We start from the raw sequence: 57,671 nt of genomic DNA, 5'->3' as shown, positions 1-57,671 counted from the left end.
CCACCTTCTATGGTCAGGTTTTCTGATTTTCTTTGAGTCCCATCAAAGTGAAAACCCTGGCCTTTGAGGTTTGGGTGATTATTAAATATCGATTTCAGCAACAAGGCTTCAGTCAACCGAACCCGGTGTGCCATGGAACCAATGATGGGCTTGTCGTATACACACATCACTGCATCACGGGTAAAAAAGGCATTAGGCAATGGCGGAATGGCATGTCTTGAAGGGCTAATGTACCTTTCCAAGGTGTTCTTTTTAAGTAATGTACCCTGAAAGAGCTGAGTGGCCAGATCCTTGGCATCAAATGACATCAGGTCATCAACCAATTCATTGTGACCATGTAATGCACACACATCCTGAATCAAATCCAATTTAACTTTTTCATCAACCAGAATATCTGACAACAATGCAGAAAACTCCAGTACATTGTCAGCAACCAGATTCAGTACACCACTGAGTTGAGCGTGTTCTTTAAGTGCCAGGTCAAGGGTGAGGATATCATCATACAGAACTTCACTGGCTGTTTCCGGCGTCATGTTCTCCATTTCTGGTCCGGGCTGGTGAATAATTACCGTATTGAGTTTGCCAATTTCTGAATAATTCGAGATTTTTGCTGCGGTCATAGCTGATCACTCATCAAAAGAGATGTGGATTGTACTTGAGCGCGGCACAGCTTGGCAACTGAGAATATAACCGGCCTTGGTCTCCCATTCTTCCAGTGAATAATTGTTAATCATTTTGACATCACCTTCTACCAGCTTACAGCGACACGTCGCGCACACCCCAGCTTTGCAGGAGTAAGGGAGTTCAACGCCAGCCTGTTCAGCCGATTCAAGTAAGGTCGCCTGAGTACCGGCCAAAAGGTTAAATTCATGATTGGCACCATCAATGGTTACGGTGACGCCAGCGTCTTCTTTGATGGTCTTATCAGCCACAGAGATTTCCTGACCGTCACTGAGGAAACGTTCATTGTGAATCAATTCAGGCGCAATGCCTAAATCTTTCAATGCTTCACAAACGGTATCAATCATTGCTCCGGGACCACACACATAGAATCCATCAATGGCCACACCGTTCAACATCTGTCTAACTAATACAGATACTTTTTCGGCATCAAAACGACCTTGATAGAGCGGCATGTCTACTTTCTGCCTGGACAGAAAATAGTGCACACTGAAGCGACTGCCAAACAAGTCCTTGAGGTGCGCAATTTCATCATGCAAAAGCACATCAGAAGTTTTACTGTTGCCGTAAAACAAAGTAAAACGGGCAGTTTTTGTTTGCTCCAGTACAGCATAAATCATGCCCATCACCGGGGTGATACCTGATCCTGCGGCAAATGCCACATAGTCCTTGCCTTCGGCGGGCTCAACCACAAAATGTCCTGAGGGTGGCATCACCATGATCTGAGACCCCACTGGAAACTGGCTCAAGGCTGCATTGGAAAACCGGCCATCGTCTACCGTTTTTATTAACACATCCAGCTGGCCTTTCCTGCGTTGTGATGAACAGATGGAATAACTTCGGCGCAATTCTTCACCATTGACCTCAGCTTTAAAAGTCAGGTGCTGACCCGGAATAAAAGTAAATTCTTCAGCCAGTTCCTCAGGAACATCCAGGGTCCAGATGATTGCATTTGGTTGCGCATTGCTGTTGATGATTGTTAAGGGATAAAATTTATGCATGACATTTAAAATAATCGAAAGGTTCCAGACAAGACTCACAACGATAAAGGGCTTTACACGCTGTTGAACCAAACTGGCTGATGCAGGTGGTCTTTTCCGAACCACACTGCGGACATTGAATAACCTGATCACTGGCACTGATGGGTGGTGCTATGCCATACAGCTTCATGGCGGCCCTACCCCTTGCTGTGATCATATCGGTGTTCCACGCGGGCGTGTTAAGCAATTGAATATCAACTTCATGTTGACCGTGCTCTGCCAGGGTCTGGCGAATCTCATCCTGAATCACATACATGGCCGGACAGCCTGAATATGTGGGAATGATTTTGACCACAATCTGCTCATTGGTGATTTCCACCGCCTGCAGGACCCCGAGGTCCTGAATACTGATGACCGGAATTTCGGGATCTTTCACCGCCTGTAACCAGGCCAATACCTGCCGGGCAGTGAGACCACTCATCACCATTCACATCCAGGATAGGCACGCTGCAGAAACTGCATGTCTGCCAACATATATCCCAGGTGTTCAGTATGCTCACCTACCAAGCCTCCTGTCGCCATCCAACCATTTTCAGGTTTGGCCAACTGGCAATCTTCCAGCAACTGTTCGGTTTGTTGTTGCCAGACAGTCTGTATGGCTCCCATATCAGGAATCACCGATGCAGTCATTAATCGTTGCATCGATTCATCCGTTTCGAATAATTCGGGCGTGTAAAACCACAGGTCATCGAGGGCTTTTTGCATTTTCTCATGTGCTTCCTCTGTACTCAAACTGAGCCTTTGACACCAGGCTTCTGAACGACTGAGGTGGTACTTCACTTCCATCAGGGCTTTTTGTGCCAAAGCAGCCAACTGTTCATCGCTGGATACTGACAATTGTTGATACAAGTGTAAATGATACACATCGATGAAATACTGTTTCAGTGTGGTGTAGGCAAAATCGCCTCTGGGCAATTCAGTGATCAGCGGGTTGCGGTATTCAGGAACATCCCTGAGAAAAGCCAGGTCATCTGGACTTGTGGAGGTCTCACTGTTGTCACAAGCCAGTTGGTAAAACATCTGGGCGTGCCCTATCAGATCCAATGAGACATTGGTCAATGCCACATCTTCTTCCAAATACGGACCATGGCCACACCATTCAGCCAGGCGTTGACCCATGGTCAATGAGGTATCTGCCAGGCGCAAAGCAAATTGATACAGGTCTTGATTCATCACATGTTTTCCACTTCTTTGTCCAACGGATAAAACGTTGGGTGTCTGTACACTTTGTCCTCAGCCGGGTCAAACCACTCATGTTCCTGTGCAGGATTGGAAGCAGTGATCTGCTCTGCTTCAACAACCCAGATGCTGACCCCTTCTTTCCGGCGGGTATACACGTCCCGGGCATTGAGCAATGCCATTTGTGGATCACTGGCATGCAGCGAGCCAACGTGGCGATGATTAAGGCCTGATTTGGCGCGGATAAACACTTCATATAATTTCATTTCAGACATCAGGCAGCCTCTTCTTGGTTTTGTTTTTGCTGGTACACTTCTGCGGCTTCTCTGACCCATTCGCCTTCTTCATGTGCATTGATACGGGCTTGCAAACGTTCTTTGTTACAGGGTCCATTTCCTTTAATCACATCAATGAATTCCTGCCAGTTGATTTCGCCATGATCATATTGACCAGTCTCTTCATTCCAGCGCAATTCAGGATCCGGAATGGTCAACCCAAGATGTTCAGCCTGTGGCACGGTCGCATCAATGAATTTTTGACGCAATTCATCATTGGTAAATCGTTTGATTTTCCACTTCATGGATTGTTCTGAGTGTTTAGAATCTTTGTCACTGGGACCAAACATCATCAATGCAGGCCACCAAAACCGGTTCAAAGCCCGTTGAGCCATGTCTTTTTGTGCAGCCGTTCCCCGTGCCAGAACAGTCATGATTTCATAGCCCTGACGCTGATGGAAACTTTCTTCTTTGCAGATTCTGATCATCGATCGGGCGTAAGGGCCGTAAGATGAACGGCACAAGGGTACCTGGTTCATGATGGCGGCGCCATCAACCAGCCAGCCAACCGCACCGATGTCAGCCCAAGAAGGTGTTGGATAATTAAAGATACTGGAATACTTGGCCTTACCTGTCAACAGTTCATCAGTCAGTTGGTCACGGGTCACACCAAGGGTTTCTGTGGCTGAATAAATATACAAGCCATGACCCGCTTCATCCTGAACTTTGGCCAACAAAATCATCTTACGCTTTAAACTTGGTGCCCGGGTAATCCAGTTCCCTTCTGGCAACTGGCCAACGATTTCCGAATGGGCATGCTGAGACATCTGACGAATCAGGGTTTTGCGATAGGCCTCAGGCATCCAGTCGCGTGGCTCAATTTTCTCTTCACGGTCGATTCGGGCCTGAAACTCAGCCATCAGCTCAGCGGGTTCCAGTTGACCTTCTGCATCTTTTAAACCTTGTGAATACATATTTCTCTCTGTTTTTATTTTGGTTGATATTGTAATGATTTCTGATCAAATTCAGGTGAATCGACGGCTTCATAAGCTTAACAGCCATTGTCACCAGAGAACTTGACTCAGGTCATACCCGTTCCATTAACAATGCCATGCCCTGGCCCACACCCACACACATGGTGCACAAAGCATAGCGCCCCTGATTACGTTGCAATTCTTTGCTGGCTGTTAACACCAGCCTGGCGCCACTCATACCCAACGGATGACCAAGGGCAATGGCCCCACCATTGGGGTTCACCCGTGGGTCATCATCAGCCACTTTCAGCAGACGTAATACAGCCAAAGCCTGTGAAGCAAAGGCTTCATTCAGTTCAATGACATCCAGTTGATTAACAGACAGTCCATATCGCTTCAGCAATTGTTGCGTTGCCGGTACTGGCCCAATGCCCATGACATCCGGATCAACACCAGCCACATTGGCGCCCACAAACCTGGCAACTGGCTGTAACTGATATTTGTCTACTGCATCTGCAGAAGCAACAATCAATGCACAAGCTCCATCATTCACGCCTGAAGCATTGCCAGCAGTGACGGTACCAGCAGTTCTGAATGGCGTTGACAAACGTGATAATTTTTCCAGCTGAGTGTCCGATCTGGGATGTTCATCAGAATCCACCAACAAATCATCCTGTTTTCTCCGGGGAATGGCAACCGGGATGATCTCTTCTGCCAACACCCCAGTCTGTTGTGCATGAGCCGTTTTGGTTTGAGAATTCAGTGCAAACAGGTCCTGATCCTCTCGGCTGACATTGAATTTTTCTGCCACATTTTCACCGGTTTCCGGCATTGAATCTGTGCCATATTGCTGTTTGAGCAGTGGATTGATGAAGCGCCAACCAATGGTGGTGTCATATATTTCTGCTTTTCTGGAAAAAGCCGCATCCGCTTTGGGCATCACAAACGGTGCCCTGGACATCGATTCCACACCACCGGCAATGATCACTTCAGCGTCACCAAAAGCAATGGTCCTGGCGGCTGTGGCTACCGCATCCAGACCAGATGCACATAAGCGGTTGATGGTCATGCCGGCCACATTGGTTGGTAACCCGGCAAGCAAGGCTGACATTTTTGCCACATTGCGGTTATCTTCACCTGCCTGATTGGCACAGCCAGCCAACACATCATCAATGTGTTCCGGAGCCAGCGAGGGGTTTCTTTTCATCACAGATTTGATGACATGGGCCAAAAGGTCGTCAGGCCTGACTGATGCAAGCGAACCACCAAAGCGGCCAATGGGCGTTCTCACGCCGTCACAAATATATACGGGTCTCATAGTTGATTCCTGATGTAAGGAGACAAACGGTAGCGATCATCACCAAACCACCGCTGCAGGTGTTGCAACGTATTGACCACATGATCCCAGCCAAGCTCTGCGCCCAGAGCCAGTAGCCCTTTGGGGTAATTCACTCCATAACGCATCGCCAGGTCCACTTCATTGGGTCCACAAACCCCGTTGAACACGGTGTCTGCGGCTTCATTGATGAGCATGGCCATCGTGCGCATCGCAATCATACCTGGCTGATCATCAGTGACAAGCACCTGTTTGCCCATGTGATTGAGCATGGCTATGATGCGATGTTGCATGAACTCATTGACCATGGGTCCAAATGCCAGGTTTACGGTTTTGGCTTTACGAAAATCGATCGACACATCCACCAGGCAAGTCGGTTGTCCGCTTTGTGCCTCATGCTGTCGGGCAGTTTGACCGTCAGTCATGAGAATTTGGCAGCCACTGATGATGACCAAATCTCCCTGCCATTTACGTTGATCATACTCAAATTCACTGAACAAAACACTCAGATAAGTCAGTTCTTCCGGGACGATCAGTTGATCGAACTGAGCTTCACTGTATTGATATTCAGGCTTGGGCCTGACCGCACCATCAGCATGGTCATAAAAACCTTTACCGGTTTTTTTACCCAGTTTGTTGGCGTGTACCATTTCGCTTTGAATCAGTGAAGGCTTAAATCGTGGATCGTTGAACATTGCCTGATAGACGGTCTGACTGACGGCATAATTAACATCAATCCCAATCAAATCCATCAGTTCAAAAGGTCCCATCCGAAACCCCGCGGCCTCTGTCATCACCGCATCGATGTGTTCCACCGAAGCCAATTGTTCTTGTTTGATTTTCAGTGCCTCACCATAAAATGGCCGGGCAACGCGGTTAACAATAAAGCCTGGCGATGATTGTGCTCTGACCGGTTTTTTGCCCCAGGACCTGCACAACTTAACAGCCTGTTCAATGTATTTTGGATTCGTTTCTACGCCTGCAATCACCTCGACCAGTTTCATCACTGGTGCCGGATTGAAAAAATGCAGGCCAAACAATCGCTGAGGGTCGTCAAGTGCAGCGGCGATGGCAGACACCGAAATTGATGACGTGTTGGTGGCCAGCAATGCCTCTTCACTCAACAGTTTTTCCAGCTTAACAAACAATTGTTGTTTAACAGCCAGGTCTTCAATCACCGCCTCGACCACCAGGTCACATACCTTCAATGCGTCAAGCTCACTGACCACACGAATAGAACGGCTGATTTGCCCGGCTTGCTCAGCGGTGATTTTGCCCCTTAACACACGTTTTTTGAGTCTCGCCTGTAAGGCTTCGTGGGCTTGCCCGGCAAAGGCTTGATTGACATCATATACCTGTACTTTATGTCCGTTGGCCGCAGCCACTTCGCAGATCCCCATACCCATGGTTCCTGCACCCACCACCCCAATCAGTTGTATGTCATTCATCTCAGTGACCTTTGAATTTTGGAGGGCGTTTTTCATTGAATGCCGCCACACCCTCGGAAAAATCATGACTCAGACCGCAGACCCGCTGAACATCGCGTTCACGATCAAGGTGCTCACCATACATGTTGCTGTAAGACTCATCAAATATGTTCTTGATGAAAGACAGCGCCCGGGTTGGCCGGTTGGCCAGCGTATGGGTCAATTCATCAACCTGCTGATCAAAATCGCTGTCATCAATTGCCTGATAAATCATACCCCATTCAACGGCCTGATCAGCTGAGACCGGAGTGCCCAGCATGGCGATGGCTTTGGCCCTTGCCAATCCGATCAGTTTCGGCAATATCCAGGTTCCATTACAGTCCGGAATCAAACCAATTGAAGAAAAAGCCTGGATGAATTTGGCAGATTTTCTGGCCACCACCACATCACAATTCAAAGCGATGTTTGCACCCGCACCTGCTGCAACGCCATTGACTGCACAAACAATGGGCGCCTGGATGGATTTCAATAACCGCAGGTTTTTATTGTAGCCATTTTCTAATTTCTCTCCCAAATCCATTTTTTCAGCGCCCTTACGTTCGCCAAGGTCCTGACCTGCACAAAAGCCGCGTCCGGCACCAGTCAGTAAAACACAACGGATGCTGTCATCATTCACAATGTGGTTAAGCACCTGATAAAACTCTTTGTGCATGGTTTCAGAAAAGGCATTCAGCTTATCCGGGCGGTTCAACACCACTGTGGCGATGTTGTCTGATTGCTGGTAAACGATGGTGGTGAGGTCTGTCAGTTGTTGAGACATGATGGTCAACGGGTCATTTTTTAAAGCACACCATTATACAAGATTTACCAGCGCTTTTACGGCAGAGGAACTGAAATAATTTATCACTGCTCACAAAGCAGAATCAACCAGCCTTTGACTGATGACCTGGTTTGTAATGATCTGTCTGACCCACTGATGCATGCCCTGCTGCGGCCCACAAAAAAACGGGCCAATTGCCCGTTTTTATATTGCCATGTTACCGGAGATCGACTCAACCAATTATGCCGTTCAAATAACCCATTTTCCAGGCCGCCGCCACCGCAGCACCAAGAACAACGACGGTGATCAACCATTTAACCGCACCACCACCTGACGCTTCATCTTCAATGGGCTCAGAACTGGTTTTGGTTCTGCTTTGGGGCTTGGTTGACCCACTTTCAGACTGTGCAGGTTCAGCCATGCCAGGTGTCTGCACCAGAAATCGAATGTTATCAATTTTCAGTTCATCACCCACCTTCAACTCACCAGATTCGACTTTTTTACCATTCACAAAAGTGCCATTTGAGGAACCCAGGTCTTTGACGGTCAAACCATCAGGTTCAACATCTATTTGCACATGCTTACGAGAGATACCATCGGCATTGACACAAATGTGACATTCAGAATGACGGCCCATGATGGTAGATCCCCTGAGTGGGTAGGTTTTGCCAAAATAGGCACCAGACACACCCCGTAAAATAAATTTAGGCAACGCCATGCGGATCCGGGTCCGGTTATCATCTTCCTCTTCAACCTGATCGGAGGAAACCAGCTTCATGTGAAGCTGAGAAGCAATCAGAAGATCGCCTTCCCTGACCTCTTTATTGGTTTTCACCAACTTGCCATTGACCGACACCAGCCTGGCTGGATTATCAATGCTGATTTCACATTCATTATTTTCAATGGTGATGGTCGCATGGATGTCTGCCAAGCCCTTGTCTTCCAGCGTGAAGTCTGCATCTGCAGAGCTGCCAACGGTGTATTTACCTGGCTTGAGTTCAACGTCCGGATGATCTCCCTGAGGAAAATGTAGTTTCATATGTGCTTCCCAGTAAACTTTTTTATGATTATAGCAAACTAATTATACAACACCAAACAGCTGTTTATTCAGGCTGATTGATGTGAGTTTTGCCATTCATGTATTTTTGCAACACAGTTGGCACTTTGATGCTGCCATCTGCCTGTTGATAATTTTCCATCACCGCTATCAAGGTTCTTCCAACGGCCAGTCCAGAGCCGTTCAATGTGTGTACCAGTTGTGGTTTTTTGGCACCTGCTGATCTGTACCGGGCTTGCATTCTTCGGGCCTGAAAATCCACACAATTGGAGCAGGATGATATTTCACGATAGGTATTTTGTGCTGGCAACCAGACTTCCAGGTCGTAGGTTTTGGTGGCCGAAAAACCCATGTCACCGGTACATAAAACGATGGTCCTGTATGGCAATTCAAGGGCCTGAAGAATCGCCTCAGCATGACCAGTCATTTCCTCAAGTGCTGAAAATGAATCATCCGGATGAACAATCTGCACCATTTCGACCTTATCAAACTGATGTTGCCTGATCATGCCCTTGGTGTCTTTTCCGTAACTACCGGCCTCTCTCCTGAAACAAGGCGTGTGAGCAGTCAGTTTGATGGGCAGGTCAGCCTCATCAATGATGGCATCAGCGACCAGGTTGGTTAGAGGTACTTCAGCGGTTGGAATCAGATACCTTTCATCTTCTGTGATGAATGCATCATCGGCAAATTTGGGTAATTGCCCACTGCCTTTCATGGTTTCTGCATTGACCAGATACGGAACATAATATTCGCGGTAACCGTGTTTTTCAGTATGCATGTCCAGCATCAATTGAGCCAGTGCCCGATGCATCTGTGCCACCTCTCCTGTCAGCAAGGTGAACCTTGAACCCGATAAATTGGCCGCAGATTCGGCATCCAGGCCACGATTCACTTCACCCAATTCCACATGGTCTTTCACCGTGAAATCAAATGTACCCGGCTCACCCCATTTTCTGACTTCAACGTTATCAGCTTCGTCTTTACCCAGAGGCACCGATTCATCTGCCAGGTTAGGGGTATACAGAATCACTTTGTCCATATCTGTAAGAATATCTTTGAGGGCTTTCTTGGAAGACTCCAGTTGCTCGCCAATTTGTGCCACCTCATCCAGCAAAGGCTGAATGTCGTCGCCTTTGGCTTTGGCCTGACCAATGGATTTCGAGATGGTGGTTCTTTTGTTTTGTAAGGCTTCGGTTTCGACCTGAATGGTTTTTCTGGCTTGTTCCAGCTTTTGCCATCCGGCCACATCCAAATCATATCCACGTTCGGCTAATTTTTTGGCGGTGACTTCTAATTCCGTCCTGAGCAATTGAGGATCGAGCATATCCTATAGTTCCTGTTGATTCTGAAAACCTGGCATTTTAGCCCAGATGAGGTTCCTTGAGAAGTGTTGTACCCGGCTGTATTGCGAAGCCGCATTGATCATCTGTCAGAACAGGTATGCCTGCAAGCCAGTTTATTCATTCACCAGCCTCCCTCATGATCTCCCAGGTGATCATTCAGCCATTGTTGGTGTTTGGCCAACTCGGCCTCATGCACTGCTGGAGTCACCAATGGCGGTAAGTCTTGCAGATCAAACTTTCTGGTTTTTTGACCACTGTTCTGGCTGAGGTTCAGGTTCAGCCTGGTTTGTCCGCCGGTCATCGCCAAATACACCTGTGCCAGTATCTCCGAATCCAGCAAAGCCCCATGAAGGGTTCGGTGTTCATTCCCTATGCCATAACGCTTACACAAAGCATCCAGGTTATTTTTCGCACCAGGATGTTTTTTCTTGGCAAAAACAAGGCTATCAGTAATTGTGCAGATGTCCTCAAGTCGTTCAGACTTACCAAGCAAACTCAGCTCGTGATTCAAAAACCCCACATCAAACGGGGCGTTATGAATCACCAGTTCTGCACCTTTCACAAATGCCAGAAACTCATCGACAATACGGGCAAACAGCGGCTTGTCAGACAAAAACTCATTGCTCAGCCCGTGCACTGCCAAGGCTTCTTCATCGACAGCATATTGGGGATTGATGTATTGATGATAATGTTGGTCAGTGATTTCTCTGTTCAACACCACCACTGCACCAATTTCGATGATCCGGTGTCCATCCTGTGGTTTTAAACCAGTGGTTTCGGTGTCCAACATGATGAGTTTACTGTTGCTCATGATTTGATCTTCTCTGCTTGTTTTCTGGCTTCATCATCCACCAATTCATTTTCCGGATGACCTGAATGACCCTTGACCCAATACCATTGAATTTGGTGTGGTTGCATGGCCTGGTCAAGTGACTGCCACAGGTCTACATTTTTAACCGGTTCGGATTTGGTTTTCATCCAATTTTTCTGCTTCCAATTAATCATCCATTGGGTGGCACCATCCATCACGTATTTGGAATCAGTGTACAACTCAATACGACAGGCCTGTTTCAACAGCCCCAGCGCCCGGATCACGGCCGTCAGTTCCATGCGGTTATTGGTGGTATCAGGTTCCGCCCCGGAAATTAATTTACGCTTTTGTTGATATTGTAACAGGGCAGCCCAGCCGCCCGGCCCTGGGTTTCCCAGGCAAGAGCCATCGGTGTATACCTGTATTTCTTTGATCTCTGTTGCAGACTTATTCAAATGAGGATCCTGTTCACTTGCTGTTGTTCAATGAATGTTGCATCATAAAGCAATTATCACTGAAAAAAAACCTTCATACATATGTCACTGACCATCCACCCCATACCTGCATTCAATGACAACTACATCTGGATTGTGCACGACGGCAGTCATGCTGTCGTTATTGATCCAGGTGATGCTCAACCTGTTAAGCAATACCTGCAAGACCACCAATTGGACTTGACAACCATCCTGATAACTCATCATCATTACGACCACGTTGATGGTGTCAGTGAACTCTGTGGACTTCAGTCTTGTGATGTATTTGCCCCCCAGGACCAGAGGATGCCATTTGCATATCAGGCAGTCAGTGAAGGTGATGACGTTTGCATTTCAGCACCAAAACTGGAATTGAAAGTAGTTGAAACCCCCGGCCATACCCTCACCCACATTTGTTATTATGATCAACTGCGTTTGTTTTGTGGTGACACTTTGTTCAGCGCCGGCTGTGGCAGGATGTTTGAAGGAACAGCTGAACAATTTGTCAGTTCGCTGAATAAACTAAAAAACCTGCCTCCTTCTCTCTTGGTCTTTTGCACCCATGAATATACCCTCAGCAATTTGCTGTTTGCACAGCATGCTGAACCTGATAACACCGACATCAGGGCTCATCAAAACACAGTGAATGACTGGCGAAGTGAGGACAAGCCTTCACTGCCATCCACTTTAGCATTGGAACTGAAAATCAATCCATTTCTCAGGACCCATTTGCCAGATGTACAAAAGAATGTCAGCCATCACTGGCAAACCGTTTGTGATGATGAGACCCGCTGTTTTGCGCTGCTGAGAAAGTGGAAAGATAGTTTTTGATTGGCACTGGGTTTAAGACATAGTATTATGAATGTTAGGGGGGAGTTGTGATTATTAAATGAAAATAAAACCACAAATACTGGCGTTGTTGTTGATCACAAGCATGATTAATCAACCGCTTGCCCAGAATCCTGACTCACTGAACGCAGACCCACCAGATGTCCGGGTTGGTTATTTCGACACCCATCCCTTGTCCTTCAGAAATTCCAACGGTGATCCGGATGGCTTGATCATTGACCTGCTCAACGAAGTGGCGGCCACTGGGAACATGAAAATACAGTGGGTCTATGATGAGTTTCCCAATCACATCAACAACATCAAATCAGGTCGGATTGATGTCCTGGTCTCCGTCGCCTATTCCGAGGAGCGGGCACGGTACATGGATTATTCTGCCTTGAATTTCACCAATGTGTGGGGGCAGGTTTTTTTACCAGCTAACTCTGATATCGAAAGCTTGTTTGACCTGAACAACAAGTCCATTGCGTTACTGGAGAACGGCATCAATGGGCAAAATTTCTTACAACAATGCGAATTGTTTGAAGTCAATTGCCAGGCCGTTTATGCCAACAGTTATCACAAAATTTTCACCATGGTAGACAACGGCGAAGTCGACGCCGCAGTGTCCAATAACATGGTAGGAGCAGAGTTCCAGGACCAATATGACCTGCTGGCCAGCAGCATCGTATTCAACCCCTTTAAAGTGTATATCACCAAACCCTTGGGCGCCGACCCTGTATTCCTGAACCTGTATGACCAGAGGATGCGCCTCTGGAAGGATGATCCGGAGTCATTTTACTACCAGACCAGGATGAAATGGACTCATCAGAACCAACATGACACCATTCCATACTGGATTCTATACACCATTCTGGGTTTGTTTGTGTTTGCCCTGATTGCCATCATTGCAGCGGTTCTGTTCAAAAGGCAGGTCAATCGCAGGGTCAATGAATTGTCACAACGCGAAATTCAACTCAACCAAATCATTAACATCGTGCCGCACATGATCTATGCCAATGACTATCAGGGCAGGTTTATTCTGGCCAATGATTTCGCCTGTGATTTTTTTGGCATTGAAAACAAACAGGTTGAAAAAGAAAACATCTACGCCATTCTTAAATCATCACCCAACTTTCAAAATCTGATCGCCTACACCACCTCATCCAATCCATTCAACACTGAAATTGAGGCGAGAAACAGTCGGGGTGAACAGATTTCACTGATGATGTCCAAAGTCCCGTATTCAGGCCGTAATGACAAAGAACCGGCCGTGGTCACAGTGGGTGTGGACATCAGCCAAACCAAACAATATGAAGAAGAAATAGAATACCTGGCCAATCATGATGCGCTGACTGGATTACCCAACCGCTTGCTGCTCTCCGACCGGCTAAAATCCTCACTGGCCAGGGCAGAACAATTCAAACATGTGGGGGCCATTCTTTACATTGACCTTGACAACTTCAAGAACATCAATGACTCACAAGGGCATAAAGTGGGTGACAAACTCATCAAAAAAGTGGCCATCATGTTGAAAAAATCCGCCACTCCCGGAGACACCATTGCCCGTTTGGGCGGCGATGAATTTGTCATCGAAATCCCTGAGTTGGACCAGGACATCAACAAAGCAGAACAACAAGCCTTGCTGGTTGCTGAAAAATTATCCACACAACTTAAGAAACCCATCATCATCGAAGATAAACAGTACAACATCACCGCCAGCATTGGCGTGGTGGTCTACCCACGGGATGGCAACCGCCAATCCTTGTTGATCCAACGTGCAGATACAGCGATGTATGAGGCCAAATTCAACGGCCGAAACCGCATTCAGGTCTTTGAAAAAGGTCTGGAAGCCAAAGTCAAGAAACAACATCAACTGGAAAACGACCTGCGTCTGGCTTTGCAAAATAAAGAGATTGTGATGGTTTATCAACCCATAGTTGCAGCCGACAGCCTGAAAATGGTGGGCACTGAAATTTTACTCAGGTGGCATCATCCGGTTCGTGGCACCATCATGCCCACTGATTTCATCCCCATCGCTGAAAGTGCGCAATTGATTCTGGAAATTGGCTACTGGACCATTGAAAAAGCCTGTCAGCAAATACTCACCTGGCGGGAAACCACCGACCAGCCATTCTTTGTGGCCATTAACCTGTCTGTGATCCAATTCAGGGATCGGGAATTCCTTGGCCGCATCACAGACCTTGTGAATAAATACAACATACCCAGAAATTACCTTGAATTTGAAGTCACTGAATCCATCCTCCTGAACGAATCCGTGCGCTCGATGGAGGTTATCAACCAACTCAAAATGCTGGGCATCAAACTGTCAATTGATGATTTTGGCACCGGATATTCATCTTTCGATTACATCAGAAAACTACCCTTGGATAAAATCAAAATAGATAAATCCTTCATCGAAGATATCCCCAGTGACAACAACAGCGTGACCATAGTCAAAACAATTCTCAACATGGCTCATGAAATGAATTTACAAGTGGTCGCCGAAGGGGTTGAAAACAAAGAACAAATGGAGTTCCTCAGGGAACACCAGTGCCAGTTTTTCCAGGGCTATCTGTTCTCCAAACCCAAAGAAGTCAACAAAATACCTAAGAAATTCAGGTTTTAGCTGGCGGTTGCTGGCGTTCAAAAACCCAGTCATTGGTCTTTGACAACGATTCATCATACCGATAACCATTTACCACCAATTCCTTGATGTCATCTGCCGCATTGACTTTCTCTTTGATCAATGCCCTGGCCATCATCCCCCTTGCCTGCTTGGCAAAAAAACCAATTACCCGAGTTTTACCGGCTTTGGTATCTTTGAAATGTAAGGTAATGATTCGTTGATTAATTGCCTTTTTCTTAACCGATTTGAAGTATTCATTGGATGCCAGATTAACCACATAATCATCATCACCCTGCAGGTCCTGGTTGATCAGATCGGTGATCTGATGATCCCAGTACTGATAAAGGTTTTCTCCCCGGCTGTTATTCAAACGGGTTTTCATTTCCAGCCGATAAGGCAAAATGAGGTCCAATGGTCTGAGGTATCCATACAAACCTGACAGAATCCGCAAGTGCTGCTGTGCAAAATGCCAGTCAGCATCATCCAAAGTATCCGCATCAAGCCCACCATACACATCGCCTTTGAAAGCCAGGGCAGCCTGCTTGGCCCGCCCCAATTCAAATGGAGTCGAAAAGTCCTGAAATCGCTGATAATTCAATTCCGCCAGCGACTCGCTGACAGACATCAGAGAGGCAATTTGTGCAGGTTTCAGTTTCTTCAATCCCCTGGCCAATTCGGCAGCCTGAGACAACAACTGAGGCTGAGAGTGTTCAGAAATCGGATTCGGGTCAAAATCCTGACCCTTGGATGGTGAGAGTAAAATGATCATTTTATCTGGTCTAGTGTGGATTCAATGCTGTTAGTTATATGGCTTAATTCTGATGCTTCAATGATAAATGGTGGCATCAGATAAATCAGGTTCATAAAAGGCCGGATCCAGACTCCGGCCAGAACCATCTGCGCCTGAAACCATTCAATGTCCACCGGCTTAACCATCTCCAGAACACCGATGGCACCCAGCACCCTCACTTCCTGAACAGCCGGATGCCTGGCCAATGGCAACAGTTCTCTGTTCAGTTGTGATTCAATGCGTTTCACGTTATCCTGCCAACCACTGCTTAACAACAGTTCGATACTGGCATTGGCTACCTGACAAGCCAACGGGTTGGCCATGAATGTTGGCCCATGCATGAAGGCCGAAGAGATACCATCAACCACATGCTGACGACACATCACGGCTGACAAAGTCATGTAACCACCGGTCAGTGATTTACCCAGGCACATGATGTCTGGGACCACATCAGCATGTTGATATGCGAACAGTTGACCAGTGCGTCCAAAACCCGTGGCAATCTCATCAAAAATTAACAGCACCTGGTATTCATCGCACAAGGCCCTGACTGCTTTCAGGTATTCGGGTGAGTAAAAATTCATGCCACCAGCACCTTGTACGATGGGTTCAAAAATCACCGCGATGATGTCTTGATGATGTGCTTTGAGGGCTTCTTCAAATTCAGCCACGTGGCTGTCATGCCATTCATCGGCAAAGCCACAGTCAGGAGAAGCAATGAACATGTGCTCATTGAGTAAGCGGGTGAATTTATGATGCATGCCAGTCACCGGATCACACACCGACATGGCTCCAAAAGTATCACCATGATACCCTTTGGCAAAAGTCAGAAACCGTTGCTTGTCTGACAGTCCCTGTTCAAAACACCACTGGGCAGCCATTTTCATTGCCACTTCAACAGCCACTGAACCTGAGTCAGCAAAAAACACCCCGGCAAACTCATTGGCTGTCAAAGACATGAGCTGTTTTCCCAGATTAATCGCTGGCTCATGTGTCAAGCCACCAAACATGACATGTGACATGGATTTCAACTGTTCAGAGATGGCCTGATTGAGAACTGGATGGTTATATCCGTGAACACAACACCACCATGAGGACATGGCGTCAATCAGTTGTTCACCGCTCTCCAGCTGCAGATACACCCCACTGGCTGAGGCCACCGGATAAACTTTTCCAGGAGATGACAACTGAGTGTACGGATGCCATAAATGCTGACGGTCAAAATCCAGGTCCATTAATCGTTCACCACATGCCTGATCAGTTCTGAATCAAAACCACGCCGATAGAGAAAGGCCTGACGTTTTTGTTTGTCTTTGAAGTCCTCAATCGGCTGATCACGGTATTTTTTTTGATATACCTGCTCAACCAGTTGAAAAAAATCAACATCGGTTTCAGTCAGGCCAACCTGAATCAACGACTCACTGATGCCTTTGAGTTGCAGTTCCTTGCGAATCCGAACCGGGCCATATCCTTTGGCAGACCTGACCCGCCAATAAGAACAAGCATAACGTTCATTACTGAGCAGGTTTTCTTGCTGTAAATCCAGCAACAACCGCTCAACCAATTCAGCATCATGTTTCTTATTCAGTAGTTTGGTGCGCAATTCATCAACTGAATGTTCCCGCATCGCCAAAGAGCCAAGTGCGGATGCCCTGGCTCTGGCCGATGGAGAATGATCATGCTTTCGCTCAACCATTAAGACTCAAAAGGATCAACTTCCTCTGCCTTTTCGGCCTCAGCTTTGGGCAACAAAATATCGCGTATTTTTCCTTCCAGCTCAGCAGCATGCTCAGGGTTTTCTCTGAAATAATTTTTAGAGTTTTCTTTACCCTGACCAATCCTGATGTCACCATAGCTGTACCAGGCACCGGCTTTACTCACCAGGTTATGCGCCACGCCTAAATCAATCAACTCGCCCAGTAAAGAGATGCCTTCTCCATACAATATTTCAAATTGCACCTGCTTGAACGGCGGTGCCATTTTGTTTTTCACCACCTTCACCCGCGTGTCATTACCAATCACCTCATCACCTTTTTTGATGGCGCCGATTCTGCGGATGTCCAGACGAACTGAAGAGTAGAATTTCAATGCATTACCGCCTGTGGTTGTTTCGGGACTACCAAACATCACACCAATTTTCATCCGAATCTGATTGATGAAAATCACCATACAGTTGGTGCGTTTGATGTTTGCAGTCAGCTTTCTCAATGCCTGAGACATCAGCCTGGCTTGCAAACCCATGTGAGAATCACCCATCTCACCTTCAATTTCAGCTTTGGGTGTCAAAGCAGCCACTGAGTCGACCACGATCATATCAACTGCGTTGGAGCGAACCAGCATATCGCAAATTTCCAATGCTTCCTCGCCGGTATCTGGCTGAGAAACCAACAAGTCATCGATGTTTACACCCAGCTTTGCTGCATAAGCTGGATCCAGTGCGTGCTCAGCATCAATAAATGCTGCGGTTCCACCTTTTTTCTGACACTCTGCTACGGCATGCAAAGTCAGGGTTGTTTTACCACTGGATTCAGGTCCGTAGATCTCAACCACCCTCCCCCTGGGCAAGCCACCAATACCAAGCGCAACATCCAGTCCCAAAGATCCTGTTGAGTATACATCGGTGGTCAAAGCCTTGTTATCACCCATGCGCATGACTGAGCCTTTTCCGAATTGTTTCTCAATTTGGCCGAGGGCTGCTGCCAATGCTTTTTTCTTGTTGTCGTCCACTGTTTGCTCCACAATTTTTAAATTATTTTTCATGATTAATGAGACCTATTATCGCACGTTCTGTATGATGAAAAAATCAGTAAATTCTGATGATCACCGCTATAAATTCCGACTTATTCTGTATTATCAGTGGTTTATTCTCAAAACTTGAGAATGTAGATTTTTTAATTATTTTCTGGTGGCCTTTGATAGAATGTGTCGTTCATTTTCATTCGCGCCAGTAATGACAAAAAAATCAAAACACACACCGATGATGCAACAATTTCTGAAGATCAAGGCCGACTATCAGGATATGCTGTTGTTTTACCGGATGGGTGATTTTTATGAATTGTTTTTTGATGATGCCATCAAAGCGGCCAGGTTGCTGGACATCACCCTTACACACCGGGGAAAGTCCAATGGCGAGTCCATTCCAATGTGTGGCGTGCCTTTCCATGCCGCTGACAACTACCTGGCGAAACTGGTTAAACAAGGACTTTCTGTAGCCATCTGTGAACAAACCGGAGACCCTGCCACCAGTAAAGGACCGGTTAAACGCGAAGTACAACGCATCATTACTCCCGGGACAGTCACAGAAGAAGCATTGATGGACGCTCACCAGGAAAACCTGTTGCTTGCCATTCATCAGGATGGACGCGGTTATGGCTTGGCATATCTGGCACTCTCAAAAGGTTTGATCAAACTACAAAAAACCGACAGCTTCAGTACTTTGGAAGCACAATTGACAAGGCTGTCACCCAATGAGATATTAATTAATGAAAACAATGATTTAATTAATAAACTTAAAGCATTTAATTGCGTTGAGCGACCTGCCTGGGACTTTGATGCAGAATCGGCCGAACACACGTTAACCAAACAATTCCAGGTTCACGACCTCAGTGGCTTTGGCATTGCTGAATCCGATGTATTTTTACCAGCAGCCGGGGCTTTAATTCAATACATCAGACACACCCAGAAAGGCGAACTCAAACACCTGCAGCCACCACAGGTGGAAGCATTGGAAGGTTATTTGCACATCGACGCCCAATCACGAAAAAACCTCGAGATTGATCACCACCCAGATGGTAAGGATGAACTGACCCTTTGTGGCTTTTTGGATCAATGCTCCACTGCCATGGGTTCCAGAAAACTCCGCGACTGGGTTCGTCAGCCTTTGCGTGACCGGCTCATTTTGAATCGTCGGTTGAATGCCACAGAGCAGCTCATTGAATCAGCAGAAGTGATGAACCTGCAAAGCCAACTCAAAGCAGTGGCTGACCTGGAACGTATCGTCACCAGGATCGGGTTATTAACTGCACGGCCCCGTGACCTGGTGGCACTGAGGGAGTCTTTACAAGCCATTGCTGAATTGCAACCCAGCCTCACCCGCATTCAATGCGACGAACTGAATCACATCATCCCACAACTGGATCCGCATCAAAATGTCCATGTGTTACTGGAACAGGCCGTTAAAGACAATCCACCTGTGGTCATCCGCGATGGTGGGGTGTTGGCCGATGGCTATGACGACACCCTGGATGAGCTGAGGTCAATCAGCACCGATGCCGGACAGTACATGCTGGACTTTGAAACCAATCAACAAAAAGAAAGTGGCATCAATGGTTTAAAAGTTGGGTACAACAGGGTTCACGGGTATTACATTGAAATATCTAAAATTCATGCTGATAAAGTTCCTGAGCATTACATTCGCAGACAAACATTAAAGAGTGTGGAACGGTACACCACACCAGAGCTGAAAACATTTGAAGAAAAAGTCTTGTCCAGCAAAGAAAAGGCATTGGCACATGAAAAACAGTTGTATGAAAACCTTCTGGTCATATTGACTGAACACATCAAAACGCTGCAACAATGCGCGCAGGCCATCAGTGAATTAGACGCACTGTGCAACCTGGCAGAACGCGCTATCACAAATCAATTTTGTAAACCGGAACTCACCAATGACCTGGTCATAGACATCAAACAGGGACGTCATCCGGTGGTGGAAACCATTCAGGAAACACCTTTTGAGCCCAATGACCTTTCTTTAAGCGAAGCCAACCGCATGTTGGTGATTACCGGACCCAACATGGGTGGTAAGTCTACTTATATGCGACAAACAGCGATCATTGTTTTGATGGCCTCTATGGGTAGCTACGTACCCGCTCAACAGGCCACCATCGGAGACATAGATCGCATATTTACACGCATCGGAGCGGGTGATGACCTGACCAGGGGACGCTCCACGTTTATGGTGGAAATGTCAGAAACAGCGACCATACTACACAACGCCACAGCCCATTCACTGGTGTTGATGGATGAAATCGGCAGGGGTACCAGCACTTATGACGGACTGTCATTGGCACATGCCTGCGCCATTCATCTGGCCGAAACCAATCAGTCTTTTTGTTTGTTTGCCACCCACTATTTTGAAATTACCGGACTGGCAACACACCTGGAACGCATCAGCAATGTTCATTTAAGTGCCGTAGAACACGGTGATGGAATTGTGTTTTTACACACCGTGAAACCAGGCGCAGCCAATAAAAGCTACGGACTGCAGGTGGCAGCCCTGGCTGGCTTACCTGCAACAGCTTTAAACAATGCCCGCAAGTATTTGAAGCAATTGGAAAATCAACAATCAGACGAACAACCAATGCAGTACAGCTTGTTTGCAGAGACGACAACCCAATCCATCAGCAAAGTTGAAGAAAAAATCAGCAGCATAGATCCAGACGAGCTGACAGCCAAACAGGCACTGGATCTGGTTTATCAGCTCAAGAAACTCAATCGTCAGGATTGAAAGGATACTCAGAGGTTAAATTCAATTTTATAAACCCGGGTGAGATTGCCCTCGATGCCTTGATTACGTGGCGGATCAAACAGCCACTCATTAACTGCCTGAACAGCAGGCTTACCAAACAGGCGGCCTTTTCTGGAATATTTAATGGCATTGGCAGATACCACCTGGCCATCGGCATTGATGGTCACTTCCACATCAACCCACCCTTCAACGTTCTCAATGGCTGCCCTGACTGGGTATTTAACGGGTGTTTGTTTGATGATTGACCATACGTACTCTGATTCTTCAGATTGTGCTTCAGAAACGGCATCCATGCTGGTGTCCACTGGTGGCTCAACCGCAGCCAATGATTCATCGACGGTCAATTCCTCTGTACTGGCCACATTGTCAAGCTGTGCATCTGTCTCATCATCTCCAACAATCTCTTCAACCACTTCTGCCACTTGTCCGGTAGCCGGTTGGGTTGGAGACGCCTCCATATCAGTCTCTTCGATCGCTGGCGGCTCATCTGGCTGGCGTTCAACCACCGCCTCTTCGACAGGCAACAATGCTTCTTGTTCATCATTGATATCAGGTGAAGCTTCTTCAACAGGTGCTTGCTCTGGCTGTTCATCAACCAAGACTTCCACAGGTTCACTTACTGTGACCGGCTCAACTGCCTCAGGTTCGGAGTCTACAGATTCGGTGTCCTCTGGTAACTCCGCACTGATGGGCAGATCAATGACAATATCGGCTTTGGGCTTGATACCAAATTCCGACATATCCAATTCAATGTCATTATCGATGTCAGGTTTGAAATCCGGGGTATTAAGGTCGGCCGTGTTTTGTCGTTCAGGCAAGCCCTCAGACCAACTGGGTCTTTTGGACGACGCTTCTGTTTCTTCTTCCTCTTGTGCCCAACCGCTGGAAACCAGCAGAATCAGGCCCATCGTGCTCAGCATTTTTTTATACATTTTTTTACTCGGGAGATAACGCTTATTTAATGTATTGTAACGACTGCTTCACACTTTGCAATATCTTTAAATTTAATTGTTGACTTTTTTACCAGTTTACCTTCTCTTTGTTCAAAAAAGCATTCAGTCCTTTTTGGCCTTCAGCCGACACCCTGACCGCAGCGATGACCTGCGTGGTGTATTCATCAATCTTTTGTTGTTGTGGCAACGTTCTGCCGACCACTGACATCACCAGCTTCTTACTGATTTCTTTGGCATTGGGACCGGTGGATTGTAAGAACGAGAGTTGTTTATCAACCCAGGATTCCATTTCTTCAGCGGCCATGACTTCGGAGACAATACCAAGATCCATGGCCTTCTGTGCTTTAAAAATTTCAGCTGTCTGGAAATAACGTCTGGCCTTGCGCGTGCCAATGGCATCAATCACATATGGGGAAATAACTGCAGGCACCAAACCCAGTCTGGATTCAGTCAGGCCAAACTTGGCATCTTCAGCTGCAACCACCATATCACAACAACAGGCCAGACCCACACCACCACCAAGGGCCAACCCTTGAATCACCGCAATGGTGGCCTTGGCATTGAAGTTTATGGCCCTCATTAAGGCAGCTAATTTTTCAGAATCAGCCTTGTTTTCTTCTTCTGAAGCCTGAGCCATGTCACGCATCCAGTTCACATCAGCTCCGGCTGAAAAAGAAGCACCATTGGCACGCAATATAATGACGTTGATTTGCTTGTTGTCATTCAGCGACCTGAAACAACTGGTCAGCTCCTCAATCATTTGCGCATTGAAAGCATTGTGTACTTCAGGACGGTTCATGGTCACCGTGGCAACCCCGTTTTTTCCTTTGTTCAATTGAATGGTTTTGTATTTAGAAAACATCAGATTCTCCTGTGTATTTACATTCTGAAGACGCCATAAGAAACGTCATCAACATCAGCATGTGTACTGGCTTCAAGCGCAAGTGACAAAATTTGTCGGGTATCCCGAGGGTCTATGATGCCATCATCCCACAACCGCGCAGTTGAATAATATGGGTGACCCTGATCTTCGTATTGCTGTTTGATGTCATCATAAAAAGCCTGTTTCTCCTGAGCATCCCATTTTTTGCCCGTTTTGTCATGGCCATCTTGTTTCACCGTGGTCAGTACCGATGCAGCCTGATCACCACCCATCACAGAAATCCTTGCATTGGGCCACATCCACAAAAAACGTCCCTGATATGCCCGGCCATTCATGGCATAGTTCCCTGCTCCGAACGAACCGCCGATTACCACAGTGAATTTAGGAACCTGTGCACAGGCCACAGCAGTCACCATTTTGGCACCGTCTTTGGCAATGCCTGCATTCTCGTATTTCTGACCAACCATAAAACCAGTGATGTTTTGTAAAAATACCAGTGGAATTTTGCGTTGATTGCACAGCTCTACAAAGTGAGCACCCTTCAGAGCGGACTCAGCAAACAAAATACCGTTATTGGCCACAATACCAACCGGGTAGCCATTGATGTGAGCAAATCCACATACCAGCGTGGTACCGTATTTTGCTTTGAATTCCTGAAACTCAGATCCATCTACAATCCGGGCTATGATTTCTTTGACATCATAAGGAATCCGGGTTGACTGCGGAATGATGCCATACAACTCATGTTTGGGGTAAAGTGGCTCTCGTGGCGACTGACGGGTTAACCAATGGTGCACAGGTCGATTCAGAAATCGCAAGCTGTTGCGGGCCATTTGCAAAGCATGCTGATCATTTTCTGCAAAGTGATCTGTGACTCCCGATTGCGAAGAGTGTACTTCAGCACCACCCAGCGATTCAGCATCCACCTCCTCTCCTGTGGCTGCTTTCACCAATGGTGGCCCACCAAGAAAAATGGTGCCCTGCTCTTTGACGATGATGGCTTCATCACACATGGCTGGAACATATGCCCCACCAGCTGTGCATGACCCCATAACAACGGCGAGTTGTGGAATGTTTTTCGAAGAAAGTTGAGCTTGATTGTAAAATATACGACCAAAATGGTCTTTATCAGGAAACACCTCATCCTGCAATGGTAAAAATGCACCACCAGAATCCACCAGGTAGACACAAGGCAAATGGTTTTCAGCAGCCACTTCCTGAGCCCGGAGGTGTTTCTTTACTGTCATGGGGAAATAAGTTCCACCCTTGACCGTGGCGTCATTGGCCACCACCATAACGGGTTGCCCATGGACCACTCCGACTCCGCAGACCATACCAGCAGCAGGTGCTGCTCCCTGATACATGCCATGTGCGGCCAATGGCGCTATCTCCAGAAACGGACTGCCCGGGTCCAGTAACAAACGAATGCGGTCGCGGACCAACAGTTTGCCCCGCTGGGTGTGTTTATCTCTGGACCTGGCTGAGCCACCCTGAGCGGTGGTTTCCAGTTGTTGTTTTAAATCATCAACCAATGCCGTCATGAACTGACGATTTTCATCGAACTGAGTTGAAGATGAGTCAATTTGCGTTTTGATGATTTTCATGTTTATACCAATTCAATGGCAATGGCAGTCGCTTCACCACCACCGATGCACAATGAAGCAACCCCTCTTTTCAATCCTCGGTTTTTCAGCGCGTGAATCAAGGTGACCAGAATGCGATTACCTGATGCACCAATGGGATGACCCAGTGCAGTGGCTCCGCCGTTGACATTGACTTTATCATGCGGAATATTGAGTTCTTCCATGGCGGCCATGGTGACCACCGCAAAGGCTTCATTGATCTCAAACAAGTCCACATCTGAGACCTGCCAGTTTATCTTATCCAACAATTGTTGCATGGCGCTGACCGGAGCAGTGGTGAACCACTCAGGTTCATGGGCAAATTGATGATGTCCGACAATTCGAGCCATCGGCGTCAGGTTATGTTCAGCGACATACTCCGCCGAGGCCAGTAAAGTCATTGAGGCTCCGTCTGAAATCTTGGATGCATTGGCTGCAGTGACTGTGCCGTTTTCTTTGCGGAAAGCAGGTCTGAGGTTGGGAATTTTACTGATGTCACATTTTGGTGGTTCTTCGTCCTGGGCGACAGTGACGGTAGACTTTCTGTTGCTGACTTCAACCGCGGCAATTTCATCACTGAAAGCGCCTGATTCGATGGCCTGCATGGCTCGTCTGACTGACTCTGCACTGAATTCATCCTGAGCTTCACGGCTGTAACTGTATTGATCGGCACATTGTTCAGCAAATGCACCCATCATGTTGCCATCATATGGATTCTGTAAACCATCGAAGAACATGTGATCCAGCATTTGAGCGTGGCCCATGCGATAACCACCACGGGCTTTGGGCAACAAATATGGTGCCATGGTCATCGACTCCATACCACCTGCCAGTACCAATTGAGCGGATCCTGCCTTGATGGCATCATGAGCCATCATCACCGTTTTCATCCCCGAACCACATACTTTATTAACTGTGGTACAACGCACAGAAAGGGGCAAGCCGGCATGCAACACCGCCTGTCTTGCTGGCGCCTGCCCCAGCCCTGCGGGTAATACACATCCAATGATGGCTTCTTCGACATCATTGGGGTTGATGCTCACCTGGTCAACGGTTGCTTTAATGGCTTCGGCACCCAGCCGGGTTGATTCGGTGTTGGCAAATTGCCCTTGAAATGAACCAATGGCGGTTCTTTTGGCGGCAACAATGTATACCGCATTATCGATGGCTTTGGTCATGACTCTTCTCTCAATATGTTGGGTGATTTTGCTTTGCCTGTTGTGTTGGTCTGTCAAGCAAACTCAGTGGTCTTTGCCCGACATCCAACGTACTTAAGTGTGTGGCTGCCGGGATTATGTCAAAGTTATTTATGATTTGGCACTGCGGTACAGTTCGCGGCCAATCAACATCAGTCTGATTTCATTGGTGCCGGCACCAATGTCATACAGTTTAGCATCTCTCAGTAAACGACCGGTTGGGTATTCATTGATATAGCCATTACCTCCCAGTACCTGAATCGCTTCTGTGGTTAACTGGACGGCAGCACTGGAAGCAAAATAAAGGCAGGCCGCCGGATCCAAACGAGACTCAATGCGGCGGTCGTAATCTTTAGCAATTCCATAGGCGAAGTACCTTGAGGCCTGCAGATCGGTGTACATTTTGCCAATTTTCGCCTGCATCAGCCCGAATTGGCCAAGGTCTTTACCAAACTGTTTGCGTTCAGCCGTGTATGGCACGGCCACATCCATGGCTGCCTGCATGATACCTATTGGACCGCCTGACAAAACCAGTCTTTCTGTGTTCAGACCTCCCATCAGGATGCCCACACCAGCATTGACCTTACCCAATACCTGACTGTCCGGAATGCGGCAATCTTCAAACACCAACTCACAGGTGTTTGAACCTCGCATTCCCAGTTTGTCAAGTTTCTGTGCCGTACTGAAACCTGGCATGCCTTTTTCAACCAGAAATGCCGTCATACATTGGGAGCCGGCAGATGAATCTGCCGTGCGCATGTAAACGATCAGCACATCAGCGTCGGGGCCATTGGTGATCCACATTTTGTTGCCATTGGCTATCCAGTGGTCCCCATGTTTAACGGCGGTACAACTCATTGAGCCAACCACGTCAGATCCGGCGCCCGGTTCACTCATCGCCAATGCACCAACATACTCACCACTGCACAGCTTGGGCAGATATTTTTGACGTTGTTCTTCGGTGGCGTGTTTGTAAAGATTGGCCACACAGAGGTTTGAATGAGCACCGTATGACAAGCCCACTGAAGCAGAGCCCCTGGAAATCTCTTCCATGGCTATCAGGTGCGCCAGGTAACCCATTTCTGAACCACCATACTCACCTGGCACCGTCATACCAAGCAACCCCAGGTCACCCATTTTTTGCCACAAATCAGCCGGAAACAAATTATCCTGATCGATTTGTTCAGCCCTCGGTGCGATTTCTTCCGCGGTGAATTTTCTGACGGTGTCTCTCAGCAACTCCAGGTCTTCATTCAAGGCAACATCATAATTCATCAGTTGTTACCGTTTTTAGATCGACCAGAGAACTTGACGTTTTTCTGACACATAAATGGCAACTTCACTTTACCCATTTTCTGGATGCGCTCCTCTCCCATGCGGTCAGCAGCCTTCCAGGTGGCGATGCCGTCGCGATCGGCAATGTCAAAGATTCGTTTGATGTTGTAATAAATATTACGGGTCATGCGCAAAGCACGTTCTCTGTTATACCCTTCCAACTCAATGGACACATTCATCAGGCCGCCGGCATTCACAGCGTAATCAGGTGCATACACCATGCCACGTTGTTCCAATTCGTCACCGTGACGGGTTTCAGCCAATTGATTATTGGCACTGCCACAGACAATATCAAAGCCAAATCGGCCAATGGTGTCATCATTCACCGTGGCACCCAATGCACAAGGTGAATAAACCTGCGCATCTACGTCGTATATCTCATCCAGACCTACGGCTTCACAACCATAATTATCCACACAGTGCTGAATGGCTTCTTCATTGATGTCAGTGACAAAAATCTTGGCGCCATCTTTGTGCAGCAATTTAACCAGTTCCATTCCAACATGACCGACACCCTGGACAGCGTAAGAATAATCACCAATGTTCTGATTACCAAATTTTTTCTCCAGACTGGCTTTGATGCCCTGGTAAGTTCCATATGCAGTGAACGGTGAAGGATCACCTGAACCACCGTGAACCTGATGAACACCAACCACGTTTTCAGTTTCCTGGAACACATACTCCATGTCATTGACATCGATCCCAACATCCTCAGCAGTGATGTATCGCCCACCCAATGAATCAATGAAGCGACCAAACGCGCGGAACAACTCTTCAGACTTGTCGGTTTTTGGGTCACCAATAATGATGGATTTCCCACCACCCAGATTAAGACCTGAAACAGCGGCTTTGTAAGTCATGCCTCTGGACAGACGCAGCACATCATTCAGGGCTTCCTGTTCAGTCTTGTATGGCCACATGCGCAGCCCACCCAATGCAGGGCCCAGCACAGTGTTATGAATGGCAATGATGGCTTTTAATCCCACGTCTTTGTTATGACAAAAAACAACTTCTTCGTGCTCTGTCTTATCAATGGTCTCAAAAATATTCATGTTGTGTCCTCATCAAAACAGTCTGCAATGACTGTTTACTTGGTTAAATTTGAAAATTCTGGGTCGCAGAATCGTGTGTCCCCCTTCAAATTCGAAAGCACACCAATCCTCTGGTGCTGATCTTGAAGGATGTTGGGTGAATGAACGATAAAAAACACGCTCATTTCGAGCGCGCGCAATTATACAACAATCCTGTTAAATTTGCATCAACAGCAATTACTCAAACCGACTTGGGGTAGGAACCCAGAATGTGCAGATTGGAGGTATATCTTTGCATTTCACTGATCGCATTACTCAACTGTGGATCCTCAACATGACCCTCTACATCGATGAAAAACACATAATCCCATTTATTCTTTTTGGAGGGGCGTGATTCAATCCGGGTCATACTGATTCCCTGGTCATTCAATGGTCGAAGGATGTGAAACAACACACCAGGTTCATCTTTAGCAGCCACCATAAGTGATGATTTATCATCACCGCTTGGTGCCAGCAACTGTTTACCGATCACCAAAAAACGGGTGGCGTTGTCAGTTTGGTCCTCAATGTCTTTGTGTAATATTTTGAGACCATACATGGCTGCAGCGGATGCTCCGGCAATCGCCGCTGCATGTTCGTTATAGGATGCTTTACGAGCGGCTTCAGCGTTGCTGTTGACCGCCATGGTATCAATGTGCGGGGCATGTTCCCTCAACCACATTCTGCATTGTGCCAGGGATTGGCGGTGAGAAAAAATCACCTGAATGTTCTCCAGCGACTCCTGTTTGGACATCAGGTTATGATGAATAGGAAAATCCAGCTCCCCACAAATTTTCAATGGCGAATTGATGAACATATCAAGGGTGTTATTAACCGCACCTTCGGTGGAATTTTCAATCGGCACCACCCCAAAATCAGCCACACCAGCTTCTACTTCAGCAAACACCCTGTCAATGGTGGCTTCAGGCATGGCTTTGACTGAATGACCAAAATAGCGGTAGGTGGCCATTTCTGAGAAAGTGCCTTCCGGTCCCAGGAAGGCTATGTTCAGCGGTTTTTGCTGTGCCAGACAGGCTGACATGATTTCTTTAAATAACCGGACCAGCGCCTCATCGGATAAAGGACCCTCATTGCGTTCTTTGACCGCTCTGAGCACCTGAGCTTCACGCTCTGGGCGGTAATAAAACCCACCACTTTCGGCTTTGCTTTTACTTTGTGCCACTTCGTTGGCAATGGCCGCTCTTTGCGTGATCAGGGATTGAATATGCTCATCAATGCCATCAATTTTAGTGCGCAAGGATGTCAGCCATTCCTGGTTGTCTTCAGCCATGATAATTATTCATCAAAAAAGAGCATTCTACTGCGAAAGCACAAAAAAACCGACCCTGAGGCCGGCTTTTCTTAGACAAATTTCATCTGCTTAATCAAAGCTGCTGGCAAAGATCAGGTCGTTCAGGTGGGTTTTGAAAATTTCAATGGCATTGTCAATGCCTGCGGCCACCAGAATCCATTGATTGGATGTATCAATATCCAGAGCCACTGGCCCCGCCATGTTATCAATGTCCTGTACATCATCCTGCTCTATGTCAGCGAAAGCCAAGTCGCCGAATCCCGCATCCGCCTGGATGGCATTGCGTTCAAAAGTAACCATCGTTGAATCTTCAAAACCCAGCACGTACAGTCGGTCACCGCTGGCATTACCCAGTAAAGCAGCAGGAGAATTCAAGCCAATGAAGTCACCATTTGCCTGTGAAATGGCTTCTTCAAAAGCGATAACACCATTATCATCAATGGCAAAAGTCGCCAATGAATCTACAGCACGGCCAGCCACATAGACTTGTTTGTTGTCATCTGAAACCCACAAAGCCGATGCACCTCCAATGCCGCTGATACCAGAAATGCCATTTTTGAACGATTGCTGATAAGTCAACAAACCGGTAACCACATCGCGTTCAAACACCACCAATGAGGAGGAGAAGTCTGCAGCCACCAATACATATTGTCCATTGGGTGAGACCACCACATCAACTGGTCGATCCATAAAGGTCACTGTGGGTCCACTGTCACCTGTGTCATCCACCCCCTGATATTCAGATTCAAGGTGAGTCAGACTGCCATCAACATCATTGATCTCAAACACAGCGATGCTGTTGGAAATACTGCCAGCTGCATACAGGTGTTTACCATCGGCACTGATATCAAGTCCATAGACTCCATTGATTCCTAACGCAGTTGGGCTGTTGTTTTCAACCACCTGAGTAAGGCTCAATGAACCGGTAACTGCATCTCTGGACATTGACATGATGGCCTGATCTTCACTGGAAGCAGCGAACAGGAACTGGCCATCCGGAGTGAACGTGATGTCACGAATCAAACCAAACAAACCTGCTTCAAAACCTGCTGTTCCGGCATCTGTTTTTTCAAGAAAAGTCATTTTGCCATGTTTAAAACCGAACCTCAGAATTGAACCACCTGCTGCCAGACTGGACACATACACCTGTTTTCCATCAGCGCTGAACTGCACATCAGAAGGACTGATCAACTCAGGAACTGCATTGCTGTCAACCTGATCCGATGAAGTGGTTTGCTCATCTTTGTTGGCATCCAGAATAAAGGCCTTTAATTCACTGTTGACCAGTGTAGTATTCACTGGGTTAGACAATAAAACAGTCATGAATTCAATGTCTTCCTCAATACCATCAGCCAGAAAATCAACTGCTATATTTGCCTGGCTTGAACCTGCAGGAATGGTGAGTTGTCCACTGCTACTGACAAAATCAACACCTGCCATTGCGCTGCCAGCCACCGTTTGATAAGTAACCTGAACATCCTGCTCATAGCTCCTGGATAATTTCAGCTCAAAGGTTTGTGTTAAAACACCATTTTCTGGTTCAAACACCACCCGATCAAATCCACGTAACTCAGGCAATCCGTCGTTATCCAGAATGGTTGCCACTCCACGGTCAAATTGAATGATGCCATTTTGTGCGTTGGACAACACCACATCAAAAGTCTCAGTGGACTCAATCAGGGCATCACCACACACCGGCACCCTGACCAGGGCTTGGGTTTGACCAATGGGAATGGTGGCAGTACCAGAACTGTTGAGGTAATCCACATCAAAGTTACAGGCATCGGCACCCACCGCTGTGTCATCCACTGTAACCCAGTCTACAGTGACCACCGCATCTGAAGAATTCGATAAAGTCACCAATAATTCAACGTCCACCTGTCCACTGTCTGTTTCAGTCACTGAAGCACCCGAGATGTTGATCACAGATGCATCACCGGACAAATTGATGGGGTCAATGTCAAGACGCTCAGCCACCCCATATTCACCAATCAAAACTTCAGCAACCAGACTGCCATTGATGTAGATCGAAGCAGGATCACCTGGCCTGGCTTTACCAAACTCTCGAGGATCATTGGCATCCATCGGCACCCTGAGTGCGTACAGGCCATTAAGGCTTTGATCTGTACCCATGGCATAGTTGGCCACCGTGATCAGTTGATTGTTCAGATAAATCGATACTTCAGATTCAGTGGCCAAAGGGCCGCCAAACCAGGTGGCGGTTCCGTACAACACGTAGTCAGGTTGGGACAGTTTTGCATTGGCCATCACTGGCATCAGTAATAACCCCATCAAGACCCATTTCATATGATGTAATTTCATGATTAATTTCCTGAATACGAATAAGTTGTGAAGAATAAATGAATGTCGCTGACACCCTCACCATCCCTCAATCCACCACCACCTGGAATCAGCTGGCCGTTGATAAAGGTATCCAACGCCTCATCAGGATCATTGAGGAAACTGGCTCCCGGTATGATCATCATCCACTTGCGGTTCCACACCGATCTGCCGATCAGGCGGGAACTGGAAACTATTTGATTGGCATCAAAAGGCTCGGAGTAATGATGTGCCAGGTATTGTGAATAACGCCTGATATCAGTTGAATTACCAATTTGATTATCAATTGATGGCAACCAGTCAAACCGATCCAGGTCGTTGGCTCCCAGTGGCAGCGGAACGGGTATGGTTTGATCCAGAATCTGCCATTCACGGACGCTGAAATTATCCGCTGCAGGTGAACGCATGATGTCGGCACCGATTGGAATCAGGTACATCCTTGGGGTGTTGGCCAATGGTAAGCCGGCATAATCCTCAAACCAGGTCCCCACGCCTCTGATGCGGGTAGAAAACTGACTGGAGTCATAGGCACTGTCATTTGGACCCAGTTCATTACCGAAAAAGTTCAGGCCAAACAACACCGATGTATTGAAAGTCAGCACAATTGCTGGCTGTGGTCCGGCAGATTCATCAGCAAACGGTCTGGCATAACGTCTGAATTCAGGTACATCCCAGAGGTTGTCCACCCGGTTATCTTCCAGCAACTCGCGCCAGGTATCATCTGAAGATTCGTCATCAGCTATCCTGAACAGCTCATACCGTAGCGAGAACCGGTTGGTTTCAACTTGCGGGTTGTTGAAGCCCATCTGCCCTTTGAGCACATCAAAATTAAGCTTCATCCGGGCCATTGGATCCGCCAACCCTCTGGAGCCTGCCACTGGTTCATTGTTCAGTATCTGACCAATAGAACGTTCCCTGACAATGTCCGTGAGGAAACCCTGTCCACCCTGCGCGTCGGTACCCAATAGGTTGGTGTCATAGTCATAAGCCGCTGCTGCCAGATAGACATACCTGGCAGTCAGGTCAAATGCCGCGCGGTATTTTTGTAAGGCATCGTTTCGGAAAATACGGAATGCCATGTCTTCATAACGATATTCCTGAATCGCCGCAGCCCCTTGCCGGCGGAATGCTGACAACTGCTCCATGACCTGCAGTCCCTGCGTCAATGCCGTGTTGTATTTACCGATCAACTGCTGAGCTGCTTCAGAGCGTGCATATATTTCTGCCCTCAATGCGGGCTCTTTACGTATCAACGCCCCGATTTCACCGGCCACGTCATACAACTCAAGGGTGTTTTCGTTCAGCACCACGGCGTCTTCAGCCGCACTGGCTACCTTCTCTGCTGCAAACTCAACGCCGCTAGCTGCCACCTCAAGGCCATCTGCTACCTTATCGACAGCAAATGCCGCAATGGAACCACCGGCTTCGACCGCACAAACGGCACCTGACAAGAAGTCACCACCACCAGCTAAACCAGCAATGGTGTTTCTTGGTATACACGTGGCGGCATCTTCAAAGGAAGCATCGAGCGCATCAGCCGCCATGTGACCAATGGCTGCAGCCGTGTTGAGGCCAAATGCCCAGTCAGTGAGTTTGGTGATCTCATTACTGGCATCATTGGCGATGTCCATGGAGTTCTCTGTGATATTGAAAGTGGCTTGCAATCCATCAATGGCATCGGCCACATCTTGTCTGAGGATGTCATAGTCGATCATGGCCTGTCTGACAGCTACCCGGGCCTGAACCATTTCATTTTGAATTTCCTGCAACTTACCAACGGCCCGGCGAGCACCTGTCCAGGATTCAGGTTTGGCAAATGCAAAACCCAAATCAGCAGACTCAATCGTGCGGTACTGCACATCCAGACTGTCATCCAGGTTAAGATCACCCAGAGCACATCCTGAACCCAATGGATTATCATCACAACCTTCACCGGGTTCAGGTGCATTGGCTGCTGCCGGTCCGAGATCAAAGAAGTTAATCCCACCAGCCGCTGGTGAAAATGAACCAGTGAACTCTTTGATCACCCCAATGGTGTTGTTATCCGGATCATATCCGGTACAGTTGCCATCATCATCCACTTCAGTACATGAGAAATCAAAATCAGTACCCGCCAAAGCCGGTGCATCAATGTACATATAATGGTATAAATCCGGACCATTGTAACCCGCTGGATAGGTACCGCCGGGACCAATGTCATCGTCGTAAGGCATGCCAAAAATTTCAATCAACTGATTGTTGAAATCATTCTCACTGCCTCTGGCGTCACGCGAAATGTCTTCTACACTGTCCTGATTGCGGCGCATGAGGTTGGTGATCTGATTGGCAAAGTCCCAAACATCAACCAGATTCTCCATGGCTTCTTCAGCCCGCTCATAGACCTGTTCAAAGTGAGTTTTTCCACGATCGATGGCATCCGGATCGATGTCAAATGGCACCACACCACTGGCCAGACCCAAAGGATTAAGCCCGCGGTCAGCCTCATCAACCTGACCCTGAATGTCAGAGAAGTGGGTGATGATTTCATTCAATCCGAGGATGTTACCCCGTTCAATTTTCTGAATACCCACATGATCAGGATCTGTGTCTTCTGCCGGAATGATGGCATTGGCCGTTACCCAGTCGAAGTAGGCCGCCATACCTGCCCTTCTGGACCAGCCGCTGACACCCCATGCCCGATCATCATCGCCATCAACATAACCCTGATACTGTCCTGCAGGATCTTCTACATAGGCAGAACGGTATGTGAGATCAACCACTTCAGCACCAACCCTGGCTTTGGCCGCCGCAGTTTCGACGAACTGTCGTTCATCAAGGAAGTCTACCTGATTGGGTACCCCAGCGATCAATATGGCCTCGGTTTGTGCTTCCCAGGTGTAAAAAGGATGACGCAATAAATCATAGTAAATGTCTGTGGCCGTCAGGTAGTGACCCCAGGCGTCGCCATGACCCTGTGGGAATTGAATGCGGGCATCAAACTCATCAATCACTCCGGTGTCATTGACATCAGAGATGTTGTAAGACAATGCATATGCCACCTCACCATCACCGGTGGTGAAATTCCAGAACAGTCGGTTATAGACCGGATTGGCCCTGACCGGTGCCTGCGAATCATCCCGCCCTCGAAGCAATACCAACTCTTCTGTCAGCAATGAGTCCAGCTGATTCTGGAAATTGAAAATTGATGGTGCCAGTGAAATGGTACCACCATCGGTGCTGATACCAATCATTGGATCCTGCGCATCGGCATAAGCTTCATTACCCAGCAATGTATAAAAATCGACCAATCTTGAGGCCACCAGTAAAATGGCTTTATTGGCTGGGCCATAGTTGACTGGCGGTGTGGAATCCACACTCAGCGACATGGCTCGACGCATCACTGTCGTGTATGCTTCAATCAAACCAATGTTATTGAGGTTATCCGGGTCATTATTCAGTGCCACATCGCCTTCATAACGCTCACCCAACTGTACCAGCATGCTGGCATAGTTATTGGTAGCGGCCTGGGCAAAATTCTGCACCCTGGCTTCAAATGGATTGAGGCGCTTCAGTACCCGTTTAACCCAACCTTCGGCCAATTGTGCCCGTTGATCAAGTGGAGTGCCTCCTGGTTGACCAGCCCAAAGACTCCATTCTGAACCATTGTTACAAGCTGGCAGACCACGATACCTGGCCACATACCAATTGTCGGACAAAGTTTGAATGTTGGCTCCAGCAATGGTGATCTCATTAGCCCCCAGCGGTTCATCAACCGGAAATTTAATCCAACCATTTAACTGACCATTGGCAGGGTCAGGTAATGGCATGGGCGGAGTACCGTCCAGATCCGGGTGGAAATACCACTCAAACTCCAGGGCGTCAGGGTTGCCACCAAAATCTCCACTGTGACGCAACACGATTTGCTCGTCAAAAATATTTTCAGGTGCAATCACCTGCAACTGTCCCTGATAAGAGGCATAAACATCGGCATCACCTGGCAATACCGGTGGTGGCGGAGATTGCAAGCAATCCACCCGAATGATGTTCAAACTGACCGGTAAAGGCGTTAATGATGGATCGTTGTTGAAGGCGATGGTCATGAAACCACTGCCCTGAGCATTACCTGCTGTCAAAGCACCTGCCACCCCGACCGCCTGGAAAGGCTCCAGCACGTAATCATTATTGGCATCCTGAAAACCAATCAACACATCATCTTCTGTAACCGGATTGGATGTCTGACAAACCCGGATACCATCCTGAACCACAGAACTGGTGCAGATGCGTTCAATTTGGTTGGGGTTGCGCGACAGACGGAACAGCGATTCAACCGCCTGATCCCAGTCACAACTGCCAGCCACATCACAACTGCCGGTAAACCCTGATTCTTCTGAGCCATCTCCACCATTGAGTTTCTTCAACTCAACCCGGTCATTCTTGGACAACACATTGGGTAACAGCAAAGGTTCACCAGCTCCAGTCTCATCAAACAGGCCGATGAGCGTCAACTTTTGATTCAATGGGTCAAAGCTGATGCGCTTTTTAACGGCGGCTGATAGTTTAATGGTACCGTCCGCCGATCCAAGTATGGCTTCAAGACCATTGGTTTGCAATTCTGTGGCCACCGCTGAAGGCACCACATCCAGGCGCACAAACCTGGGGTTCAACGGATCGATCATTTGAGCCAGGGTGTCACTGGGCAAGGGTTCTGCCAATGAGTTGTACAAATCATCATAGACCACTTCAACGGCTGCCTGATTCATGATGTCTGGCAGACCACGCTTTGGTGTCAATAAAGTTTCACCAATCACCAACTGTGGCACTTCGGTTGGCCAGGTGATGTCGTACCTCACTTTGATCGGATCGGTGGGGTTAGCGGTACCACCTTCCAAATCAGGCAACCTCGCCAGCCACGGCACACAGGTGGTATCCAAATCAGGTTCACCATCATTGTCGAGGTCATCCTGCAGATCATTGTTGTCCAGGTCAAAGAAGAAACCCGGTTGCAATGGATAGTAATACATCAACTCACCACTGCCAGATGATTTGGCCCAAATCTGGGATTTGTAATCCTGGAAAAATGGCGGTGGCGGCTGTTCTCCAGCCGCTTGGCCAACTGCTTTACTTTCTGCACAACCTGGCAACAAGCGTACTGGATATGGTGGTGATACGGTGGTAGCTGCCACACCAGTGAATTGGAAATTGTTGAACCCGGCCCCGGTGGCCATCACTTCATAGACCCTGAACTTCCATTCCAATGAAACCTCGTCATAGTATTTGACCATCACATAGGGATCTGAAGCCGCACTGTCATCGCCATTGAGCTTATCGCCGAAATCTGAACGCAATGCAAAAACCGCCTCGACACCTGATCCGGTATTTGAAGGGGCAAATATGGCATGCTCATCATTGGGGTTAAAGCCCGCTAACAATGGGTTGTCCTGTATGTACAGGGACACCGATGGGAAGTTCAAAGGATCCAGTGGCTCCTGACCCAATACCTCACCACCTTGTTGACTGGCAATGATGATTTTGTCCGGATCAAAAGGCCATTGCGGATCGTACCGCACGGCTTTTTCGGCCCAATAAACCCCGCGGATGTTACTGCGGTACCAGGCCACTGTCAGTTCTCTGCCCACGTCCTGGGGTCTTGATGACTCGATCCTGTTGACCGGAATGATCTGCCCGGTCCTGGCGGTCCGGTTATAAGCCGCGCTGGTACCAACACCATCGTAATAGGCCAGCGGATTAAGTACATAACCCGTACGCCCGATTTCATTGTGGTAGTCATCTTCCAGTTTCGAACCAATGGTCCAGGTCACCCCATCTTCAAACATCGGTACAGAACTGAATGGTACGGTCCTGACCACTTCAAATTCAACCGGATACTGAAACACGTCAGGTGCCGGACCATTGATGTAAACCAGGGTGGAAAAGCCAGATGTGTAGTTATTGAACACCCGATTATCAACCGCTGCACTACCACCGGCATAAGCCAGGTCAAGCAACAGATAATCACCTGAAGCCGGTTCAATTTCCACTGGCGCACTGGCAATATGAATCTGGTAACATTTTTCAACCACCAGCTCAGTACATACCTCACTCGGCCAATTGGCAGTGCCCGATGTGATGATTCGGTTGGTGCTTCCGGGATTGGAACTGACCCGCCAATGAACCTCGATTTCATCAAATGGCTGTAAAGGTACCAATTTAGCAGATTCACCACCTACCGGCCCTGCCCAATAAAACAGTTTTTGTCCGATGGCATCCACCGGTTCACCTTCACGGAAAAAATCAGGAACCAATGCCACATCATCCAGATAAGCATTGGGTGGTGCGTTCAAGGCTTTGCCGATGGGCCATGATTCAACCTGGAACGGTCTGCCATCAGTGCCCCAGCGCTGCACATAAATGTCAGATTCACCGTTGCCATTGAAACGTTCGTCCTGGCCAAAAATAATGCTGGAGTTGAAGTCACCGGTGATATACAACTCGCTGAGCCCATTGGTGGACACATCAACACCGGTTTCTGTTTCAATTTCACCAATGATGGCCGGATAAGAATCGATCTCATCGAAGGTGTCACCACCAGTCAGCCAACAAGCCACCCCGTCTTCATTGAAAGACACCATAAATACATCAGAATTGCCATTGAAACTAGTGATGGTTTCATTCTCGACCACATTGCCAAGACACTGGTTGTCTACGTTGGTATAGGTCAAACTCCCATCAAAAGTTCCGATCTGATAGATGTTACCGACTTCATCCAGGGTAATGCCGCCACCAACAGAATCTGAACCATTTTGCGGATAGCGTACCCAGTCACATGTAAAACTGGGGTTGGCAGACATATTTAAACTGGCCACAAATGAACCAGCAGGTATCAATGTTCCGCAATAACTGGTGCTGTTGAAATTGTTGGTCCCTGAAATTATCAGGTTATCATTAACCGGGTTATAAACCATGTCATTGATGGTGATGTCTTTATTCACCAAAACAGGAGAGTTAATCACTGGGGTTTCCAGTGTATTGGTGATTTCAAAAGCAATGTTATCAGGCTTGGACTGACCATTCAGACCCAGGTCATCAATGTGCCAGTAATCATAGCAACCCCCGCTGCCGTTGGTCTGCTCAAAGCGTAATTGGAAATTGTTATGAAAGGCATCATTACCAAGCACATATGCCCTGCCCAGTTGTGGTCTGGAACCCCCACCGTAGAAACGTTCAAGCTGAGTATACCCACCGCTTGAATTGCGATATGAAATAATAAAATCTTCACCACCATCAGTGTCTTCGCTGTTGGAAATCCCGTCCCGGCCTTCATAAACCAATAAGCTCAATCTCAAACCCTGCATATTTGAAGTATTCTGAACAGGGGTATCTACCCTTCGGTAACCACCATTGAAATTGAGTTTCCTGGTTCCATTCCCGGGAAAATTCGAATACCTGACACCCAGCACACAATTGGCGGGAGTTACATTACTGTTCCATCCCGGTGGGATGGTGTCATCGTTATAGTTAAATGGCTCACTCAAAAATGTCTGCGGTTGACTGCTGGCGGCCATCATATAAACGCGGCCGTTTTCATCAACTTTCATGCCGGTGGTTTTTTCACCGAATGTACTGCTGCCTCCCCGGTCAACGGCCCATTGAACATCTCCATCATGTTCAAACCTGGCAATCAACAATTCAGAGTTTTCTGCCACAGCTGAATTATTGGTATCAAGGGGAATGCCACCAACAATCGAACTGTTTTGATAATGACCGGCGATGTAAACTGAACCTTCAACGGGTGGGATCATGGTTGAATCGCCTTCGATTGATTCAACCTCAGTTACCACACTTTCATGGTTGTTTCTGCCTATTCGTTTAGACCAGACAAATCCGCCCGTAGAATTGTATTTCGCCAGGAATCCATTTTGCACTCCACCTGTGACGGTATAATCGACACCACCGAAACTGGTTGTGCCATAAAATGAACCCACAATATATACATTGTCAGATTCATCAACTGCAATGTCTGTTGGAATATCTAAACTGGCGCCACCTGCTTTGATCGCCCAGGCTATGCTGCCATTGGCATTCACTTTCAGCACATAGATGTCTTTAACACCAGAACTGCTCAATTCATGCTCACCAAATGTGACGGTTCCTTCAAACTGACCAATGGTATAAGTACTGCCGCTGGAAGAAGTGACAATGGCCACCGCATTTTCAGTTCCTGAACCACCTCCACCATTCGGCCAGGCAGCCATCAGGGCCGAAGAAAAAATCATCAATGACAGTGTAAAGATGACAGAAATTGTTTGATATGGGGTATTTATTCTATATTTCATTTCATTCACCTTATTGATTGAGCACTGCAGTTGAGGCAATGCGTTTCAATCTGAAATCACCTTCAACAAATATGGCATTTTTGTGTAAACCGATGAGTGTTTCTCTGAACACCCCTCCCATTTCTTCAACACCCCACCCTGGTGGGTCAGCGACATCTGGATAACTTGGATTATTCGGACTGAAGAAAAATTCCATTTCACGGGTTACCTGGAAAGCTTCCTGTCTGAAATTGAGGAATTGAGGATCGAGGTTATCATGATCAGGATGGTACTTATGCCTGAAAGGGTTGGTTGGCATTTCCGGATCAATCAACAAACTGACACTGACTGACTGATTCAAGGCAAAATCACCATTCATCAGCATGTCATTGCCATTGTAATCATAGCCAATGCTACTGAATCGAATACCGGCAGACTGGCCACCGCGCCGGGTGATACCTGAATAGTTTGGAATCAATGAATCATCGGTCAGCAACACATAATAACCGGGATCATCCACTTCAACATAATCTGGGTTACTGGCACTGGTTGAATACGTGCCATCCTGCCACATTTGCACCACATTCTTGATCAACTTAACCTGACCTGTGGCATCGACATGCATCAAAACCCGAAAAGCAAATGGTTTGCCAACGGATTCAGGAGTGACACCACCTCTTTGGGCTTCACTGACGCCCCTGACCCTGACAGAGCCCATCCACAAACCAGCATAACCATCCATCTGGCTGCCCCTTGATAATTGATTCCCAAATAACCTGGCCAGCCTGGCAGGTACGGCCAGTGGCTGGATGGTATTGGCTCCGGCATGAATCCTGACAATTCCACCCTGTTCATTGCTGATGGAAAAAACCTGTTCCATTCGTTCTTCTACGAAACTGGTGCGGTCCACCGCCAATGTGACTATCCGGTCTTCACCTGGTTGAACTTCATATACTTTGACATTGGGTAAATCAGGCCACGCTTCCTCACCGGTTTCAGGGTCCACGTTGAGGAATTTCATGGGCATGGAGTTGCCACCTTCCCGGTTGATGCTGATGAAATTGGGGACATCGGATATGTTGGACAAAATGATGTCTATTTCAGTGAATGCAGCCCGGTATTCCAACGATTCACCTTGCTCAACTGTGACATTAATCAACCCCTGATATTTGGACGTACCATCGGTATAAAACCAATAAGCCTCACCAGCGTTCATACTGGTCAGGTTAGGATCATCAACCAATTGCCACTCACCGGCTGTACTGAGGCGATAAATCGGTTGATTGGCATGTGCTGTGGAAGTGGCAAAAAAATCTGCAAAACTTGGCTCGGCATCTTCCACCAATGGAAACCCGGTAAGTGTGAACCCATTGGTGACCCATTGTTTCTTACGCAAAACTGGTTTGCCGGAAATGCTGATGTCCCGTGGTGTATTACTGTCCAGTTTCACCAAATAGGCGGTGTTGGCAGAGATGGTAAACAGGTTGGTCAGAAAAGCCTCTGGCCTGGGCTCTGGGAAATAACCATACCAGCCATCCACACTGAGCAGACCCTCTGCCGGATCAACCACAAAATCCTGACCAATGTCTTTGGGCAACCATCGCCAGACACTCTCTACCGGCACACCAGAAAACACATCTGTGATCTGGTTATTGACCGGCTCCAATTCAACGTAAATGGCATTCCAGCCTGGCTGTAGTGTGATGGTTTGCTGATCCAGCGCGATGCCTGCCCAGGCAGGTGTCAGCAAGCTCAGCATCAACAGCAGCATAGCCATCTTGGCTTTGGCCAGGGTTTTATTTGGGGTGTGGTTATTCATCATCTTAGACTCTTGTGATTGCCAGGTTGTTGGTTCGGTGGTTTGTGAATTACTCATGTTCATGGTGTTCCCCCGTTATCAACGGGTAATGCCGGAGGTTTGATGTCATCGGCTTTTTCTGCTGGATTGAGCGGATCAATGTCAGCCAGCATTTGTTGGTTGATGTTTATGTCAGCACCCTCTATAAGCTGGGTGATGAATTGCTTCTTCATGGCGTCCTGTTTGGTTTTCAATAGTTGCTGCCGGATTCCTGAAGAAACTTGTGTCAGGGTTTTTTCTTCGACTTGCTCAGCTGCCACCAGTCTAACCAGGAACAGCCCCTCATCGGTTTCAAGCACTGGTGAAACATCCCCGGGTTCGGGCAAACTGAACAGGGCTTCAATCACCGTTCGATCCCATTTATATGAACGTTTGGGGTTTTCTACAAACCAACCAATTACACCGCCCTGATATCGCGAGCTGCGGTCATCTGAATGGGTCAGTGCCAATTCGCCAAAATGTTTGGTTTTGCCATCCAGTTCATTCACCTGATTGCGGATTGCCTCCAGTTCATCTTTTATCTGCTGTTTTTCTTCTGCAGTCACATCAGCCGGGATGATTTTGGCAATAATGGCCGCCCGTTTCCTGGCAGGCTTTTCATACACCGTTTTGTTGTTATTAAAATGTTGCTTGATTTCCCGATCTGTAACGACCAGTGCCTGAAGTTTTTTGTTGAGCTCTTCTTCCAGATATTTATCAACCGTCGCTTTGCGGTAGATCTTTTGAACTGATTCATCCTCATGGAACCCTTTGGCTACGGCATCATCAAACATCACTTGCTGGTTGATCATGAAATCAAGCAGGAACTTTTTTTGTTTCAACTCATGATACTGCCCGGGCCTGTTACCACCACGATGGCTCATTTGTCTGATGAAATCATCACGGGTGATCACTGAATCACCAACCACTGCCAGCACATCAGCAGTGACATCCTGCTGTTCACTTTCAGGCCAATGGGTTGCCAGGTACCAGCCAACCCACCCGGAACCCAGCATCAAAATCACTATTAACCACTTATTCATTACTCAACAACCTCCTCAAAACCATCTATGAAGATATAGAACACCAATACATTGGTATCCGTGTCGGTGTTGTTGTTCAGGTTAAAGTCGGTACCACTGACCAATTGTACATCCACCACGTTAACCACTTCAGTTTCTGACATGTCCACCAACAGTGGATCAATTTGGGTGGTCAGGGTAAAGACGGCTTGTGAGCCAGCCGGCAAATTGGCGCCACCTGTCACGTTGTTGCTATCAATGTTGATACATGTGGCACCAGCAAAGCCTTCACAGGTCCAGCTGGCATTGATCAGGCTGGCTGGCAATTGTTCATTGACCACCACATCACCTGCATCAACGGATCCTTCGTTGGTCACTGTAATCAGATACGTCAGCGGTGTACCTGGCTCAGCAAATTCCAGATTGTCGGTTTTGTGAATGGTTACATCGATGCCGGTGATCAGCTCTGTGGTTTCCACATCGGTGTTGTTATTCAGGTCCGGATCAGTGGCTGTACTGCTGTTAGTCACGGTTTCCAAAACCACTGTTTCAGGTGGCGATGCCGCATACCTCAGGTCAACCACCGTATCCAATGAGCCTCCGGCAACCAACAGGTCCGTGGTACATGAGAACCCGTTTGACAGCGAGTCACAATCGGAGATCAAATCAAAAATCTGAACTTGCGAAGTGATACCGGTAATGACCGTATCCGTGGTAATGGTTCTGGCATCTGAAGGGCCCGCATTGTTCAATGTCACCAGGTACTGAATGGAGTTGGCTGAATCTGGATCATAAGGATCAATGCTGTCATCAATGGTCACCGACAAATCTGCAATTTCCAGGATGACATCATTCACTGATGCAGTGTTGTTACTCAAATCATCATCAGTCACCGGTGCTCCGGTTGCCACTGTGACTTCATTGAAGAGATCGCCGGTGGCTGCTGAAGGCAGCATGCCGTTAACCAGGTAAGTCACTGAGGTACCTACAGGTATATCTATTACATCCAGCACATCATCGGTACCTGTGGCCTGGCAGTTGGCACCCGGGTCTGCTGAACAAGTCCAGGTCACATTGATCAGCTCATCAGGGACCATATCAGTCACAGTGGTATTGTCAGCATCACTGGGGCCAGAGTTACTGACCACAATTTGATAATCAACAGCCAAACCCGCCGTTACAGTGCCAAGTGTGACTTTACTGACGACCAGATCAGCCACCTGGGTCACGTCAGTCGACACCGATGAAATGTTGTTAGACAAATCACGGTCAGTATTGAACCCAGCTTCAAAAACCACAGCCTCTGCGGTGTTGTCAAGCGTACCAAAAAATCCGGGATCTATCAGCACATCCACCTCAAAGGTGATGGTGCCGTCAATGGTTACATCCAGCGACTCATCGAGGTCTCCGTTACCACTGGCTGACTCACACACAGACCTGCCAGTTGCCACACAGGTCCACTGAGCGTCTAACAAGGCATTATCCAGGGTGTCTGTCAACTGCACACCCAAGGCATCAGACGGACCGGTATTGGCCAATACAATCTGATAAGTGATCCGCTCTCCAGCGATGGCATCTGTGGGTCCGGTTTTGACCACGGAAACATCAGTATCAATGGTGATGGTGGTCAGGTCAGTTGAGGTGTCATTTTGAGTATCACTGTCCTCAGACCCCGGTGGCAGGCTCATCACCGCAGTGTTACTGATAACACCACGTGCTGAAGGGTGAACCATTGCTGAAATCAATGTAGTGGCACTGGAGCCCGGATTCATTTCATACGATACATTGACCACATCTCCTGTGCCGTTACTGACTGGACACTCGGCATCTGCCACTAACCTCAGGGTGGTCAGAGACTGGGCAGCCACGCTGCTGACCAGGACGCGTGTACTGTCTACCACAATACCATTGGGATTAAGCATCAAACCTCCAGTCACCGGATCGTCATAATAAACATCTTCGAGAGTCAGTGACCCATCTGTGTCATTACGTTCATACAAAGATACTGAAGAACTTGCGGCATCTGCCACCAGTAACTTGCCGGCATCATTGGATAAAGCCAGCTGTGCTGGATTTTGCAAGGGGCCGACACCGACATCGCCATCTGTGAGGTGATTCAAATAACTCAACTCGCCGGTACTGGCGTTTCTGTTGAAGTAGATCAACGATTGATCATCAGCTGTCAGGAAATATGCAAACAAACCATTGGGACTGAATGCCATGTCATTGACCCCATTGAGACCAGGAACGGTTTGCCCACCCTGATCATCACCGCCGCGAATGACACCCACATAGGTCAATTGTTGTGTAGCTGAGTCACGCTCAAATATGGCGATCGAATCTGACCCATCAGCGGTGGTGTACAAGTGACCACCATCCGGTGAAGTTTGTAAATCATTGATACCGATGATCACATTACTGTCAGGTACGATGGTACCAAAGCCATCCCGCACCCGTTCAACAAATGTCAACAATCCGGTTTCTGTATTTCGGGAAAACACAGTGATGGCATCAGAACCTCTGGCTGCCACATAAACGCCAAGACCATCAGCCGCTAATTCAATGGCTACCGGATCACTCATACCGATGACCCCATCGCTACCCGATTGAATGGATTGCAGTTGTTCCAGTTGTCCATTATCAGCAACCGCAAACACAAACAGGCGGTTACTTGATTCTGCGGTAACATACAGGTGGCTTTCATCTGCACTGAGCGCCAGCGCTGTGATACCAGTGAATTCACTGAGTACCGTGCCATTGAGGTCATCACCCTCACTGACTGTATTCAGCAGGGTTAACTGACCACTGATATCCTGAGCAAAGACACTCAACTGGTTGTTCGACTTACCAGTGATGTACACCCGGTCTCCAGTCTGATTAAGCAACATTGCTGAGACATCAGACAACACAGGATATTGAACATCATCATAAGTGGTATTCAACTGGATGGGCTGAGAACTCTGACAGGTCCACAAAATCGAACCAGTTAACATGCCCGCATTTTCACCAGGGAATACCGGAACCACGTCTTCCAGGTTGGCCAATACACTGCTGGGACCGGCACTGAAGACATTGATTTCATATTCCAGAGGTGTTCCGGCAACCACTTCATTCAAGCCGTCAGATTTCTGTACGCTTAAGTCTGTGGTCGGCACCAATAAGTCATCATCAATACCCAGGTTATCTGCAGGATTGAGTTCCAATGTATCGCCGGCAACCACAGCCTGTGCTGAGTTGATTAATCGACCTGTCGCTGTTGGCAACACATCACCAGATAACTGGTAGGTGACAAAACCACCGGAAATGATGTCTGCCACATCACTGAGGCTGCCATTACCCTGTGCACCACAACTGGAACCTTTGGCGACATGAAAGAGCACCAAATCATCTCCACTGAGGGCATAGATAAAGTCACGCTGTTGATTCTGCCTCAGCCTGTTAAGCCCATCCAACTCAGGAACGTCGGTGGTGCCGTAGGTTTGCCCGGAAAGTGTATATTGACCATTGATTTGCTGATACAACTGAATTTCAGGTACGCCGGTATTGGCGACATACAGTTGTGCCCCATTTTCAGAAATCACCACTGACCCTGGTGCATCACCAGCTGTCAATGCGATGGACTGCTGATAACTCAATGAACCGTCCATGTCATTTAATTCAAATATGCCCAGGGCGTCGCTGCCGGCACCAGTTACATAAACCAGGTTGTTCAGTACAAATACATCATTCACATCATTGAGCACGGTACCAGTGATCTGGAAGTCTTGAATCACCGTGATTACACTCAATGCACCCGTTGCATTGTTCCGGGCAAAAGAAGCCAGTGATTGATTGAGATCTGCCACAGCCAGTAAATACATACCGCTTTGATCAAATGCCAGGGTATTGACACCGGTCAGGCCATCAATGCCGAGTAAATGAGACAGATAGGTCATACTGCCATCAGCCAGGTTGCGTTGGAATACAGCAATGGCATTATCCAGCTGACCTGCTACATACAGGTGCTTGTCATCGGCAGAAATGATCACATCAGTGGCTCCCCCTAAACCATTAACCCCGCCGGCACCATCGGTCAAAACAGCCGCATAAGCCAATACGCCGGTGGCAGTATCTCTGTCAAACACCACCAGTGAATCATCCACATTTGAAACGGCATACAGGTTTTGCTGGTCATGACTGAGTGTCACTGCAGTCAAACCACTCATGCCATTCACCCCTGCATCATCAGCTGCAATGGTTTGAGTCAATGACAATTCCCCCGTTCTTTGATCCCTGGCATATACCAGTAACTCAGAAACCGGGCCATTTTGGCCAACAGCGTAAGCAAATAAACCGTTGTCACTGATGACCAGATCACGGTATTCAGACAAATCACTGACAATCAGATTATTGTCATTGTTGTCATCTGCTTCACCATCATTCAGCAAACCCACTTCGGGGAAAGCATGACAGGTCCAATTGACGTTACTGACGGCTTCAGGGACCACATCAGTAACCCAAACCCCAAGGGCATCTGATGGCTGACTGGCGGTATTGACAGTCGGTTGATTGGAAACGGTGATGTCCCAGGTGACACGGGTACCCGGAATCACGGTATTGGAACCATTGTCTTTAGTCACCAACAGATCAACTGCCGGAGAAAGCAACGTATTATCATCTGTGGCACTGTTGTTACTTAAATCAGGGTCACTGATCGCAAATGCAGGATCAGTTGACGTACTGACCGTAGCGGTATTTGACAACACACCTGTGGCATCAGTCCGCACGACGCCCGTGGCAAGAATCTCAACCCGGGATCCGGCCGGCAAGTCAACCAACTCATGGACATTACCAGACTGCAGGTTGGTGTTACAGGCTGCCTGATTGATCGGGAAGCATTGGTAAGAGATTTGTTCAAATTCAGCAGGAAAAATATCCTGCACCAATACTTTTTCAGCATCACTGGGGCCGAGGTTGCTGGCCACAATCACATAACTGATGATAGAACCTGGTGCAACGCCACCCTCACCATCAACCAATGACTGTTGATACGAGAGCATTCCATCCTGAGGCTGTCCGGGGTCTTGCATGACTTCGAATGTGGTCACAGCATGATCATTGCGGGACGCCAGGTACTGATGATTACCATCGGGTGAGAGGAATATGCCTGAAGCACCATCAAGCCCATCAACAAATTCACCGGGTAATCCCAATGGATCGCCTTGCTGAACTATCTGAGCAAACTCAAGAGAACCAGTGACAACATCACGATTAAATTTAACCACACTGTCCTGTTGCTGTCCGGCCACATACAGGTGTAAGCCATCGGCTGACATATTCAGATCGGTGGCTCCGGCCAATCCAGCCACCTGTGAAGTACCGTTTTGCTTGAATTCAACAAAAGTCAATGCACCTGTGCCGGTATCTCTGGCAAACACCACCAAAGCCTGAGCTGCAGCACCTAACACGTATACATGATCACCCGGGCCTGCCGATTCAATCAGCAATTCAGTGGGGCCAATCAGGCCACCTATGCCATCATTGCCATTGGTCCAGGTATTCAGGTAGCTCAAGGTACCAAAACTGGGACTGTTGCTGTTGGGATTTCTCAGGAACAAAGAAATGCTGTTTTCACTGTTGGAAATGGCATACACATGCTGATTATCCGGAGCAACCACCAGGTCACTCACTGCAGACAGTCCGCCAACACCAGCCACTGCATTTTGTAATTTTTGCTGATAGCTTAAACGTCCCTGATTAACTCCACCTGTCTGGTCAATGGCAAACACCGAAACAGATCCTGTCAGTGGCCCGGTGGCATACAAATGGGCACCATCAGCACTGATGGCCAGTGCGTCTACACCTTCAAGACCTTCAACGCCAAACAAACCGCTGCTTTGTTTTTCCAGGAAGGTCAGTTCACCTGACAGTGGATTCCTGCTGAATACAACGACTGCATTGTCACCTGCTCCGGCGGCATACAACGTCAAGCCATCAGCTGATAACAACACATCAGCAACGCCCAACAGACCGGATACGCCATTTTGCCCATTGAGGACGGAATTAACATAAGCAAGATCACCAAATTCAGGCTGTGCCGAAACATTATTACGACTGAAGATACCGATGGCATTTTCCTGCGCAGCTGCGACATAAACATGGTCATTATTACCACTGACATTGAGAGCACCCAGCAAGCCATTGTATTGCGCCACACCATCGGTTTTGGTGATCGAAAGGTCTGCATTGGCATTGATTTCATTGGTGTCCGAATCGGTGTTGTTAGTCGTATCAACTTCAGCTCCCACGCAGGTTGAAACCGGTCCAGTGTGGGTTGAAGGACAACTGAACACCCCAGCTTCATTGTACAGTGTGTTGGTGGCATCACTGGCCACGGTGGCCTGTAAAGTAAATTTCAATAAACCGTTAGCTGCGATGTTTACTTCAACCCCTTCGGTATCCATTGCAGCAGAGATGTTGCCAACACCTGAAGCCGGACAAGTTGAATCTGCGCTGCGGGTCAGAGTCACCAAGGCATGATCATTGCTGCCAGCGGCATATACGAACGCGCCATCCGGACTGATGGTCACATCAATGGCACCGTCCAGACCATCTGTCTGGCTGACACCATCACTGATCACTCCGCCAAAGCTCAATGCACCGGTTTCCAGGTCACGGCTTAACCAAACCAGGGCATCAGCTTGCTCACCAGTGACGTAAACGTGTCGTCCATCGGCTGAAACCTCCATGCCCTGTGGTGAAATCAAACCGACCACACCCGCCTGATTCTGCTCGACACTTTGCGACAGCGAAAGTAATCCATAATCATTGCCATTGGGGTCACTGGTGATGTCTCTGTCAAACACCAGAATCTTGTTGTCGCCACCCACGGCCACATAAAGCTGTTTATTATCATCAGAAACCAACATCGAAGTGATGCCTGACATTGATTCACCAATGTCTCCGGCATCCAGCAATCCAATCAGTTGCAGGCTGCCATCCATCAGGCTGCGTTTATACACACCCAGGTTGGCCTGATTAACCCCACTGGTATAAAGTGTTCGTCCATCAGCTGCAATGGCCAGTGCATTGACCCCGCTTAAACCTTTGATGGTTTGTTGTATGGTATCAGCCGGGTCTTCGAACAAGGTGCTGTTATATGTCAAGGTCCCATTGGCAACTGAGCGATCAAAAATCACCACTGAATTGTCATTGGCACCTGCAACATAAAGCGACGTACCATCACTGGAAACAACCAGGTTCACGGCCTGATTCAAACCACTGATGCCATCAGAAAAATCATAATTGTCGACCAATGATACAGCCAGGCTGCCTGCCTGATTGGTGGCTTTCAAGGCCACCAGGGCATCATCCACCTGACTGGCCACATAAATATCAGCATCGATCACCACCAAATCTCTGGCACCATCCAATAACCCACCTGAACCAGTAGAGACCACCAATTGCTGGCTTAACAAACCAGTTAACTGATCAATGGCATAAAAGCCTACACTGTCATCAAGTACACTGGCCGTTACCACATGGGGTCCTAGCCCGGCCAAATCAGCAACATACTCAACAGCCGCAACACCGGTCAGGCCATCTATACCCAACACACCCTGTTTGACCACTTGTGCAAAGCCCAAAGAACCAGATCCGGATGCCTGACAGGTCCAGTTTATGGACCCCTGATCAAAGCCGCTATTAAGGATATCCAGCACCTGAATGGTTTCAGTTGCACTTGAAATGGCATCACTTGGCCCATTATTTGACACCAGTATTTCATAGGTCACTGCCTGCCCAGGTACCGCTGAAATACGTGAGTCTGTTTTACTGATGGATAAATCATATTCGGGGATCAGGTTCGTGGTGTCCTGATCACAGGCATCGGCGGTGCTGGCTGTTCCACACGCATCCAGATTGTTATTGAACACAAAGTTTTCCGGTGGAATGATGCTGGCTTGTGTGGTCAACTGGCCGTTGGCATTTGAACGGATCATGGCATTGATCGAATACGTCAATGTGCCATTGCTGCCAACATCCACCACATCACTGATGTTGCCCGTGCCTTGTGCACTACATGATGAACCTGAGCCAAGCACGAATCCGGTCAGTGCGTGATCAGCGAATCCCGCTGCATACACGTGACGGGTGTCATTGGTCACCACCAGATCATACAGTTGCTCTAAACCTGCCACACCATTGACCTCATCGATCTGTACTTCAAGAACCGACAGTAACCCAAAGCTGTTGCTGTTGCTGTTCTGATCCCTGTCCAAGACTGTGATGGCATGATCGTATTCTGCACCCAGATAGAGTTTATCACCCTGGGAACTGATGTCGATGGCACGGGCACCCTGCAGGTAATTAAAACCATTGACTCCATCTTCATAGGTTTGCCTGAGGCTTACCTGACCGTATTGGGTACTGCTGGGGTTATCTTCTCGCTGGAAAACCGACAGGCGATGATCATTGGCAGAAACCACGTATACATGAGCTCCATCCGGACTGGCCACCACATCCATTGGTTGATCACCGGCAAATGCATTGCGCTGAATGAAGTTGATGGCACCTCCATTGAGGTTTCTGTTCAACACCACCAGACTGTCATCAATGCTGCTGGCCACATAAATCTGATCTTCGTCAGGGCTGAATGACAATGAACGGGCACCGGCCATGCCTGACACTCCCACATCACCATTGGCCACAGAATCAACCAGGGTGAGTGTTCCATTGGTGCCATTGATCAGGTATTGAACCACAGATGCTTCAAAACGACCGGCCACATACAGGTGCTGGCTGGACGCATTAATCAGGATGTCGGATATACCCAGCAGCCCATCAATTTGATTACTCACATGGTTGTAAGTCGTTACATAAGTCAAATCACCACTGAGGTCTCTGGTGAAGACCGTCAGGGTGGCTGAGTCAGAGCTGCCCACATAAACAAATTCGCCATTGGGTGAAATGGCAATGGAATCAGGATCATTCAGTCCTGTGATCACTCCTACACCGTCGGTGTAAGTGTTTTCATATGTCAGGTGTTCATTACGGGTCGCTGATGTGCTGCCTTTGGTTTTATCCCGACGGAACTGCACCACTGAATCACTGCCCAGGCCGGTCACATACACATGATTTCCATCGGTGCTCACAGCCACGGCACTGGCGCCAAGCATGCCATCTACTGTTCCACCGGTGTCGTTCAAATCATTGACACCATTGAATTCAGTTTCCATGTAAGAAAACAAAGGATCTGGCTGACGACGATTGAAGACAGTAAGCGACTTACCACCCGCTCCGGCGGCGGTGGTCAATACATGCAGGCCATCGGCAGTGAACGCCACATCAGACACTCCCTGTAATCCAGGCACAGACTGTTCTTCCTGTTTGTTCAGTAAACCCTGACTGTTTCTGGTTAAAACCAGCACCGAATCATCCACAGGATTGCCAACAACCAGGTGTTCACCATCGTTGCTGATGTCCAGGGTATCCAGCCCAACCAAGGTTTCCGTGATGTTCAGGCCCAATCCGGTATCGTCATAAGCAATCACAAAAGTCAATGCACTGGTGCTGATGTTGCGGTTCAATACCACCAAACGATTGTTGCTGGCTGAAGCCAGATACAATTGCCTTTGATCAGCACTGATGATCAAATCGCTTACCCCTCCAATGGAGTTATCAGCGACTGTTCCTGCAGCGGTTAAATCACCAAAATCAGCGGATGATTCATCGTCTTCACGGGACAGGTAATGCACTGTATCACCACTGAGTTCACTGACATACAAGTCAGTACCAGAATCAGCAAATACCATCTGGCCAGCATCACTCAATGAGAAATCTTCAACAAAGGTCAATAAACCTGTTCCCGAATCCCGGTCGTAGCGTTTAATCACTCCACTGCCTGAAACATACAGGTGCTTCTGATCAGGACTGATCTGTAAATCAACCGGAGTGGACGGTACATCTGTCATCAACCCCAGGTAAGTTAACTCACCAAACCCCGAAGATAAACCATTGGTATCACGGCCAAACACAGCAATCGCTTTGGTACTTGCTGAACCGCTGTAAATATCTGACAGCACATAAACAAATCGCCCCTGGTCATCCATCACCATGGCTTGTGGCTTCTCTAATCCGTCAATACCACCTGTGCCCTGCTCCAGACTCTGAATTAATTGAATCTGACCAAAGTCCCCCCCAATCAGTGTGTTTCTGGAATAGGCCAACAATTTGGCAGTCAATACACCGGCATCATCGGTGTCAGGTGCAGCCACATAGACATGGTTGCCATCCGGGCTGATACTCAACACCGCACCGGCCGCGCTCTGATCTGAACGTTGGAAAAATGTTAAATCTCCCGGGATGGGTGAAACCGCGCTACAAGTCCAGTTCACATCCTGCAATTGTGGTGGAAAAATGTTTTCCACTGTGGCTCCAAATACATTATCCGGACCCTCATTTACCACCCGTACGGTGTAATTGATGGGCTCTCCAGGTATGGCTGTGGTCCTGGCATCATCATTATCGATGGTTAATTCAGCAGAGCCAGTCAATGAATATTCAACACTGTCACTGTTGTTGATGTTGACCGGATCAAATCCAGTTGCCGTGGCACTGGCCACATTAACGACTTTTCCTTCCGCACCCACTTCAGTAGAGATGGCAACATTGAATACTGCACGTGAACCCACGCCCAGATCAACCTGTGCAGATAAGGCGCTGCCATTGACAGGGCCAGGTGTTGCACAAGAACCTGTGCCAATAATCTGACAGTCCCAACTGGCAGTTGACAGATTGAGTTTGGGTGAATCAAGTAAATCACTGACCGTCACTGCAGATGCACTGGAAGGTCCATTATTGGTGACCTCAACCTGATAAAGCAGGTTAACAAACTCATTAAAATCAGGCGCTCCGGAATTGGTGGGAGTTGCTGACACCAGGGTTTTACTCAGGGATATGTCTGTATTGGCTGACAGTGAAGTGGTGTCAGTGACATTGAGGTTATTGGTGTCATTGGCTTCTTCAATTCCTGCTGGCAAAACCGCACTGGCACTGTTGGACAACGTGCCTGTGGAGTCATTGTCGACGGTACCTGTGATGGTAAAAGTCACTTCAGTTTGTGAGTCCAGGTCAATAATGGCATTCAACACATCACTGTTGGTTGTCGAAGTGGGTTGACTGAGACCACAGGCAGTACTTTGGGTATTACAACAAGCACCTGCGTCACTGGTTTCACAGAACCATGAAATGCTGCCTGGAACGAATCCAGCCGCCTGGTTGGGAAACAGAGGCAGAACATCAGTTACGCTGACGCCTTCCACATTGATGAAACCATCATTGCGAACCACCACTTCATAGGTATTGGTCTCACCGGGGGACAGCTGGGTTTGGTTATCGGTTTTGCTGACCACTAAATCAGTTCCTATGACAATCACATTGGTGTGATCATCAGTGAGTGGTGAGGAACCCACATTGGTGGTGGTGGCAGTCTCAACAATTGAAATACTGGCCTCATTACACAATTCGTTGGTGCCTGGAAATGCTGGAGTGGTGTTACAGTTGGACCCGGTGCTGTCAGAGACCCGGGCATATATGACGATCTCACTGCTGCTTCCGGCAGACAAACGAATAGGCACATCCAACAGTGACCCTGCACCTGTGGCGATGTCAATGTTTCCCGGACAATTGGTTGGAGAAATATCAGTGTCCTTAATGCCCTGATCACTTTCACAGTATTTCCAGCAAGGCGTGGTGCTGCCTGCCTGGCAGTTTTGCGGATTGGGGTCATTGATCAGGGTATCGTCCAGGTCATCGACCAGTCTCACACCTTCTTCTGTGGGCACTCCCTGTGCATCCACAGCAGCACCAAGGTCACTGGGACCATCATTGGTGACAATGATGCTGTAAGTGAATGGTTCATTGGGAACCAGGTTTCCTGCTTTACCGGTTTTACTGATAGACAAGTTAACCTGTCTGGCCAATGTATCACTGTCAGAATTGCTGGATGTTGGATTCAGTGCATTATTAGGATTTGCCGCAGATACCGTGTAAACCAATGGATTGGCCACAGCGCTGGAAAAATAATCCACGGTGATGTTAAAGGTGATGTTGTCATCTTTAACCACATCAACGGTTGTGCTTAAATCAGAGGTCCCAGTGGAGTTGGCACATGAACTGTCGTTCGAGGATGGAGTACAAGTCCAGTTGATTGATTCAAACTCGCTCAGCATGTTGTCACTGATTGCCACACCCAGAGCATCTGTTGGACCATTGTTAGTCAATACTGCAGTATACGTTCGCCCTGTGGTTCCAGGGGTGTAGCTGGATTGGCTGTCAGTCAGGCTCAATACAAAGACGGAAAAAGGATCCCTGTCCAGTGATTTAGAACCGCTTACGCCAGTTGAAGGTGTATGGGTATTGGGGTTGGTGACGTCAACTTCATAGATCAGTGGATCCGTGGTGGTACCTGATTCATAAGTCACGCTGACTGCATATGTAATGCTGGCACCATCGGCCAGATTGGCTGTGGTATTCAACCGGCCTGCACCACTGGCAGCACCACAAGTAGCACCTGCATTGCTGTCATCACAGGTCCAGCTGATTGATTCATAGACCGATAGATTGTTATCGACGATCGTTATGCCACTGACATCACTGGGACCGGTGTTGGTGACAACCACATTGTAAACTTCTGTGGCACCTGGCGTATAATCGGTTTCAGAAATGGTATCCGTATTGACGGTAACCTGCAGTGTAGAAACAGGCGCCCAATCATTGGAATCACTGACAGTGATTGGTGATGTGTCATCAGGGTCAGTCATATTGGCATCACCAAAAGTGATGCTTCCACTGTATTGCAATGGGTCAGCAGTGGCAGAACTTTGATATGAAGCATTTACTGTGATTGTTGCCTGATCATTCACATCCAGTTGTAATGTAGGATTCACGTTGTTGTTACTGCCACCTGAACCGCTGCAACTGCTACCTGTGTCAGCGCTACAAGACCAACTTGTGATTGTCATACCAGCAGGAATAACGTCGCTGAATTGGAGATTTTGTGCATCACTTGGACCACCGTCATTGGATACGGTAAAAACATAACTGCCAGTGGTTCCCGGGGTATAAGTGGTAGGCGCATTGGTGACTGTCATGTTGATGTCACTGCTTGAAGCCCTGGTGATGGTTACTGAGTCGTCAACGGCTGAATTACCACCGCCCACACTGAATACGTTGGCTGTAAAAGTTGTGTTGTTGAAGAAGCTGGCACGATACTCAACATCAGACACTGAAATTGTCACAGCATTGGTTCCATCCAGTGAAATAACAGTACTCAGTGATGTCACGCCAGATCCTGAAGCAGGCACACAAACTGAGGATCCTGCGCCACTACATGACCAATTAAAATCTACAATGGAATTGCTGGAAAAAGTGCCTGAAAGATCAACGCTGTTGAGGGTACCGGTTTCATCTTGTGAAATGGTAAACACATAACTGTTACCAGCCACTGTCTCACCGGGTGTAAAGTCAGCAGGTGAGCTGGTAATATCAGCTGTGACCGTAGCCGCTATTAATGAAGAAACAGGCCATGTTGTGATGAGAAAAAGGGTGAAGAAAAAATTTACCGTGTTCTTGACTGGTGTCATGTTGATCTCTTTTTAATTGTTTTAAACAAAATGCTGTTTTGTCCCGAACGAATTTAAGGCAGAGTCAACCAATCTGATTGTATTTCACATACGCAATCCTTCACTTTTTCAATCAGAATTTCTGACTGAATTTCCCCCCCCGCTCATTATTTATTCATAACGATCACAATAATCATTTTATTCAACTGCCCCCTCAATGTAAAAGACAAAATTAATATTGCGTTAATACAGCTTGATTTGACGTTGAAAAAATGGAGTATTTCTAATAATTAAACCATTGTATATCAATATGATGTTAGATATTCTTAAAGTATTTAATGATTTATGAATGTTTTTTTTGAAAGCAGACTAAATTCACTGACTACCAGGTGAAAATACACTGTTTTGCGCATTACCCAAGCTTCTTCCTTTGACTGGAAACGATTAAAACGATGTGCCGCCAGAGCACAAGTCAGATTAATAAAAAAACAAGACCATCATGCAGTATGCCTGTTGTATATAAATTTTCCTGAAACAAATTTTTTATGGAGAATTAATTCAAGAATTGTAATTACAGTGCCAGAACATACTTAGGAGAGCTGATGATCAGCTCGACCCGCTGACTTGGTTAGGCAGATCATACAGATATGGCGGTTTGACGAAGTCAAGAAGCTATAATGGAATGATCGATAAGCCGTTAGCGAAAGCGAATCAGAGCGTCGCGCGCTTAATTGCACGATATGATCGCCGTGGCCTCGGTCTCTGTTCCAGACGAGACCCTAACTCCTCCATCCGTAGAGTCGGCTTTCACTTTTGTCAGGAACAAAAGTGAATGAAATCCCAAGATCATTCCTTTAAACACTGTTACTTTAAACCACAACAAATCGACCTATCCTGGTTTACTGGGTCTTGATGAAGCACGCAATCAAGCCAGCCTACACATTGATAAAGCCTATCACGCACTGGCTGATTTGCCTTATGACACCAATGACCTGCAGTCGGTTGCCGATACCATACTCAAC

32 protein-coding genes (1 of these 32 running past the window's edge) are annotated in these 57,671 nt (G+C 47.7%); 3 read left to right on the top strand and 29 right to left on the bottom strand.

What is annotated here, in order from left to right; translation table 11 throughout:
• The 13 genes from B0475_RS12720 to rnhA form a co-directional block, all read right to left on the bottom strand.
• Positions 1–620, bottom strand: the start of a protein-coding gene (locus B0475_RS12720; protein WP_077412250.1) for an arginine deiminase. 634 nt of this gene lie to the left of the window's left edge; the window shows 620 of its 1,254 coding nt (coding positions 1–620); the start codon lies at positions 618–620; the stop codon falls past the left edge of the window.
• Positions 621–626: 6 nt separating this feature from the next.
• Positions 627–1,682 (bottom strand): 2Fe-2S iron-sulfur cluster-binding protein, encoded by a 1,056-nt coding sequence (locus tag B0475_RS12715; protein WP_077412249.1) that lies wholly within the window; start codon positions 1,680–1,682, stop codon positions 627–629.
• A complete protein-coding gene (gene paaD / locus B0475_RS12710) occupies positions 1,675–2,142 on the bottom strand; it encodes a 1,2-phenylacetyl-CoA epoxidase subunit PaaD (protein WP_077412248.1) in 468 nt (155 codons plus the stop codon). Before paaD ends, B0475_RS12715 begins: the two co-directional genes overlap by 8 nt.
• Positions 2,142–2,894, bottom strand: coding sequence for a 1,2-phenylacetyl-CoA epoxidase subunit PaaC (paaC, locus tag B0475_RS12705; protein WP_077412247.1), 753 nt, complete (start codon positions 2,892–2,894; stop codon positions 2,142–2,144). The genes paaD and paaC overlap by 1 nt, the downstream gene beginning before the upstream one ends.
• Positions 2,894–3,166 (bottom strand): 1,2-phenylacetyl-CoA epoxidase subunit PaaB, encoded by a 273-nt coding sequence (gene paaB / locus B0475_RS12700; RefSeq protein WP_449288555.1) that lies wholly within the window; start codon positions 3,164–3,166, stop codon positions 2,894–2,896. Before paaB ends, paaC begins: the two co-directional genes overlap by 1 nt.
• A gap of 8 nt (positions 3,167–3,174) precedes the next feature.
• The gene (gene paaA, locus B0475_RS12695; protein WP_077412245.1) at positions 3,175–4,149 is read right to left on the bottom strand and encodes a 1,2-phenylacetyl-CoA epoxidase subunit PaaA; all 975 of its coding nucleotides are present in this window, start codon (positions 4,147–4,149) and stop codon (positions 3,175–3,177) included.
• A gap of 112 nt (positions 4,150–4,261) precedes the next feature.
• Complete coding sequence (gene pcaF, locus B0475_RS12690; RefSeq protein ID WP_077412244.1) at positions 4,262–5,467, bottom strand: 3-oxoadipyl-CoA thiolase; 1,206 nt, start codon at positions 5,465–5,467, stop codon at positions 4,262–4,264.
• A complete protein-coding gene (locus tag B0475_RS12685) occupies positions 5,464–6,933 on the bottom strand; it encodes a 3-hydroxyacyl-CoA dehydrogenase (protein ID WP_198538259.1) in 1,470 nt (489 codons plus the stop codon). The genes pcaF and B0475_RS12685 overlap by 4 nt, the downstream gene beginning before the upstream one ends.
• 1 nt (position 6,934) lies before the next feature.
• Entirely contained in the window at positions 6,935–7,732 is a 798-nt protein-coding gene (locus B0475_RS12680) for an enoyl-CoA hydratase-related protein (RefSeq protein WP_077412357.1), read from the bottom strand.
• 232 nt (positions 7,733–7,964) lie between these two features.
• Positions 7,965–8,771, bottom strand: a complete 807-nt coding sequence (locus B0475_RS12675; RefSeq protein WP_077412242.1) for an FHA domain-containing protein — start codon at positions 8,769–8,771, stop codon at positions 7,965–7,967.
• A 64-nt stretch (positions 8,772–8,835) separates the two neighbouring features.
• Positions 8,836–10,113, bottom strand: coding sequence for a serine--tRNA ligase (gene serS, locus B0475_RS12670; RefSeq protein ID WP_077412241.1), 1,278 nt, complete (start codon positions 10,111–10,113; stop codon positions 8,836–8,838).
• Positions 10,114–10,253: 140 nt separating this feature from the next.
• Complete coding sequence (gene dnaQ / locus B0475_RS12665) at positions 10,254–10,943, bottom strand: DNA polymerase III subunit epsilon (RefSeq protein WP_077412240.1); 690 nt, start codon at positions 10,941–10,943, stop codon at positions 10,254–10,256.
• Positions 10,940–11,377 (bottom strand): ribonuclease HI, encoded by a 438-nt coding sequence (rnhA, locus tag B0475_RS12660; protein WP_077412356.1) that lies wholly within the window; start codon positions 11,375–11,377, stop codon positions 10,940–10,942. Before rnhA ends, dnaQ begins: the two co-directional genes overlap by 4 nt.
• A gap of 102 nt (positions 11,378–11,479) precedes the next feature.
• Between rnhA and gloB the strand changes: the two genes are divergently transcribed.
• Entirely contained in the window at positions 11,480–12,247 is a 768-nt protein-coding gene (gene gloB, locus B0475_RS12655) for a hydroxyacylglutathione hydrolase (RefSeq protein ID WP_077412239.1), read from the top strand.
• Between the two features lie 58 nt (positions 12,248–12,305).
• Positions 12,306–14,870, top strand: coding sequence for an EAL domain-containing protein (locus tag B0475_RS12650; protein WP_077412238.1), 2,565 nt, complete (start codon positions 12,306–12,308; stop codon positions 14,868–14,870).
• On the opposite strand, the gene yaaA is transcribed toward B0475_RS12650, so the two are convergent.
• From yaaA to recA, 4 genes are read right to left on the bottom strand one after another with little or no spacing between them, the layout of a single operon-like run.
• Positions 14,860–15,639, bottom strand: coding sequence for a peroxide stress protein YaaA (yaaA, locus tag B0475_RS12645; protein WP_077412237.1), 780 nt, complete (start codon positions 15,637–15,639; stop codon positions 14,860–14,862). The genes B0475_RS12650 and yaaA overlap by 11 nt on opposite strands.
• The gene (gene bioA / locus B0475_RS12640) at positions 15,636–16,895 is read right to left on the bottom strand and encodes an adenosylmethionine--8-amino-7-oxononanoate transaminase (protein ID WP_077412236.1); all 1,260 of its coding nucleotides are present in this window, start codon (positions 16,893–16,895) and stop codon (positions 15,636–15,638) included. The genes yaaA and bioA overlap by 4 nt, the downstream gene beginning before the upstream one ends.
• Complete coding sequence (locus B0475_RS12635; RefSeq protein WP_077412235.1) at positions 16,895–17,356, bottom strand: regulatory protein RecX; 462 nt, start codon at positions 17,354–17,356, stop codon at positions 16,895–16,897. Before B0475_RS12635 ends, bioA begins: the two co-directional genes overlap by 1 nt.
• The gene (recA, locus tag B0475_RS12630) at positions 17,356–18,387 is read right to left on the bottom strand and encodes a recombinase RecA (protein WP_077412355.1); all 1,032 of its coding nucleotides are present in this window, start codon (positions 18,385–18,387) and stop codon (positions 17,356–17,358) included. Before recA ends, B0475_RS12635 begins: the two co-directional genes overlap by 1 nt.
• Positions 18,388–18,637: 250 nt before the next feature.
• Between recA and mutS the strand changes: the two genes are divergently transcribed.
• Positions 18,638–21,166 carry a DNA mismatch repair protein MutS gene (gene mutS, locus B0475_RS12625; protein WP_232781882.1) on the top strand — a complete coding sequence of 843 codons (2,529 nt, stop codon included), beginning with the start codon at positions 18,638–18,640 and terminating at the stop codon, positions 21,164–21,166.
• A gap of 8 nt (positions 21,167–21,174) precedes the next feature.
• Here the strand turns inward: mutS and B0475_RS12620 are convergent, their stop codons facing one another.
• The 12 genes from B0475_RS12620 to B0475_RS12565 form a co-directional block, all read right to left on the bottom strand.
• Positions 21,175–22,119, bottom strand: a complete 945-nt coding sequence (locus tag B0475_RS12620) for a TonB family protein (protein ID WP_077412233.1) — start codon at positions 22,117–22,119, stop codon at positions 21,175–21,177.
• 88 nt (positions 22,120–22,207) lie between these two features.
• Complete coding sequence (locus B0475_RS12615) at positions 22,208–23,002, bottom strand: enoyl-CoA hydratase-related protein (RefSeq protein WP_077412232.1); 795 nt, start codon at positions 23,000–23,002, stop codon at positions 22,208–22,210.
• Between the two features lie 17 nt (positions 23,003–23,019).
• On the bottom strand, positions 23,020–24,627 hold the full coding sequence (locus B0475_RS12610) for a carboxyl transferase domain-containing protein (RefSeq protein WP_077412231.1): 1,608 nt from the start codon (positions 24,625–24,627) through the stop codon (positions 23,020–23,022).
• Between the two features lie 2 nt (positions 24,628–24,629).
• On the bottom strand, positions 24,630–25,823 hold the full coding sequence (locus B0475_RS12605) for a thiolase family protein (RefSeq protein ID WP_077412230.1): 1,194 nt from the start codon (positions 25,821–25,823) through the stop codon (positions 24,630–24,632).
• Positions 25,824–25,952: 129 nt separating this feature from the next.
• Positions 25,953–27,116 carry an acyl-CoA dehydrogenase family protein gene (locus tag B0475_RS12600; RefSeq protein ID WP_077412229.1) on the bottom strand — a complete coding sequence of 388 codons (1,164 nt, stop codon included), beginning with the start codon at positions 27,114–27,116 and terminating at the stop codon, positions 25,953–25,955.
• Positions 27,116–28,228 carry a Glu/Leu/Phe/Val dehydrogenase dimerization domain-containing protein gene (locus B0475_RS12595; protein WP_077412228.1) on the bottom strand — a complete coding sequence of 371 codons (1,113 nt, stop codon included), beginning with the start codon at positions 28,226–28,228 and terminating at the stop codon, positions 27,116–27,118. The genes B0475_RS12600 and B0475_RS12595 overlap by 1 nt, the downstream gene beginning before the upstream one ends.
• A gap of 220 nt (positions 28,229–28,448) precedes the next feature.
• Positions 28,449–29,537 carry a prephenate dehydratase gene (gene pheA, locus B0475_RS12590; protein WP_077412227.1) on the bottom strand — a complete coding sequence of 363 codons (1,089 nt, stop codon included), beginning with the start codon at positions 29,535–29,537 and terminating at the stop codon, positions 28,449–28,451.
• A 90-nt stretch (positions 29,538–29,627) separates the two neighbouring features.
• Complete coding sequence (locus B0475_RS12585) at positions 29,628–31,880, bottom strand: beta-propeller fold lactonase family protein (protein WP_077412226.1); 2,253 nt, start codon at positions 31,878–31,880, stop codon at positions 29,628–29,630.
• Between the two features lie 2 nt (positions 31,881–31,882).
• Positions 31,883–40,210: a hypothetical protein gene (locus B0475_RS12580; RefSeq protein ID WP_157892936.1), complete on the bottom strand. Its 8,328-nt coding sequence runs from the start codon at positions 40,208–40,210 to the stop codon at positions 31,883–31,885.
• A gap of 10 nt (positions 40,211–40,220) precedes the next feature.
• Positions 40,221–42,065, bottom strand: coding sequence for a hypothetical protein (locus tag B0475_RS12575; RefSeq protein WP_157892935.1), 1,845 nt, complete (start codon positions 42,063–42,065; stop codon positions 40,221–40,223).
• A 2-nt stretch (positions 42,066–42,067) separates the two neighbouring features.
• Positions 42,068–43,069 (bottom strand): peptidylprolyl isomerase, encoded by a 1,002-nt coding sequence (locus B0475_RS12570; protein WP_077412223.1) that lies wholly within the window; start codon positions 43,067–43,069, stop codon positions 42,068–42,070.
• The gene (locus tag B0475_RS12565) at positions 43,069–56,532 is read right to left on the bottom strand and encodes a beta-propeller fold lactonase family protein (protein ID WP_198538257.1); all 13,464 of its coding nucleotides are present in this window, start codon (positions 56,530–56,532) and stop codon (positions 43,069–43,071) included. Before B0475_RS12565 ends, B0475_RS12570 begins: the two co-directional genes overlap by 1 nt.
• Positions 56,533–57,671: the final 1,139 nt, after the last annotated feature.

This window comes from Marinicella sediminis (genome assembly GCF_002000055.1).
In the GTDB taxonomy this organism is placed as follows: domain Bacteria; phylum Pseudomonadota; class Gammaproteobacteria; order Xanthomonadales; family Marinicellaceae; genus Marinicella; species Marinicella sediminis.
This window is presented reverse-complemented; position numbering and strand designations above follow the sequence as displayed.

Coding starts and splice junctions, on each gene's coding strand:
- pheA (WP_077412227.1), bottom strand. CDS start 29,537: ATGGCTGAAGACAACCAGGAATGGCTGACATCCTTGCGCACTAAAATT.
- B0475_RS12635 (WP_077412235.1), bottom strand. CDS start 17,356: ATGGTTGAGCGAAAGCATGATCATTCTCCATCGGCCAGAGCCAGGGCA.
- B0475_RS12605 (WP_077412230.1), bottom strand. CDS start 25,823: ATGACCAAAGCCATCGATAATGCGGTATACATTGTTGCCGCCAAAAGA.
- B0475_RS12715 (WP_077412249.1), bottom strand. CDS start 1,682: ATGCATAAATTTTATCCCTTAACAATCATCAACAGCAATGCGCAACCA.
- bioA (WP_077412236.1), bottom strand. CDS start 16,895: ATGGACCTGGATTTTGACCGTCAGCATTTATGGCATCCGTACACTCAG.
- B0475_RS12685 (WP_198538259.1), bottom strand. CDS start 6,933: ATGAATGACATACAACTGATTGGGGTGGTGGGTGCAGGAACCATGGGT.
- B0475_RS12595 (WP_077412228.1), bottom strand. CDS start 28,228: ATGAATATTTTTGAGACCATTGATAAGACAGAGCACGAAGAAGTTGTT.
- B0475_RS12610 (WP_077412231.1), bottom strand. CDS start 24,627: ATGAAAATCATCAAAACGCAAATTGACTCATCTTCAACTCAGTTCGAT.
- B0475_RS12580 (WP_157892936.1), bottom strand. CDS start 40,210: ATGAAATATAGAATAAATACCCCATATCAAACAATTTCTGTCATCTTT.
- paaB (WP_449288555.1), bottom strand. CDS start 3,166: ATGAAATTATATGAAGTGTTTATCCGCGCCAAATCAGGCCTTAATCAT.
- gloB (WP_077412239.1), top strand. CDS start 11,480: ATGTCACTGACCATCCACCCCATACCTGCATTCAATGACAACTACATC.
- B0475_RS12585 (WP_077412226.1), bottom strand. CDS start 31,880: ATGAAATTACATCATATGAAATGGGTCTTGATGGGGTTATTACTGATG.
- paaA (WP_077412245.1), bottom strand. CDS start 4,149: ATGTATTCACAAGGTTTAAAAGATGCAGAAGGTCAACTGGAACCCGCT.
- B0475_RS12600 (WP_077412229.1), bottom strand. CDS start 27,116: ATGAATTATGATGTTGCCTTGAATGAAGACCTGGAGTTGCTGAGAGAC.
- paaC (WP_077412247.1), bottom strand. CDS start 2,894: ATGAATCAAGACCTGTATCAATTTGCTTTGCGCCTGGCAGATACCTCA.
- B0475_RS12675 (WP_077412242.1), bottom strand. CDS start 8,771: ATGAAACTACATTTTCCTCAGGGAGATCATCCGGACGTTGAACTCAAG.
- B0475_RS12650 (WP_077412238.1), top strand. CDS start 12,306: ATGAAAATAAAACCACAAATACTGGCGTTGTTGTTGATCACAAGCATG.
- pcaF (WP_077412244.1), bottom strand. CDS start 5,467: ATGAGACCCGTATATATTTGTGACGGCGTGAGAACGCCCATTGGCCGC.
- yaaA (WP_077412237.1), bottom strand. CDS start 15,639: ATGATCATTTTACTCTCACCATCCAAGGGTCAGGATTTTGACCCGAAT.
- B0475_RS12680 (WP_077412357.1), bottom strand. CDS start 7,732: ATGTCTCAACAACTGACAGACCTCACCACCATCGTTTACCAGCAATCA.
- B0475_RS12620 (WP_077412233.1), bottom strand. CDS start 22,119: ATGTATAAAAAAATGCTGAGCACGATGGGCCTGATTCTGCTGGTTTCC.
- serS (WP_077412241.1), bottom strand. CDS start 10,113: ATGCTCGATCCTCAATTGCTCAGGACGGAATTAGAAGTCACCGCCAAA.
- dnaQ (WP_077412240.1), bottom strand. CDS start 10,943: ATGAGCAACAGTAAACTCATCATGTTGGACACCGAAACCACTGGTTTA.
- B0475_RS12575 (WP_157892935.1), bottom strand. CDS start 42,065: ATGAGTAATTCACAAACCACCGAACCAACAACCTGGCAATCACAAGAG.
- B0475_RS12615 (WP_077412232.1), bottom strand. CDS start 23,002: ATGTTTTCTAAATACAAAACCATTCAATTGAACAAAGGAAAAAACGGG.
- paaD (WP_077412248.1), bottom strand. CDS start 2,142: ATGAGTGGTCTCACTGCCCGGCAGGTATTGGCCTGGTTACAGGCGGTG.
- mutS (WP_232781882.1), top strand. CDS start 18,638: ATGATGCAACAATTTCTGAAGATCAAGGCCGACTATCAGGATATGCTG.
- B0475_RS12570 (WP_077412223.1), bottom strand. CDS start 43,069: ATGAATAAGTGGTTAATAGTGATTTTGATGCTGGGTTCCGGGTGGGTT.